The sequence below is a fragment of the Sphingobium sp. IP1 genome (assembly GCF_002708645.1).
Lineage (GTDB): Bacteria > Pseudomonadota > Alphaproteobacteria > Sphingomonadales > Sphingomonadaceae > Sphingobium > Sphingobium yanoikuyae.
This window is the reverse complement of record NZ_NOIW01000002.1, coordinates 55523-112212: the sequence shown is the minus strand read 5'-3', so window position 1 is coordinate 112212 and position 56690 is coordinate 55523. Positions and strand designations below refer to the sequence as shown.

Below are 56690 nucleotides of genomic sequence, written 5' to 3'. Positions count from 1 at the left end.
CGGCCGTCGGCAACAGCCAGGGCGTATTTTCGGATTGGGCGCGCTCGCGGCAGGGCTGCGGCGCTGACGGGCAGATCGACTCTGTGCTCGCCAATAACAGCGACGCCACCATGAATGAGCATATTCCGGGAGAGCCGCGCAATTACACCTGGGAGGCCCTGAAGCGGTCTCAGAAGTTCGGCGCTTTCGACGCCGAGTTTTCCGAATACCTGATGACCGTCGTCGGGACGATCATCGTCAACAAGGCTGAGGGCAGCAATCCGGCCTCGATCCAGTATATCGGGCCTGCCGAGGATGCTGTGGTGACAGCGCTTCTGGATGGTACGCAGACCGGGAATACGGCGAAGATCCTAACCTGCACCGATGATGACAAGTGCCTTCAGGTTTCTGAGCAGAACCTGTCGATTCCGACCAACGTGGCGCTGCGACCGCGCATCAAGGGCATGATCACCTCGATGCGCGACAAGATCCGCACCGATGCTGCACTTTCGTCGGCCGAGCAGCAGCTTTTGTCGCTGACTACCGTGCCGCTCTATAAGTTGCTTGCTGTCGAGGCCATGGCCCACGGCAGCTTCAGCGAAAGCGAGTCCGATGCCCTCGCGGAGATCGTGGCCGTCAATCTCCTGAGTTCAATGATCGAGAATATGCTCGACAGGGTCACGCAATCGCAGGTCCATTTTCAGCCAGCGGATCAGGCAACTGCCGAGACGTGGCGCAAGCAACTCGGCGAGGCGCGTTCCAAGTATGCCGAGCGTGATGTGAAGGTGAAGAACACGCTGAATATCTCGATCGCGCTCATCAATAAGTCGATCGCGCTGGAATCGACGCTGCAGAACGCAATGTCGCCGGGGATGGCGGCCGCGCTGAATTTCTCACGCGGCCTTAACGTCCAGGGTCTCAACTAAGCGGGTAGGAAACAGGCATGGTCGAGGTCTTCACGATTGGTGGCGGGGAGTACATCGTCAACACGTTCAATGCCGTGGCGGCTTGGACAGGTGGCGGCGGCTATGGATCGCTCATCAAGGTCGTCATGGTAATTGGCCTTATCTATGCCCTGCTCTCCGTGGCGTTCACGCTGAATTTCCGCGTTTGGATGAACTGGTTCCTTGGCTCGACGCTGATCTATTCCTGCCTGATGGTTCCGACCGTCGACGTCAAAGTGACGGACCGGATCAACCCTTCCCTCGCCCCCGCTACGGTCGCCAACGTGCCGCTTGGACTTGGCGTGATCGCCAGTTTCTCCAGCCAAGTGGGCGATTGGCTGACCCGGACGGCCGAGACCGTCTTCACGATGCCGAGCCAGCTCAATTATTCCAACAACGGCATGATCTACGGATCGCGCCTGTTTGACGCGACTCGCAACTTCCAGATCCGTGATGCCGAGTTCGCGACTAACCTGCAGAACCATTACAAGAATTGCGTGTTCGGCGATGTGCTCCTGAATTTCAAATCCCTTACGGATCTCGCAAGCAGCACCGACCTCTGGGCGTCCATCGGCCCCGGATCTCCGGCCAGGTCGCAGGTTTGGCTTGAGCGCGACGGTGGTGGCTCCGTAAGCAATACCATCATCACCTGTCAGGCCGCCTATCAGGCGCTGACAGGGCAGTGGAACACCATCATCGATGCGTCGACGCCGCTTTGGGGCCGTCAGACCTACACGAACCTCAGTGAGACGGCTGCGGCTGCGAAGCTGCGGCAAGACGTCCCGATCGTGAACCAGACCTTCACCGGGTCATCCAGCGACTATACCTCGTCGATGCGGCAGAATAGCGCCATCAATGCCTTCATGCAGGCCCGCGACGCTATGGGCGGGAGCACCGGCGGCGCCTCGATGGACGCCTTTGCGACAACCCGCGCCGACATTCAGGCGCGCAACACATACAACTCGATTGCCCAGCAGGCGATGTCGTGGGTGCCGATCCTCAATATCGTGCTGACTGTTGTCTTCTACGCCATGTTCCCGGTGATCTTTCCGCTGTTTCTGATGCCCCAGACCGGGGTACAGGCGCTCAAGGGTTATGTGACGGGGTTCTTCTACCTCGCTGCCTGGGGTCCGCTTTACGTCATCCTTCATATGATCTGCATGACGCGGGCGGAGAGCGCTTCAAACGCGGTCTCCGCGGGCGGGCTCACGCTATCCAGCTACGCCGGGATCGGCGCGGTGAATGCCGAGACTGCGACGATCGCGGGTTTCATGCTTATGAGCGTACCCTTCATTGCTGCGGGTCTGGCTCGCGGTGCCATGAGCATTTCTGGGCAGGCGACCTCGATCCTTGCGCCGGCGCAGAACGCGGCCGAAGCAGCGGCCGTCGAGCAGACTACCGGCAATTATTCCTACGGGAATACGAGCTTCGCGAACCTGACGTCGAACATGCGTCAGAGCAATCAGTGGTCTGACGCGCCTACGTTTTCGACGGGCGCGTCGTCGTTCACGAACCGCATGGCCAATGGTGCGACTGAGACCTACCAAGCTGACGGGTCGATCGTCACTGATACGTCGGGGGCGATGTCGAAGTTGGCGTTCGGTGCGACCATGAACAGTACCCGCGTTGCTGAAATGCGTGAGCAACTTAGTGCCGTTCGTCGCGCAGCTCAGAGCGAGGAAGAAAGCTACGGACACACAGTAACTGCGGCCCATTCAAACAGGTCCGGCACAAATACTTCTGCGGAAACCACGCGAGGTTCCGAAAGTGCAAGTGGCACTCAATCTGGTACGAACCATGAATTGTCCGATCGTACATCTCATGCTGTTCACGATGGAATTGAAACTCGATCGGGTGTCTCAGATACGCTGCGGGTTGATAACAGCTATGCTCGTGGCTCTCAGGAAATTGACGGCGTAAGTGGTGGCTTTAATGCGGGCCTTGGAGGTAACGGTGGTCGCAAGGGTCAGGGCGCAGCCCAAAGCGACAGTGCAGGCACGGGCGCAGCCGCAGGCCGCGGTAAGAAGGGTATTCTTGGTAAGGTTGCGGACTCTCTCCCTGGAGTCAGTGGATCGAAAACCTGGACTGCTAATCAAACCTGGGATTTGAAACATGCCTCGGGCAGAGCAGTAACAAGCGAAGACTCCTCTCAGTCTAGTGACGGCATTCGCAACGATCACGCAAACGGAGAAAACTATAGCGCGACCGATGGTTCCTATAATCGCGGCGGCTCGTTTGCACGCTCGTCCATGTCTAATAGCCGCTATGTAGCAAGCGAAGATTCACTAACTGACGCATATTCTCATGATAACAGAATGCGTCATCTCAATGAGTTGGCCGAGCAGCTTTCCAATGATATCAGCTATGCTGAGAGTCATAATATGCAATTCAGCGAGAACCTAAGTCAGGAACTTGCGCAATGGTATCGTCAGGAAGCTGGCCGCATGCCTCCAGGGATTGCTCCTGAGTTGCACCAAACGACTTTCACCGCACAGGAGCGGCAAGTCAGAGACGCAATGATCTCGCGCTTCCTGGACGAGCGCAGTCAGGCCATTTGGGAAACGGTCGGTCCGCAGATAGTTGCATCGCCGCTGAATGAGGTCGATCCTGCTTCAGAAATCCCGGATGCTAGTGACGTTCGTGCTCATTACCAACCGCACGGTCTTGGAAGCGTACCGACCCTATCGGGCCCCGCCGTGCCTGGGGATGTGGGCGCAAAGATCGAGGCTGGTAGGCAGGAAGTGGAGGCTATCGGGGAAGCGAAGCGCGTCTTGCGCCAAGGCTATGTCGGTAAAGGGGCCGCTGTCCAAACCTCTGTCAATCAAGATTTGGACAAGGGATTTTTCAACGACCCAAAACTGAGAGAATAGTTATCTAAATACAAATCCGAAAATAATAAATGCGACCATGAGTAGATATGCAATTGCATAACCGATTTGACCACCAAGGGTTTCATTCCCCTCTTCGTCCGCGTAGGGTTCAATCACACGATCATGGGCACTTAGATCATAAGTGATCAATGGCCCCTCTTCACGGCTTGAGGTCGCACTATATAGATTTAGATCGATCATACTCATGGCCTGTTCCTTCAAGCCATGAATCTCACAAAGGCGCAAAATTGGCAACCTTGAAGCCTGACACCACTTCCTCAGAAGTGATCAATGATCCAGTATGCTACTGCACGCTTGGATTCTCTTGGCTAATCGTGTCAGCGCTGGGCCTACTTCCGCTAGTGGAGGCGACGCTGCAACACTCCCCTTCCATCACGCCGCCGGTCACCGCTGCTTTCTTTATTGCAGTTGGCAGCGGAGCTATCTTACGGCGTCGATATTCCTGGATTGGGGTAGCGCTGCACATCTACAGCCAGATTGCCATCTGGCTGTCCCTGTTCTGTGCATCGCTTACGATGGTCCTGATCTGGCTCGCTCCGCAATGAGTTAAGCGTTCTCGCAGATCACTGGCGTCGCGCCGCCTTTAGCGAGCAACTGGCACTTGGTCGATGCGCGTCGTCCATGACGGGCTTTTGAAGGTGCGCTTGGTATCGTATGACTTGGCGCCCATACCTTCAGATGCGAGGCGCAGCGTATTGCGGCCGAATCTGTCATTGATACCGTCGAGCGCGGCCAGCAAGGCTGGTGAGCGTGGATCAGGTGAGGCAAAGAGATCCTGCTGTGCGCCGGACTCCGGCTCCAACCCTTCTAGCATGACGCCGCACTTACTGTAGACCGCGCCCTGCTCAAACATTGCTTCGGCCATGCGCGCCGCGGTGCCGGCGATCACGCGAGGATCGTTTGTCGAGGGTGACATTCGGGCGACTTTAGACGCCGATGGAGCATTAGGCTTGAACCGGCTGCCGTGCGCGAACGCAATCAACCTGCAAGCCTGAAGTTTCTGAGCGCGGATCTTTTCGGCTGCGCGTACTGCCCGTCTTACCATCGCTTCGCGCAGCACCTCACGATCGCGGACCGGATCTCCGAACGTCCGCGTGACCGCAGTGGACTTCAGTGCTTCAGGCTCTGGCTGGAAGTCGCTGCACTCCACGCCGTTCAACTCTCGCACCAGGCGCTCGAGCACGACAGTACCGACGTCGCGGGCAACATCGGGGGGCATCGCTGCAAGATCGGCTGTTGTGCGGATGCCTAATGGGTGCAGGCGCTTCGCCATGGCTTTGCCGATGCCCCATACTTCCTCGACCGGCCATTCGGCGAACATGCGCCGGCGAAGGCCCTCGTCGTGAAGGTCGATGACACCGTTCCATACCTTCTCTGACGCCTTCGCCAGAGCATTGGCGACTTTGCTCAGCGTCCGTGTCGGGCCAAGTCCGATCCGGGTTGGGAGGCCGACATGCTGTTTAATGGTTGCGCGGATGCGCTGAGCTTGCTCAACATCGCCAAGGCCAGAAGGTAGAAGTGGCAAGCGAAAGAACGACTCATCGATTGAATATATCTCGACGGTATCGCTAAACTCGGACAGAACCATATTGAAACGACGGTTCATGTCCGAGTAGAGTTCATAGGAACTCGATCGATATTGTACGCCATGACGCTTCACGATGTCGCGTATCTTGAACATGGGTGCCCCCATGGAAATGTGAAGAGCCTTGGCTTCAGCTGATCTTGCGATGGCGCAGCCATCCCCATTCGATAACACTATCAGCGGCACATTGCGCAGCGTTGGATCGAAGACCCGCTCGGCCGAGCAATAGAAATTCTCGATGTCGACGATCGCCCAGCTCATGACGGATCAGGCCTGAAGGTTGCGGACGCTGGCACGCACCACGCCCCACACCTCGACGCTCTCATCCGCGACGACCGGATCATAATGCATGCGGCTGTTCCGCGCCTCGAGCGTCGGGATGCCATTACGAACGCAAAGTTGGCGGACGACAAATCCGCCATCCACCACAGCGATGACTATGCGGCCGTTTACCGGCTTCGCGTCGCGATCGACCACAAGCACATCGGAATCGAACAAACCGGCATCGAGCATAGATTGTCCGCTGACACGGAACACAAAGCTGGCAGCACGATCGAGGCGGAGGAGGTCGACGAGGTTAATCGCTGATTCCTCCCAGTCCTGTGCGGGGCTGGGAAAGCCCGCGCCGGCAGCCCCGACAACCTTTAGTTGCACGGGACGCGGGAGATCTCGGAGCGGAATCGGGGTTGATGCAGGTATGGCAGGAGCGCAGGACATTGCCCCCCATACCGCAAATTAGAACGGGAAGGGAACATAGGAAAAACACAACACGTACATTGTGTGGCGGGGGCATCATAACTGACTCTGCGTTGCACGCGAGGCTGACTCTACGTTGCATAGTGACTGGGGTTTGCCTCGGGCAAGCAACGCTACGGGAAGGCAGGATCAGCGTGGAGCCTTCAACCTCGCGCAGCGCTGATCCTGCTCTGCACAACATTTGTTGGAATCGCTGATTGGACCCGTCGCTCTGCGATGGGCCCCCTCAATGAACGGCCCGCCTGCAACACGCAACTGGTGGGGGCATGGCCCTGCTAATGGCCAGGATTGGCCGATTTTTGACTGACGGCTTAGGGGGCGCACGAAGCAGATAGCTGCCTGTCGTCTTTCTGGGTGGGGACATGGCTATAACTGCCGGTCGGCCGCCGCCCCGTTTCTGTGCAACCGCTTTTGGAGGACAATTCTTCCATCATGGCCTAGTTCGGCGGCATACCGTCGAATGAGGTTTTCGCGCAATGAAACACATCTGGGCCGTATTCGCGGTCGCGTTAGTGGCCTGCACTATTCCGTCATTCCCTTGGAGTGCACTGGCGCAAGAGAAGTCAGCTGATTTTGGCGCAGGGGATCAGAAGACTGCCGTGGCGGAGAAACGGGCTCCCCCAATCGCCCAGTACAGCGAACCTGAAGGGTGGAGTGTTGAGAGGCGTAAGCGCGTAACCATTCTTCGCCCGGCCGAGCGGACTAACTTCATCGCCATTGTCGAAGTGGGCGCACAGGCGAACGCTGCTGCTGCAGCTGCAGCAGCCTGGAAGGTGCTCGGTCCCAGTCAACCTTGGCCGGTTCGCCTTGTTTCGGATCGCGCCGGGCGAGATGGTTGGGACGCAAGTGCCATTATCGACTATCAAGTTCCCCCATCGCTCCATACCGTCGTTGTGGCCGCACCCCACTTGAGCAAGGGCCGGTGGATCGTGCTGATCCAAAACGCCGCGGAGGATGTTGCGGAGCGGCGAGGTGCGGCCTTTGGCTTGGTCTGGGACACGCTGCAGCCCGCTGGCTATGTCAGGGAGAGCTTCACCGGGCGGCATGCCCACAAGCTGGACGCCGATCGCGTGCGGATCATCAAGGCGTTTGTGGCCGACTCCATGAAGCAGTTCGAGATCCCTGGTGTCGGTCTGGCTCTGATCCAAGATGAAAAAATCGTCTATGAAGGCGGTCTCGGCGTCCGCGAGGTTGGTCGATCGGAGCCGGTCGACACGCATACCCGGTTCCTCGCGGCTTCCAATACGAAGGGCATGACGACATTACTTCTCGCCAAGCTCGTCGATGAGGGGCGTCTGTCGTGGGATCAGCCGGTCACCAGTGCATATCCAGCCTTTAGGTTGGGAGATCGTGACCTCACTTCCAAGGTGCTCATCAGGCAGCTGGTTTGCGCATGCACCGGCCTTCCGAGGCGAGATTTCGAATGGACCTTCGGCCGCTCACGCGAAACACCAGCATCAATCGTGTTCAGCGAACTGGCGACAACCAACCCCACCAGTGGATTCGGCTCAACTTTTCAATACAGCAATACGCTGGCAGCGGCTGCAGGTTACGTCGCAGGGCATGTGCTCTATCCCGATGACGAGATCGGACTCGCCTACGATCGTGCGATGCGGGACAAAATCTTCAGGCCTCTGGGGATGGCAGATACGATATTCTCGACCGATATTGCCCTGTCTGGGAATCATGCTTCGCCGCACGGAGAGAACTTTGATGGATCAACAGTTCCGGCCGACCCCGCATTTGAATATTTGATTGAACCTTATCGACCAGCGGGCGGCGCCTGGTCGTCCGCGCACGACATGGCCCTCTATGTTAGGAACGAGCTTCTGTCTGGTGCCTCACCAGAGGGGAAACAGCTCTTTTCCAGAGCAAACATGCTTGAACGCCGAAAACCTGGCGTGCCGATCGGCAGGAATAGCCGGTACGGGCTGGGCCTGGTTGAAGATACCAGTTGGGGGGTGCCCGTCTTCCATCATGGCGGCGGCATGCCGGGCTACCAGACAGATGTGATCTTCGTTCCTGACGCTGGCGTCGGGGCAGTCCTTCTGACCAATTCAAACAGCGGCAGCCATCTGATGGCGCCGTTCTTGCGGAGGCTGCTTGAGGTCCTGTATGATGGCCTTCCGCAAGCGGAAAGCGATGTACGAAGCGCTGCCGCCATGCGGCTCGGTCAGTTGGAGCAACTCAGGGCAGAATTGACCACTCCGCCAGACGCCGCTCATCTGGAGAAAGAGTATAGAAGCCCGGAGCTGGGCCGGCTGATCGTGCGATCGGTTGGTGGCAGGCGAATCTTCCAATTCCCGGGGTGGGAAAGCGAGGTAGCATCCAGACGTAATTCGGATGGCACCACATCTTACGTGACGATCGCACCTGGAAGCGGCGGATACGAATTTGCGACTGACACCGGGTCGGGGAAACAGCCGCTTGTGATCCGGGATGGTCAGCATGAATATCGCTATACGGTCGTGAACCATTGACGGCGTTGAAGCGCTCGAAGATCTGGCCGGTCGAATTTCGGAATTCCAATGGCGCGCTCTATGACCGCTTACAGGAGTTGGAAAGACCTCGGTTGATGACTGGAGTGGGCGCGGACCAGACGTCTCCACAACCTGTCGTGCAATGATGAAGGGCGCATCGACGAGTCTCGAGTGCAATGGCGAGTCAGTTTCGTTCGCTCTGTGGAGTCAGTCTCGGTGCCGCCACTACATTGTGCCTATATCACGCTTGGAGCGATCTATCTGGGCTTAATGCCAACACGCCTAGAAGCCGCGCTCGATCGCCCTGCAAGAAGTTCAGCTTCCGCGTCACCCAACTAGGTGATGATCGTTGGTAGGATGACGATGCCGGCCTTCCGGTCCGACCGCGGCTGCCAAGTCGCTGCAAAAGGCCTCATTTGCTCCAGCGGGCCGTTTGTCCAATACCGCTCCGCACAATCCGCTAAAGCCCTTCAGGCCAGCTTCTTGCTTTAATTTCCTCTGCTCGCCACGGGCACGCTTGAATTAGGGTTTTCCTGAAGTCAGTTAGAATATTATCTCTCTCTGCCTTCTCATAGTCCAGGAACGCATCAATTGACCTCTGTCGCATAATTTGTTCGCTCGTAGTAAGTTTAGTTAGATGCAATGCTGGATAGTTTGCACCTGCGGATTGCCGCTTGCGATACCAAACGACGTATCGCTGTATCATTTCTGGCGAAAATTCGTTGTTATGTGTCTCTGCGTATTGGGCATCTGCTTCGACCCTATCAGCTAGTGCTCTTAATCTAGCCACCTGAGCCTTGGAAACGGCCGCGCATTGATTGCGGGCAGCTTGGTCCACTTCCGGCGATGTGGTGGCGAGCAGAATGAAGGCCATTGAAGCAATCATACCATGATGATGACCTAATAGCTTTGGCCCGTCCAGACTCGCTTCACCAGGCGCAAATTGTCGGCATTTTTTTGGGGGCGCAATAGGGTTGCTATATGGACCATATGCGCCACGGCTTTTGCGCTAGGCGCATATGGTATGATTTGCACCGCGCTGCTGATCATCTCTGGAACCGGGTCTTGATTGACTCTCGCAACAAGCGCCAATCTTTTTGAACCGCGTCACGTGTCCGTCGTCGAGACATTTGGCACAGATCGGGGCGTGGATTAGCGGAGAGCGAGCCTCGTCTGGGGGTTGATGTTAGGCGGCGAGCTTGCGGTGAAGCAAGCGGCGATATTCGATGGTTTTTTGCTTGATGGTTTCGCGACGCTTGATGATAGCGGGAGCCCTGCCGAAGTAGGCGTCAGCGGGCGTCACGTTGTTCAGGCTCTCGTGGTAGCGCTGGTGATTGTAGTGCTCCACGAACGCTTCGATCTGGGCTTCGAGGTCGCCGGGCAGGAAGTAATGTTCCAACAGGATGCGATTCTTCAAGGTCTGGTGCCAGCGCTCGATCTTGCCCTGCGTTTGCGGATGCAACGGGGCGCCACGGACGTGACTCATCTGCTGGGCCTCGATGTACTCGGCGAGTTCGCCCGCGATGTAACTGGGGCCGTTGTCGGATAGTAGCCGGGGCTTGTGCAGGACCGTGGCGCTGTCGCAGCCCGATGCCTTGAGGGCCAAGTCCAGCGTGTCAGTGACGTCCTCGGCGCGCATGTTGGTGCACAGTTTCCAGGCAATGATGTAGCGCGAGTAGTCGTCGAGCACGGTCGACAGGTACATCCAGCCCCACCCGATGATCTTGAAGTAGGTGAAGTCGGTTTGCCACATCTCATTCGGCCGGGTGGTCTTCGTGTGGAACTGGTCAGCGGCCTTGATCACGGTATAGGCTGGACTGGTGATCAGGTCATGGGCCTTCAACAGGCGGTAAACCGTGGCTTCCGACACGAAATAGCGCTTCTCGTCGGTGAAGCGCACCGCCAGTTCGCGAGGGGAAAGCTCGGTCGCCTCGAGCGCCATCTCGACGATCTGCGCGCGGATATCCTCGGTGATGCGGTTCCACACCCGGCTCGGCGCCGAGGGGCGATCCTCCAGGGCTTCAGGACCGCCCTCAAGGAAGCGGTCATACCAGCGGTAGAACGTCCGGCGAGGAATACCCAGCTTGTCCAGAGTGTGCTTGGCCGGCAGGTGCGACTGCTCGACGATCCTGATAATCTCCAGCTTTTCTGCGGCGGGGTACCTCATTCGTCGTCGCCCCCATCCGCGATCATGCTTTTTTTGAGCAGGCGGTTTTCCAACGTCAGGTCAGCAACGCATTCCTTCAGGGCACGGGCTTCACGGCGCAGATCCTGCACCTCGCCCGTGGTCGCAGAACGGGCGGTATCGCCCGCGAGCCGGCGTTTGCCGGCCTCCATGAACTCTTTCGACCAGGTGTAGTAGAGGCTCTGGGCGATGCCTTCACGCCGACACAGCTCGGCGATGCTGTCCTCGCCGCGCAATCCATCGAGCACGATGCGGATCTTGTCCTCGGCCGAGAAATGCCGCCGCGTCTGTCGGCGAATGTCTTTCACCACGGCTTCGGCAGAGGCCTTTGCTGGCGATTTTCGCAAGGAGGGTTTGGGCTTCATCTTCGTTCCTTCGTCACTACGACGAAGCCCAAACCCTCCTTAAATCTCAACCCCTAATCTGTGCCATGGGCGCTGACGCCGGACACATTCAGCCCCCAGATCCACTAACTGACGATGAATTCCGTAGCCACAGCCGCCTGCTTCATAACAAAAATGCAGCGCGACATCTGGGCTGCTCAGTCGGGCCACCAGACGCCGGATCGAATCCTGCGTGTTGGGTATGGTCCCGTAGAACCGGATTTCTCCAGCCCGACCGTCATCGGCGAGCGCAACTGCAATCGTCTCTTTATGGACATCGAGGCCGACAAACTTGCTGATCGACATTGTCATTCTCCTTCCTGACAAGCTGAGCTTACGCCCCACCTGCCTCGAAGCGCGAGGCGAATGACGGTCATTGGGTCTAACGCTTGTTCAGAGCGCTTTCAGGGTGTGGAGCAGTAAGTGTGAAGCCCGTTTGATCGCGCCATCGTAACGGCCGAACGCGAACGCCACCGCCTCTGTCTGCCTCTGGATCATGCTGGAATGCCGTTCGAACGCCCGATCGACTGCGGCGAGAACATCGTCGGCACCTGATGCGACCTCTCCCAGATGCCAACCGGCATAGCGTGGATCGTCCTGCCAGCTTACGTCATGGGCATTGATGAAAGCGACCGGTCGAGGCGTGGCGATAAATTCGTAAAGCTGGCTCGACATGTCGCCCAGATAGAGGTCGGCCGACCTCGAATAGGTCATGTCGAAGAGCCGGGGAGAATCCAGATCGACGGCGATGTGCCCCGGCACGGCAAGTTCAAGCCATTGCGCCCGTGCTGCCCGATCCAGGTTCTCGAACGCGCGGACGTGGGGAGCGAAGACTAGGTTATATCGCTCCTGTTCGCGGAAGCGGGCGATGACATCGCGAGCGATGCCGATCGAAGATAGCGCGGGATCGAAATGGGGATTGTACAAGACGGTCGGGCGATGATTATCGAACAATCGTGGCCCAGCTGGCAAGGCCTGCAGATAGTCCATCTTCACATAGCCAATGGCCGAGAGCCGCTTCCGGTCCAGGCCCTGCGCGACGGCTCGCTCGATGTCCTTCTGTCCGGGCACGAAAATGGCGTCGAAGGCTTTCAGCCTCGCTTCGGAAGATGGCGCGCGATCACCGGCGCCGTGGCGGAAATGCACCAGTGGACGCCGCCATCCCAGCCACCGCAAGGCAGCCGAGGTTCGCTCCGGGACGATGATGGCCTCAGAATTGCGGGCTAGCCATCGGATCCGCGCCAGCAAGGGGCCTTTCGCCGCCGAGCGGATGCCCGTCACGCGCGCTGCGATTCTGCCTGCCCAAGGCCAGGCGATCTGCGTCACGGTCATCGCGCTGGCTTTCATCGCCGCGCCCACCGCGCCCAGGGCGGCGGCAGTACGATCGTCGGCGCAAATGCAGCAGACTGTGATATCCGGATGACTCAGGCTGAGTTCGGCAGCGACTGGAGCGAGATGCAGGACCTGATGCTCCCCTCCAATAAAGATGAAGGCGAGATTGTTCAAAATCGTCATGACTTATCCAGTGATCGCGCCTTTCGAGCGAGAAGCTTCTGTCCGTCCGCCCGGATTTCCCCTTTCGGCGTGACATGTCGGTAGAGTGTCTGCCGGGTGATGCCCAACTCGGCGCATAATTCGGCGACTTTTGTCTCTGGCTTCCCCATCGCGGCTTGGGCGAGGCGCAGCTTGGCGGGCGTCATTTTAAAAGGGCGTCCCCCATGCCGCCCGCGCACGCGGGCTGAGACGAGGCCGGCACGGGTACGCTCGACGATCAGCTCACGCTCGAACTCGGCAAGGCCGGCGAAAATCGCGAAGATCAGCCGACCATTAGCAGTGGTGGTGTCGATCGACGCGCCTTCACCCGCCAGCACCTTGAGGCCGATGCCACGCCTGGTCAGGTCGCCGACTGTGTTGACGAGGTGACGCAGATCGCGGCCGAGCCGGTCTAGCTTCCAGATCACGAGCGTGTCGTCGCGGCGTAGCGCTTTCAGACAGGCGTCCAGCCCCGGTCTCTTGTCGAGCCGGCCAGAAGCAGCGTCCTCATAAATGTGGTCGGGATCGATGCCGGCCGCGATTAGCGCATCGCGCTGGAGATCATGGACCTGGCTGCCATCCGCTTTGGACACCCGTGCATAACCGATCTGCGTAGTCACATATACGTCCGATTGCGTGACATGGCGGTGTTGCCCGTCAACTTCCTCCTGTTATTTAACATAATCCGTCTTTCAGTCTATGCTCCGTGAACAGGCGCGCTTTCCTGTTTCGTGACACGTCAACAGGATGTCGATGTCGCCCAAGACCATATTGTCGCCCGCGCAGCGCATGGCGATCTTCGATCCCCCGACCGACCGCGAGACGATCGAGCGGATTTACACTCTCGGCCCCGATGACCTGACACAGGTGATGAAGCGCCGGGGCGGAGCGAACCGCATCGGCTACGCTGTCCAGATTTGCTATATGCGCCATCCGGGCCGTGGCCTGCTTCCCAGTGAAGTGCCGGCCATCGCCATGCTCGCTTTGCTGTGCGAACATTGCGGGTGCCACCCTGATGATTTTCCAGCCTATGCCGCCCGCGCCACGACACTTCGCGAACATCGCGCGGAAATCGAGGTATGGCTGGGCCTGCGCCCTTTCAGCAGGGCGGACGTGAGGACCATGCTCTCCTTGGGGCTGGAGATCGCCGCATCGACCGATCGCGGCGAAACGATCGTTGCAGGCATGGTGGACCGGCTTCGGCTTGACCGTATCGTCCTGCCTGCTGCATCGACACTCGAACGTCTCGCTCTCATCGCCCGAACGCAAGCGCGCAAAGCCGCCAATATCGGTCTGATCCGCGACTGTTCGGCCGAACAAGAAGCTGCATTGGAGCAGCTTGTCACCTCTGACGATCACGGCCGCACCCCGCTTGGCTGGATACGCGACTGGTCGGAATCTCCCTCGGCATCGAACCTGAAAGCCCTTGTCGCTAGGCTTGACACGGTGAGGGCCATCGGGATCACGGCGGACCGCGCCCGCCGCATCCATGCCGCACGCTATGCCGTGATCGCGCGAACCGCCGGCATCGTCACCGCCCAGCACCTTCGCCGTCTCGAACGGTCTCGACGCCTTGCGATGCTCACGGCATTCGCCATCGAAATGGAAGCAGCGTTGACCGACGCCGCACTTGTCATGGTCGAAAAGATGGTGGGATCGCTGTTCCGCCGCGCCGATCGCACCCGATCGGATCGATTACTGGGGCAGGCAAAGCTGCTAAAGGACACCGCGCGCGTTCACGTTCAGCTCGGCCGCCTACTGCTCAACGCCTATGCCGATGGGGGCGATGCCTTCGCGGCGATCGAGGATCGTATGGGGTGGGATGAACTCGTGCGCAGCGTCCGCTGCGCGGAGGATCTCACCCGGGCAGGCGACGACGGCCTTGAGGAAGTGGTGGAGCGCTACCCCGCTGCCCGCAAGTTCGCGCCGACCTTCCTCGCCGCGTTCACCTTTCGCGCGTCGCGTGCAGGCGACCCGCTGCTCTCGGCCGTCGAGACGCTGAAGAAAATGTATCGTGATGGCCGTTCGGTCCTCCCGAAGCAGGTTCCGACGAGCTTCATCAAGCCGCGCTGGCGCAAGGTCGTGCAGTCGGAGGGAGGAACGATCGACCGGCGGGCCTATGAGATAGCGGTGATCGTCCATCTGCGCGAGCGCATCGGCTCAGGCAGTATCTGGGTGGACGGCAGCCGGGCCTACCGGACGCTCGACGACTATCTCCTACCCGTGCCAGCGTTCGAGAACATGCGCGCGGACAACACTCTCAATCTGGCCGTGGTGCCCGACTTTACGGCATGGATCGACGAACGGCGGACACTGCAGACCAAGCGCATGAGCGAGGTCGAGCGGGCGGCGGAGGCAGATGAGTTGACCGATGTCACCATTGAGCGCGGGCAACTGCTGATTTCTCCCTTCCGCCGCATCGTATCCGACGATGCCGAGACATTGAAGGCCAGACTCTACGCGATGCTGCCGCGCGTGCGGATCACCGATCTGCTGGTCGAGGTGGCGGCTTGGTCCGGCTTCTCCGATCACTTCGTCCATGCCCGAAGCGGAGCGCCGGCCTCAGATCAATCCGCGCTGATGGCGGCGATCTTGGCCGATGCAACCAATCTTGGGCTGGGCCGCATGGCGGAAAGCTCACGCGGGCTGACCCTGGCGCGCCTGCGCTGGACGGCGGAATGGCATGTGCGCGACGAAACCTATCTCTCGGCGCTGGCGGCGATCGTCGATTGCCACACCGCGCATCCGTTGGCGAGCGTATGGGGGCCAGGCGATACATCGTCGTCTGATGGACAGTTCTTCCGGGCAGGCGGGCGCGGGGAAGCGCGGGCCGATCATAATGCCCGCTACGGTTCGGAACCCGGCGTGCTGTTCTACACCCATGTGACCGACCGATTCACGCCGTTCCACACCAAGGTCATCGCCGCCAATGCCGGAGAGGCCGCCCACGTTCTCGATGGCTTGCTGGATCATGAAAGCGAACTGGTGATCCGGGAGCACGCGACGGACACCGCCGGCGCCGTCGATCATGTGTTCGGGCTTTGCCATCTGCTCGGTTTCCGCTTCGCCCCGCGTATCCGCGATCTCAACGAGCGCCGCCTTTACGGCCTATCACCGCTCGACCCCTGGCCGACCCTTCGCGCACTTGTCGCCGGTCCGATCAATGTTCGCGCCATCGAAGAGAATTGGGACGAAACCTTGCGTCTCGCAGCTTCAATCCGCGCTGGCACTGTCAGCGCCTCGGCCATGCTGCGCAAGCTCTCCGGCTATCCGCGCCAGAACCCCGTCGCGCGCGCCTTGCGGGAGATCGGGCGGATCGAGCGCACCCTGTTCATGCTCGACTGGTTCGATGATCCCGAACAGCGCCGCCGCACCGGCAGCATTCTCAACAAGGGCGAGGCACGCAACGCGCTCGCCCGCGCGATTTTCTTCAACCGTCTCGGCGAGCTGCGCGACCGCACCTTCGAGAACCAGCGACATCGGGCATCCGGCCTGACCCTCGCTACCGCAGCCGTGACGTTATGGAACACCGTCTATCTCGATCGCGCCATTCGTCATCTGCGTAATAACGGCATCGAGGTGCCAGACGAGTTGGTTACCCATGTCGCCCCCTGGGCTGGGAGCATATTGGCCTCACCGGCGACTATCTCTGGAGCGAAATCGACAAACCCCGTGATCGGTTCAGACCCTTGCGCATCCAACCAACATGGCGCCAGCCTTAGACCCAATGACCGTCATTCGCCTCGCGCTTCGAGGCAGGTGGGGCGTAAGCTCAGCTTGTCAGGAAGGAGAATGACAATGTCGATCAGCAAGTTTGTCGGCCTCGATGTCCATAAAGAGACGATTGCAGTTGCGCTCGCCGATGACGGTCGGGCTGGAGAAATCCGGTTCTACGGGACCATACCCAACACGCAGGATTCGATCCGGCGTCTGGTGGCCCGACTGAGCAGCCCAGATGTCGCGCTGCATTTTTGTTATGAAGCAGGCGGCTGTGGCTACGGAATTCATCGTCAGTTAGTGGATCTGGGGGCTGAATGTAGCGTCATTGCGCCATCGGTCATGCCGCGCAAACCTGCGGACCGGATCAAGACCGACCGACGTGACGCGATGACGCTCGCCCGATTGCTACGGTCTGGTGAATTGACGGCGATCTGGGTCCCGGACGAGGCACACGAGGCTATCCGTGATCTGATTCGTGGGCGACGCCAGGCGAAACACGATTTGGTTGCTGGCCGGCAGATGCTGTTGAGTTTCCTTCTGCGCCATGGGCGCAAGTTCGCCGGTCGATCCAATTGGACCAAGGCGCACTGGCGATGGCTCGGTGAGCAGGCGTTTGATGCACCTCACCAGCAATTCGTATTCGGCGAAAGCATCCGCCGGATCGAGGAAGCACAACAGCGCTGCGATCGACTGGATGCAATGCTGGTGGAGGCATTACCCTATTGGTCTCTGGCGCCGTTGGTTCAGGCTCTGCAGGCCTTGCGTGGTGTCGGTTTGATTGTCGCCGCCACCTTAGTCGCAGAAATAGGCGACCTTGGTCGGTTCGATACCCCAAAACAGCTCATGGGTTGGCTGGGGCTGGTCCCGTCTGAGGCGTCGAGTGGTGCCCGGACGCGCAGAGGCACAATTACGAAGACCGGCAACCGCGAAGCGCGAGCAATGTTGGTGGAGGCGGCCTGGTCGTATCGACTACCAGCGCGGGAAGAACGCCGCTATCGAGCCCGGGTCGAGGGACTGCCGGATGAAGTCAAATCCATCGCCTGGAAAGCACAAGTCCGACTGTGCCAGCGCTACCGGATGTTGGCTGCGTCCGGGAAGCCCTTGCCGAAGGTCATCACGGCGATCGCTCGCGAATTGGTGGGATTTGTCTGGGACATCGGGCGACGTATGCAGCCCGCATGACGACGGCATCTCAAGTTATTGGACCTAATGGGCGTGCCGCGAAGACCAGGCAAGATGGGTAACCCTCGGCGTACGTTGGGGCAGGTTTCGACCGACGCCCGTGGTTAGAGAGAGGAAGGCCCACGACGGAAATGGGAAATGCGGTGGTCAATCCGCGGATGAGAGCATGATCAATCGTCGTCGATCGGCTCGCGGCACACCCATCAGGTTCATCATCAGTTTCAATTACACCGGACCTCAGTTTTGGTGTAGGTTCTCTGCGGCTCCGCTTCTAAAATGACGGTCATGAGAGCGTACGTTTTTGTCCATCCTCTCACCGGACCCCAAGACAAGGAGATACGGCGGCGCGGGGTCACGGAGGCGCTGGCCGAAGCCGAGCTGCAGGCGGAAACCATTGCGCGCGCATCCGGGGTCAAACTGGGCGGCGTCCTCAGCGTCTCAAATCTAAGCTTCAACGGCCCGGGCCCATATGACGACATCGTGGTTACGGCACAGCAGGTCAGCGCGCCGCCCCCGCCTCCGCCTCCCCCGCCTGTTGCGATCGGACTGAAACCTCGCGCGATCGAAACGCAGGTGCGCGTACAGGTTGTCTACGCGATTCAACCCTGAGCGTCAGACGCCGTTGTTGCGATCAACAGGAGCGATACGCGATTTCCCATTTGGTCGATTGATGACTGACCGCTCCGTCGAGCACGACAGACAGGCCATAGCCGACGCCTTGATGAATGCCGATCGTAGCAGATAACTCAATTGCGGGCTCGGGGCATCAACTGCCGCGTTGATTCAGATCGGGTTATGTGACGTTTATACCTTTGTCTGCGTGCATCCGCCGCACTCAGACCCGGCGGCCAATTCTTGTGACAAGTTCGAAGATCCGAGATTGAGGCTGGCCCGGCATGATATGACCCTCGAACATCTGCCTGTTAAGGCCCGGTCATCTCCATTACCCTCCTCCCAGCGCATCTTTTTGCGTGTCATTGGAGGCTCTCCCGTAATCTACGCCATCGATGCGATGGTCTTGCGAAACCGGCCCAATGCGATCGCGAAAAACAGTGCGCCTATGACCGTTACCGCCAGAAACTGGGGCCAGACCACGTCGAAGCCGGCGCCGCGGAACAGGATCGCCTGGCCCAGTTCGACAAAATGAGTCGTCGGTGCTGCCAGCATGACGTCCTGGACGATCTGCGGCATGCTTTCGCGCGGCGTCGTGCCCCCCGAAAGCATCTGGAGCGGCAGCAGCGCCAGCACAGCGAGCATGCCTAACTGGGGCATATTGCGTGCGAGCGTCGCCATGAAGATGCCGAGCGAGGTCGTCGCGAACAATGTCAGTGCCGCGCCAATGAAAAATAACGTCATCGATCCCGCAACCGGAACGCCGAGCGCGCCCCGCACGACCAGATTGAGGGACAGGAACGCGGCCAGAAGAACGACGATCCCCATGGACCAGACCTTGCTCATCATAATCTCGAAGGGGGTCACCGGCATGACCAGCAGATGTTCGATCGTGCCGCGCTCGCGCTCGCGGATCAGCGCAGCGCCCGTCAGGACGATCGACAGCAGGGTGATCTGGTTGATGATCTGGGAGAGGCCGCCGAACCAGCTCTTGTTCAGCGTCGGATTGAACCGGGCGCGCAATTCCAGATCGACCGGTAGACCAGCATTGCCACGATAGCGCTGTACGAATTCATTCGCTTCGCCAAGGACGATCTGCTGAATATAGCCGCTCCCGGTGAAGGCCTGTGACATGCGCGTCGCGTCGGTGTTGAGCTGGACCTCGGCGGGACGGCCGGCCAGCACGTCGCGCTGGAACCCCGACGGGATGTGCAGAACAAAGGTGTAGGTGCCTTCGTCCATGCCAGGATCGATCTGCGCGGGCGCGATCATAACCGGCGGGGTAAATTGGGGCGGATAGAAGGCCGACACGATTCGCTGCGAAAGTGGTGATCTGTCTTCATCGACAACCGCGAGCGAGGCCTTGTGCAGTGTCTCGGGCATGGAGGACGCGGCCGTGTAGACCGAGAAGGTGAAAGTGAACACGATCAGCACAAGCATCATCGGATCGCGCCACAGGCTCCACAGTTCCTTCACGCCTAGGCGATAGATGTTCGAAAGCTTCTGGCGCATGTCAGCTTTCCTGCTTCTTGAGGAGCTTGATCGCCAGGCCGACGATCACCGGCACCGTGATCACAAGCGGCCAGAAGGAATTGACGAGATCGCTAAATCCCAATGCCTTGTTGAACACGCCGCGCGTGATGGTGAACATGTGGCTTGCGGGATAGGTCTCGCCGATCAACCGTCCCATTCCCTCAAGCGAGGACACGGGATCGATCATCCCGCCATAAGTGATCGCCGGGATCAGCGTGCCGACCATGGCCAGGAACATCGCCGCTACCTGGGTTCGCGTTACAGCAGAGGCGAGCAATCCCATTCCGGTCGCGATCAGCGAGAAGAGCAGCCCGGCGACCAGCATCGCGGCGATGCTTCCGTTGGGCGATACGTCGAAGAGCAGGGCCGACACGAGCACCATGACGATAAAATTGATCATGGCGAGCGCGACATAGGGCAACTGCTTGCCCAGAAGAAATTCCGCGCGCGTCACCGGCGTCACATAAAGGTTGATGATCGCGCCGGTCTCCTTCTCGCGCACGACCGCCAGCGCCGCGAGCATCGCCGGCAGCATCAGCAGAAGCAGGGGAATGACCGCCGGTACCATCGCGGGCAGGCTTTTGACGTCGGGATTGTAGCGAAAGCGGTTTTCCACCGCGATCGAGCCGCCCGTGGCGCCGATCCCGGCCATGCGCATCTGATCGGCGAGCCAGTGCTGGTGGAGGCCCTGGACATAGCCCTGCACGGTCTCGCCCCGCATCGGCATCGCGCCGTCGAACCAGGCGGCGACCGCGACGCGCTCGCCGCGCAGCAGGTCGCGCCCGAAGCCGGGCGGGATCTCGATGGCGAGCGCGAGATCGCCGCTTTTCATCCGCCGGTCGAGATCGTCATAATCGGTGATGGGCGGCTGCTCGAGGAAATAGGGGGAGCCGGAAATATCGAGCTGATAGCGCTGGCTGATGCTGCTCTGGTCGCGGTCCAGCACTGCATAACGAAGATTGTCCACGTCCAGGCTGATGCCAAAGCCCATCACCAGCAGCAGGATCACCGAGCCCGCAATCGCGAGGGTTCCGCGCAAGGGATCGCGTCGCAATTCGAGCGTCTCCCGCCAGACATAGCTCAGCATGCGTTGCACGCTGAAGCGGCGACGCCTCCCATCGGCTTCGTGGATTTGTTCAGCCTCCACGACAGGAAGCTCACTGACCTCTGCCTCGCCATCGCCGCCCGCCTCCACCAGATAGCCGATGAATGCTTCCTCCAGTGACGCTGCCCCCCGCTTTTCGACCAGTGCCGCAGGGGCATCGCTGTCAAGGACCCGCCCGGCATGCATCATGGACATCCGGTCGCACCGCTCTGCTTCGTTCATGAAGTGGGTCGAGATGAAGATCGTCACCTTGTCCCGGCGTGACAGTTCGGCCAGCAAATTCCAGAAGGCGTCGCGTGCGACCGGATCGACGCCCGAGGTCGGCTCATCGAGAATCAGAAGCTCGGGCTTGTGGACCATGGCGACAGCGAGGCTCAGACGCTGGCGGATGCCGAGTGGCAGCTGCTCGGGCAGTTCGTCCATCACCGCTTCAAGACTGAAGCGGTCGGCCATTTCGGTGACCCGGCCAGGAATATCCTCGATCGGCACGTGGAACAGTCGCGCGTGCAGCTCAAGATTCTGTCGGACGGTCAGTTCGCCATAAAGCGAGAAAGCCTGGCTCATATATCCAACGCGCCTGCGGGTCTCGATATCGGCCGCATCGACCTTCTTACCGAACAACCAGGCTTGGCCTTCGCTCGCGGACAGCAGGCCGGTCAGCATCTTCATGGTGGTCGATTTGCCGCAGCCGTTGGAACCCAGAAAGCCGAAAATCTCGCCCCGGCGGATTCGAAAACTCACATGGTCGACGGCGACGAAATCGCCGAAACGCATCGTGAGATCCTTCGCCTCGATGGCGATGTCGTCTTCATCCACATCGAGCGGAGGTATTACCACCGCCTTATGGCCGCGCTTCCTTTCTTCAGGCAGCAGTTCGGCGAAGGCGGCCTCGAGATGATGCGCGCCTGTGCGCTCGAGAATCTCAGCCGGCGTGCCGGTCGCAAGCAGTGCGCCGTCATCCATCGCAACCAGCCAGTCGAAGCGCTCGGCCTCGTCCATATAGGCGGTCGCGACGATGACGCTCATGCCGGGACGCTCGCTGCGGATCCGCGCAATCAGATCCCAGAATTGCGCGCGCGCCAGCGGATCGACGCCTGTGGTCGGCTCGTCCAGGATCAGCAGATCGGGATCGTGGATGAGCGCGCAGCACAGGCCGAGCTTCTGCTTCATGCCCCCGGACAACTTCCCCGCCGGCCGCGAAAGGAAGGAATACAGGCCCGTGCTGCGCGTCAAAGCATCGATCCGGCGACGCCGTTCAGCCGCGCCATGGCCGAAAAGCCGCGCGAAAAACTGGAGATTCTCTTCCACCGACAGCGTCGGATAGAGGTTCCGGCCGAGCCCCTGGGGCATGTAGGCGATACGCGGGCAAACAGCCTCGCGATGGCGCCGGTCGGTCATGGCGCCACCCAGCACGTGGACCTCGCCCTCCTGAACAGCGCGCGCACCCGCTATGAGGGAAAGGAGGCTCGATTTTCCGACGCCATCGGGACCGATAAGACCGACCATGCGGCCCGCGACGATGTCGAGGTCGATGCCCCGAAGCGCTTCCGCCTTGCCGGAGTGCAGGCGCACTCCGGCAAGGCGGACGACCGGTGGCCCCTCGGGGGGCTGGGGGCGGGCCACCGGTCTACTCCTTCACCACATTGGCCAGGTTCTCGGGCCAGGGGGTGTCGGAATCGATGCGCACATAGGCCATGCCGGGAAGGCCCGTTTTCACCATGGCGATATGGCGCTCTAGCAGTTTCGGGTCGATCCTGGCCCGTACCCGGAACATCAGCTTCTGGCGCTCGCTCTGCGTCTCGACCGTCTTGGGCGTGAACTGGGCAACATCGGCCACGAAGCTGATTGTCGCCGGGATCACATATTGCGGCGCGGCGTCGAGCACGAGGCGCACTTCGCTGCCGATACGGACGCGTCCCGCGACGGTTTCGGGCAGGAAGAAGGTCATGTAGACGTCCGCCAGGTCGACGAGGTTCATCACCCGGCCACCGCCGGCGACCACCTCGCCGGGCTGAGCGACCCGGTACTGGATGCGGCCGCTGCGGGGAGCGCGCAGGTCGCTGTCGCGAATATCGGCCTCGATACGCTGGATGGTCGCGCGCGCGGCATCGACATTGGACCGGGCGCCGATGACCTGGCTTCGCGCCGTGCCGATGGCGGAATCGACAGCGGCAAGTTGCGCTTTGGCAGCCTCCACCGCTGCGGTGGCGCCTTCTACCTGGGCCTGATCGTCATCGCGCTCCTGAACCGCGGTCGCCCCTTCGCGCGCGAGTGTCTCGGAACGCCCGAGCCGCTTGCGCGCCGCATTGAGTTCCGCCTCGCGCTGCCGCACGCCGGAAAATGCCGCCGCACGCTCGCTTTGCCGCTGCGCAACCTGGCTTTCGGCGATCAGTATGGCATTTTGCGCCTGGGCGAGCTGCGCCTCGGCCTCCGCTTTCTGGGCGCTCAGGACATCGATATCCATATGGGCGACCACCTGGCCCGCCTTCACGAACGCGCCCTCATCGGCGACGATGTCGCGTATCCTGCCGGGCGACTTGGCAGAAACATCGATTTCCACCGCCTCGATCCGGCCATTGCCGCTGACGATACCCTCGGGAAGCGCACCGGGCGCCAGCAAGCGCCAGGCAAGGTACAAGATCGCGACCAGCGTCACAGCGATGCCGCCCCGGATCAGCCATGTCTTCTGGGACGTCTTCATCGTTGTTGTTCTCCTGACATGGGATTGCCGGAGATGCCTGGGTCAAAACCCGGATCACCGACAAAGCCGCCGCCCAGGGCGGCATAAAGGGCGATGGCGCTGGCGAGATGAGCACGGCGCAGCTGCACCAGCGCCTGCTCGGTATCGAAAAGATCCCGCTGCGCATCGAGGACCTCGAGATAGGCTGAGCGGCCATGGTCGAACCGAAGTTGCGCCAGCCGCGCCCGCTCGCGCAGCGCTTCGAGCACGGTGCGGGTCGTCTCGATCTGCAGTGCCAGCTGGCGCCGCCGTACCAGCGCATCGGACACATCCCTGAACGCGCCCTGGACGGTCTTTTCATACTCCGCGACTGCCCCGACCTGCCTGGCCTTCATGACGTCGAGATTGGCCGCCAGCCGACCGCCGTTGAAGAGCGGTTGCGTGATCGTCGGCGTGAAGCTCCACGCCCGGCTGCCGTCGCCGAAGAGTCCGTCAAGGTCGGGGCTCGCCGTTCCGAAAGCCCCCGTCAGCGTAATGTTGGGGAAGAACGCCGCACGCGCCGCGCCGATATTGGCATTGGCGGCGCGCAGGCGGTACTCGGCCGCGATAATATCGGGGCGATTGGCGATCAGATCGGAAGGCAGGCCCGTCGGCAGATCGATCTGTGGCGCGGCCTGCGCGAGCCCGAGCGGACCCGGCGGGATCTCGACCGGCTGGCCGACAAGCAGGGCCAGCGCATTGCGATTGATCGCACGATCCTGTTCGAGGCTCTGCAGCACCGTCTGCGCCTGGGCGAGCAGAGTCTGGGCCTGGGTCATTTCGAGCTTCGAGCCTGAGCCCACCTCGTAGCGCCGGCGCAGGATCCGTAGCGATTCCGCACGGGTCGCAATCGTCTGCTCGGCGATCGCGACCCGCTCCTCATACTCGCGCTCGAGCAGATAGCCGTTGGCCACCTGGGCGATGAGATCGGTGGCGAGCGCGCGGCGCGCCTCTTCCGTCGCAAGATACTGGTTTCGTGCCGCGTCCCGCAGATTGCGCAGACGCCCCCAGAAATCGATCTCCCAGCCGGCGCTGAGCTGCGCGCTGACCTGTTTGACATCCAGGCTCTGGCTGCCGAGACCCGGCAGATTGATGATCGAGCGCCCGCGCGTGCCCGTCCCCACGGCATTGAGCTCGGGGTAGAGCGCGGATCCCTCGATCCGCCAGGCGGCGCGCGCTTCTGCGATGCGGGCAGCGGCAATCTGGATGTCGCGATTATTGTCGAGCGCCGTCGCGATCAGCGCGCGCAGATGGTCCTCGCGGAAGAAATCGCGCCACCCGATGCGAGCGATCGATGCGCCGCCCGATGTCGCACCGGGATAGTCCTGCGGAACCGGTTGCGCGGGCTGGACATGCGCGGGTGCGAAGGAACAACCGGCCAGAAGGAGCGGCATGGCCAGGACGATCGCGGCTTGCGTCAATCCAGGCCGGTGGTCCTTCAATTTCGCTGGAGCACTCATACCCTGTCGCGTCGTCCCCGTTTCGATAACAAATATGATCGGCCCCCGCGCCACGGACGCGGGAGCCGATGGCCCTGAGTGGCGACCCTCAGGCTGTGTCTTTGGGTTTTGCCGTCGTCCGCGGCGTGGAAGCGGGTTCCTCGGCGGCCTTGTCCGGCGCCGCCGGCGTCTTGACTACGGGCTGGAACCAGACAGTCAGTTTCTCCGTGAAAGCCTGCTGGCCTTGGGACGCCTGCGAGAATGCGTCCTTTACCGCACCCTGCCAGTCTTCGAACGCGGACCTGATCCGTGCCGATGCTTCCTCATGGCGCTTCTCGATTTCGCCAAGAAGGCCCGTCAACTCCCCGCTCTTGAACGCAGGGACGCTGGTTCCCGGCTTGAACTCCTTGAACTGATCGAAGATCGTGGACGCCGCCTTGCCGCTGACTTTCACATAGGTCTCACCGCTTTCGCGCGCGACCTGCGCGAGCGTCGCGGCGAATTGTCCATTGGCTTTGCCGAGCGAACTGATCTGATCGAAGGGATAAGTCATGAGGCTATTCCTTTTGTAACGGAACCTGTTGGAGCAGTTTCGGTCGCTTATGCTGCGGTGCGATATACGTGATGCCACTTAGACGGAGCGGCGCCCTCCCGATCGCCTATCCGTTGGCGATATATTGCCCTCCGTTGAGGGTGAGCACGGAGCCGGTGCAAAAGCCTGCCCTGGGCGACGCCAGGTAGGAAACTGCATCGGCGACTTCCTGTGGCGCGCCGAGCCGCCCGACCGGGATACCCGCGATGATCGCGGCGCGGACCTCTTCCCGGACCGCCGCCACCATCTCGGTGTCGACATAGCCGGGGCAGACGGCGTTGACCGTAATGCCGCAGGCGGCGTTTTCCTGGGCGAGCGCCTTCGTAAAACCAATGACGCCGGCCTTGGCCGCCGAATAATTGACTTGTCCGATTTGGCCCTTCTGGCCATTAATCGAGGAGATATTGATGATGCGCCCGAACCCGCGCTCACGCATGCCCTCGATCACGGCGCGCGTCATGGCGAACATCGAGTCGAGATTGGTCGCCAGCACCTCGCGCCATTGGGCCCAGCTCATGCGGTGGAACATGCCGTCCCGCGTGATGCCGGCATTGTTGACGAGCACCGAGATCGGGCCAAGTTTGGCGTCTACCGCCGCCACGCCCTCCCGGCAGGCGCCTTCATCCGCGACGTCCCAGCGGAACACCGATATCCCCGTCTTCTGACTGAACTGCTCGGCCGCCTTTTCATTGCCATGATAGATACTGGCGACCTCCCATCCGTCTGCCTTGAGTCCGACAGCGATGGCGGCGCCGATGCCGCGTGTGCCGCCAGTTACGAGAGCGATTTCTGTCATTCATCCGGTTCCCTTGGTTCAGGCTTGAGCCGCGACAATTCGGCCGCGCTCCCTCTCCGGACAATGCGTATGTATACTTATCAGTTTTGATATTGCGCCTGTTTGCACCAAGATCAAGCGCGATCTTTGAGCTGCGCGTGAAATCGGTCTATTGACGTCGATGTGACCGCCCCGAAATCCAGTTCCCGCAAGTCCTCCCCCCTCCCCGCCCGCGACCCGCGCGGGGGCAGGCCCACGCAGGGCGTTGCCGCCCGCCTTGGCGATCATATTCTCGAAATCGCGCTGGCGCGGTTCATCGCCCATGGTCCCGAAGGGTCGAGCATGGATGACATTGCTGCGGCGGCGAACGTATCGAAGCGCACGCTGTATGCACGCTATGGTTCGAAGAAGGGATTGCTGGTCGCGGTGATGCGGCACGGGATCGACGACCGGCTGAAACCCATCGCGGCGACCATGCGCACCGGATGCCTGCGCGAGCGCTTGCTTCGGACCGCGCAAAAGATGCTGGATATTTCGCTCCAGCCCGAGACCATAGGGTTTGAAAAACTGGCCTATTGGGTTCGCGATCAGAATGTCGACGACATCGACCTCCAGACCCTCCTTTGTATCAATCCGGGAATTCCGCTAATCCAGACACTGCTTGAAGAAGCGGCGGGCCCGGAAAGAGCGGCCGCATTGGATATGCGTTTTCTCGCCGTATTCATTTTCGATGCCCTGGTGACATCCCGGCGGCAACGCATCCTCGTTCGCAAGGATTTGCCGAACACACCCCACGCGAAAACCGCCTATCTCGAGCAGGCGACCGATTTTATCTTCAAGGCTATCCTGACCCTTTCGCAGCAACCCGAGTGCGAACCATGATGCCGCAGTGACGATATGCTGCGCAACGCCGCCACTTGTTCCAGGGGTCGGCGACACATTTCAATCGAGCTTGATCTGAAGGTCCGGATCGGCTTTCTCCATAGCGCGCCTGAAGGCCGGCCTGGCAGCGATGCGGTGCAGATAAGCACGGATCGCCGGATAAGGCGAAAGACCGACAGGCACGAACTCCCGCATGGTCGTAAGCGGGAACACCATCATGATGTCGGCGATGGTGAATCGATCCCCCGCAAGCCATGAACGCCCATCCGCCAGATGCGCTTCGAGCGCCTCCAGCCCGCGATCGGCGCGCTGGCGCATGACGGAAGCCATGTCCCCTTCCGCCATCAACATCATCATGCTCGGCATCAGCGACCCGTTGCCGAAATGATACCAGTATAGATAGACAGGAAAACAAGGGTCATCCGACGCCACGGACAGCCGCCCGTCACCGTGTCGCGCAACGATATAGTCGATGATCGCCCCGGATTCGGCGAGGCAAAGGCCATCATCGGTGATCACCGGAGCCGTGCCGGACGGATGGAGCGCCTTATATTCCGCGGGCGCCAGACGCGTGACCGGATCGCGCTCATAGCGCACCATCTCGTAAGGGATGCCCAGTTCTTCGCAAAGCCAGACGATCCGGTCCGACTGCGATATGCCAAGGTGATGAACGGTCAGCATCTTTGTCTCCGTGATTCTTATGTGATCAACGTCGTTCGGAAAGCGTCGCCTGCAAGACGGCGACCAGTTCTCGGACCAGATCGCGCAGCTCGGTGACATCCGCGTCCGCAATCGCGAGCTGCGCTGAAAGCGCTGCCGGCAGCACCCGCGCCGGTTCGCGTAAATCGCGCCCTTTGGGCGTCAACGCGATCAGGACGCGCCGCTCGTCGGTCACATCGCGCGTGCGGCTGACCAACCCCGCAAGCTCCATCCGTTTGAGGAGAGGCGTCAGCGTCCCACTGTCGAGATGGAGCAGGCCACCAAGCGATCCGACCGACTGGGGCGTCTCCCGCCAGAGAACGAGCAAGACCAGATATTGCGGGTAGGTGAGGCCGAGCTCGGCGAGCAGGGGCCGGTAAAGCCGGCCAAGCAGGTTCGATGCGGCATAGAGTGGAAAGCAGACCTGACGGTCCAGATCGAGCAGATCTTCGCTGACCGGCAATTCCATATGACGCTCTCCGACCATACCGCCATGACAGCCAGACGCAGCTACATCAGGCGCTTTGGCGCGCCAGATTCTGCCTCGATCACCTTACTGCCGGGAATTATTTATGACACAATATGATTGTGTCAAATGATTCTCCAGATCAGACCGCGGACGCACTGGGTTGTCCGCCTTCTCCCAGGCACGGATCGATCGGCAGGAGCGAGTCCACAAGCGGTTTGACGAGGGGAATACGAAACTTATAAGTATAGTTACTGATGGCGCGCCGCCGGGTTCACCGCGAAAGAAGCGCCACGCCGTTTCGACAATGAGAAAGCGGGGAATCAGGAGAGGTTGCGCGAAATGCGCGCGGTGAGACTCCCGGCCAGGAGTGTGTCCGTGCCCTCTGTGCGGGTCCCTTTTTTTTCTGGCCGGTGGCTCGCAAAAGCCGGAGACATGTATGCCCGATTTTGAGGACAAGGTCGCAATCGTCACAGGCGCGGCGATGGGATTGGGCGAGGCGATCGCCCGCGAACTTGCAGCATCCGGCGCGCGCCTCGTGCTTGCCGATATCGACGCGGACAAGGCCCACGCCCTTGCGGGCGAGATCGGTCCGGACCGGGCGAAGGCGCTGCGGGTCAACGTCGCCCAGCCGGCCGAAGTCGAAGCGCTGGTGGCCTTTACCCTCAAGAGCTTCGGACGGCTCGACGCCGCGGTGAACAATGCCGGCGTGGGCTCCGTCACCAAACCGACCGGGGAATATGATCTGGATGAATGGCGCCGGGTCATCGGCGTCGATCTCGACGGCGTTTTCTACGGCATGCGCTACCAGATCCCCGCGATGCTGGCGGGCGGCGGCGGTACGATCGTCAATATGAGTTCGATCTACGGATCGGTCGGCGCGCCCGGATCAGTCAGCTATGCGGCAGCCAAACATGCCGTGATCGGCATGACCCGCACCGCCGCGCTCGAATATGCCCAGCAGAATATTCGTATCAATGCGGTGGGGCCTGCCTTCATCCACACGCCGATGGTCGATGCCACGACCGACGGCCACCCGCCCTACGAGATGATCGCGCACCATCCGGTAGGACGCCTGGGGCAACCCGAAGAGGTTGCCGGGCTCGTCGCCTTCCTGCTGTCGGATCGCGCCTCGTTCATGACCGGCAGCTACTATCCCGTCGATGGCGGCTATCTCGCGCAATGACCCGCCTCACTTTCCAGCTTCAAGGACAATGATCATGGCCAGAATCGCGCTCGTCACCGGCGGCGTCAGCGGCATCGGCGCCGCGACCGCCAGGCTCCTCAAGGAGAAAGGCTATCTCGTCGCCGTCAACTATTATGGCAATGACGAGGAAGCCGATCAGTTCGTGAAAGACACATCCATCCCCGCCTATAGCTGGAATGTGGCGGACTTCACGGCAAGCCAGGAGGGCGTAGCAAAAGTCGTCGCGGATATCGGTCCGATCGACATTCTCGTCAATAATGCCGGCATCACCCGAGACGGCACGCTCCACAAGATGACCGAGGAGCAGTGGCGCAGCGTCATCGACGTGGACCTTGGCGGATGCTTCAACATGTGCCGCGCCGTGATCGAGAGCATGCGCGAGCGGCGTTTCGGCCGCATCGTCAATATCAGTTCGGTGAACGGCCTCTCGGGCCAGTTCGGCCAGACCAACTATGCCGCGGCCAAGGCCGGCGTGATCGGCTTCACCAAGGCGCTCGCGCTCGAGGGCGCGTCGCGCAACATCACCGCCAATGCGATCGCGCCGGGCTATACCGATACGGTCATGGTCGCCGCCGTGCCCGAAGAGGCGCTCAAGGCCGTGCTGGCCGGCGTGCCGGTCGGACGCCTCGGCACCCCGCAAGAGATCGCGCGCGCCGTCCTCTTCCTGGTCGAGGATGAGGCGGGCTTCGTGACCGGTGAGACCCTTTCGGTCAACGGCGGCAAATATCTGGCCTGAAGGCCCAAGGAAAGGAATTCCCATGAGCAGCAATGTCGTTCTGTGCGCGCCTGTCCGGACCCCGATCGGCGCCTATGGCGGGACCCTCAAGGACATGGCCGCGCCGGCCCTTGGCAGCATCGCGATCGCCGAGACCGTAAAACGCGCCGGCGTCGGCATCGATACCATCGATGCCGTCGTTCTGGGCCAGGTGGTCCAGGCCGGCGCGAAGATGAACCCGGCGCGCCAGGCCGCCATCGGCGCCAAGCTTCCTGACAGCGTGCCGGCCCTCACGGTCAACCGTGTCTGTGGATCGGGCGCGCAGGCGATCGCCTCGGCCGCCCAGGAGATCATGCTCGGCTTCAGCCATGCTGTCGTTGCAGGCGGCATGGAGAATATGGATCAGGCGCCCTACCTCATCGAGAAAGGCCGCTGGGGCTACCGCATGGGGGACGGCAAGCTCGTCGACGCCATGCTCCATGACGGTCTCAATGACGCCTTCTGCAACCAGCATTCCGGCTGGGTCACCGAGGATCTGGTCAGCCAGTTCCAGATCACGCGCGATGCGCAGGATGCCTGGGCGGTCCGCTCGCAGCAGAATTTCAGCGCGGCCCAGGCCGCCGGCCGTTTCGAAGAGGAGATCGTCGCGGTCGAAATCCCTTCGCGCAAGGGCCCCATCATTTTCGGCAAGGATGAGCAGAACCGGCCGGATACGAGCCTTGAAAGCCTGGCGCGCCTGAAGCCCGCCTTTCGGCCCGAGGGCACGATTACGGCGGGCAACGCGCCCGGCCTCAACAGTGGTGCTGCGGCGATGATCGTCGCCAGCGAGGACTGGGCCGACCGCAACGGCGTCACGCCCCTGGGCCGTCTCGTCGCCTTCGGTGTCGGCGCGGTGGCGCCCGGCCTCTTCGGCCTGGGCCCGGTTCCCGCCGTCCGGCAGGCGCTGGACCGCGCGGGCTGGTCGGTCTCCGATCTCGAGCGCGTCGAGATCAACGAGGCGTTCGCCGCGATCGCCATCGCCGTCACGCACGAGCTCGGGCTCGCCGAGGACATCGTCAATGTCGAAGGCGGCGCCATCGCCCATGGCCATCCGATCGGCGCGACCGGTGCCGTGCTGACCACCCGCCTGCTGCATGCCCTGAAGCGCGAGGGATTGAAGCGCGGCCTCGTCACCCTGTGCATCGGCGGCGGCCAGGGCGTCGCGCTTGCGCTGGAAGTCATCTGATGCCGGGCGGCGGTCTGACGAGGCTCCCCGCGGTGACGCCACCCCCGTCGGAGATCTGAGGATGTTCGACGAGGCTCCGTCGCTCGACAGTGGGTCGGGATCAGGCCAGACGCCTGATCCCGATGCCGCACGTCCGGGCGGCGGCGCCGGGCCCGGGCCTGCGGTCACCTTTGCGCTCTCGGTAAGGCGGCTCGAGAAATCATTCGGATCGCGCAAGGTCCTCGACGGCGTCTCGCTCGATGTCGCGCCGGGCGAGGTGGTGGGCCTGCTCGGGCCCAACGGCGCCGGCAAGACCGTCTGCTTCTACGGCATCATGGGCATCAACCGCCTCGACGGAGGACAGATCCTGCTCGGCGGCGAGGATGTGACAGCCCTGCCCATGGATGGGCGTGGCAAGCGCGGCCTTGGTTATCTTCCGCAGGAAGCCTCGATCTTTCGGGGTATGAGTGTCGAGGAGAATATCCGCGCTGTGCTCGAACTGCGCCTGCGCGACAAGGACGCCATCGACCGCAGGCTGGACGAACTGCTCGGCGATTTCGGCATCACAAGGCTGCGTGCCTTGCCCGCCCCCGCGCTTTCGGGCGGCGAGCGCCGGCGCTGCGAGATTGCCCGCGCCATGGCGGCCGACCCGAAGGTCATCCTGCTCGACGAACCCTTCGCCGGGATCGATCCCATGTCGATCGCCGACATCAAGGCGATGGTGCGCCAGCTCAAGGAGCGCGGTGTGGGCATTCTCATCACCGATCACAATGTCCACGAAATGCTCGAACTGGTGGATCGGGCCTATGTCATCCATGCCGGCAGGCTGCTCTTCGCCGGGGCGCCGCAAGCTGTCCTTCACGATCCTGACGTGCGGCGGCTCTATCTGGGTGAGGATTTCGAGGAGTGACGCCGGCCATCGACAGGACATGCCGCCCGGTGAGCCTCTGCACTTCCACCGAAGGCCGAGAGGGGGCCGTAAGGTCGGGCCCAGCGGTCATTCGACAATCACCAGGCTATCACAAGCGTAGCCCGAACCTGTTCCGAACGAGAAGGACCCATCATGAGCGCTGACACCCCGACATCGCCGCCCGACCCGCTCGACGGGATTGCGCAGACGCTGGACAACGCCGCGGGCGGCGCGATCGCACAGGTGACCCTCGGCCTCTCGCCCGCGACCCTGTACGAGGCCTTCTCGAACTGGGCCCTCCACCTCGCGCTGTCGCCGGGCAAGCAGTTGCAGCTGGCCGCGAAGATGGGCCGCAAACATATGCGCCTCTTCGACTATGCAGCGCGAAGCGCAGCCGACAGCGATGCGGCGCTCGCCATCGAGCCGCTGCCGCAGGACCGCCGTTTTTCCGATCCCGCCTGGCGAAATCCGCCTTTCAACATCCTCTCGCAGGCTTTCCTGCTCCATCAGCAATGGTGGCATGCCGCGACGACGGGCGTGGGCGGCGTCAACGGCCATTATGAGGATATGGTCCGGTTCACCGCGCGGCAGATGCTCGACATGGTCGCGCCGACCAATTTTCTGGCGACCAATCCCCTGCTTCAGCAGCGGATCATCGAAACCGGCGGCAAGTGCCTCGTCGATGGCTTTCAGCACCTCATGGAGGACATCGAGCATCTGGTGCGCGGCCTGCCTCCCGTCGGCGTCGAGGATTTCCGGGTCGGCGACACCGTAGCGACGGCCAGGGGCAAGGTCGTCTACCGCAACCGGCTCATCGAGCTGATCCAATATGAACCGACGACCGATCAGGTGCGCCCGGAACCGATCCTGATCGTCCCGGCCTGGATCATGAAATATTATATTCTCGACCTCTCGCCCGAAAACTCGATGGTCAACTGGCTGACCAGCCAGGGCTATACCGTGTTCATGATCTCCTGGCACAATCCGGGGACGCAGGACCGCGATCTCGACATGGAGAATTACCGGCTGATGGGGCCGATGGCGGCGCTCGACGCGGTGACGGCCATCACCGGCGCCAAGTCTGTCCATGCTGTCGGTTACTGCATCGGCGGCACCCTGCTCTCGATCGCGCTCGCCGCGATGGCGCGCGACGGCGACGAGCGCATCGCCAGCGCCACGCTGCTGGCAACCCAGACCGAGTTCAGCGAGCCGGGCGAGCTTGGCCTCTTCATCGACGAGGGACAGCTCAACCTGCTCGAGAAGATGATGTGGAGCCGCGGCTATCTCGATGGCAGTCAGATGGGCGGCGCATTCCAGATATTGAGGTCGAACGACCTCGTCTGGTCGCGCGTGCTCGGCACCTATCTCATGGGTGAGCGCGAATCGCTGAACGACCTCATGGCGTGGAACGCCGACGGCACACGCATGCCCTACGCCATGCACAGCCAGTATCTGCGGCGCCTCTATCTCGACGACGATCTTGCCGAAGGCAAGTACAGGGCCGACGGCAAGACTGTCGCCCTCTCCGCGATCCGCAAGCCCCTGTTCGTGGTCGGCACCGAGCGCGACCATGTCGCGCCCTGGCACTCGGTTCACAAGATCCACCTATTGACCGATGCGGAGATCACGTTCGTGCTGACCAGCGGCGGCCACAATGCCGGCATCGTCTCCGAGCCCGGCCATAAAGGCCGCCGCTTCAAGGTGTTGACTAGGCAGGCGGAAGGTCTCTCCTTTGATCCGGAAGAGTGGGAAGATCGCGCCGAACCAAAGAAGGGTAGCTGGTGGATCGAATGGGGTGAATGGCTGGCCCGCCATTCGGGAGCCCCGGTTGCGCCCCCGCCGCTGGGCGCCCCCGACAAGGGCTATGCCCCGATCGCGGATGCGCCCGGTCACTATGTTCTGGAGCGCTGAACGATGAGCGACCAGAACATGATCGAGAATCGAACCTTCGACGAAATCGAGGTCGGCGAGACGGCGAGCATCGTGCGCACCCTGGGTGAGCGCGACATCCAGCTCTTCGCGCTCGTGTCGGGCGACGTCAATCCGGCCCATCTCGACGCCGACTATGCGGCGACGGACCTGTTCCGGCGGGTCATCGCGCATGGCATGTGGGGCGGCGGGCTGATCTCCGCCGTGCTGGGCACCGAACTGCCGGGACCGGGCGCGATCTATCTCAGCCAGTCGCTGCGTTTCACGCGTCCGGTGGGTTTGGGCGACACTATCACGGCCTCGGTGACGGTCGCGGAGAAGCGGCCGGAGCATCGCATCGTGCTGTTCGACTGCCGCTGCACCAATCAGGACGGGGACGTCGTGATCTCAGGCCAGGCCGAGGTGAAGGCGCCGACCGAGAAGGTGCGTCGCCCTCGCGCGGCTCTCCCCGAGGTACAGCTTCGCGATCATGACGGCTATCGGCGCCTGATCGAGCTGACATCGAGCGGCACGCCCGAGAGCACCGCTGTTGCCCATCCCTGCAGCCCGGCTGCCATTTCGGCGGTGGTCGAGGCGGCCGACGCAAAGCTGATCACGCCCATCCTTGTCGGGCCTGAAGCCAGGATCCGAAAGGCGGCGCAGGAAGCAGGCAAGGATATCGCGGGCTTCCGCCTGATCGATGCCGATCACAGCCATGACGCGGCGGCAAAAGCCGTCGCGCTGATCCGTTCGGGCGAAGCAAGGCTGCTCATGAAAGGCTCGCTGCATACCGACGAACTGATGGGCGCGGTGGTTCCGTCCGCAACGGGCCTCAGGACCGAGCGCAGGATAAGCCACGCCTATGTGATGGACGTGCCCGACCATCCGACGCCGCTCATCATCACCGACGCCGCGATCAACATCGCGCCGACCCTCGTCGAAAAGGCCGACATCATCCGCAACGCGATCGACCTTGCCCATGTGATCGGCATCGAAGAACCCAAAGTCGCGATTCTGGCAGCGGTCGAGACCGTCAATCCCGACATGCCCTCCACGCTCGAGGCGGCCGCCCTGTGCAAGATGGCCGATCGCGGTCAGATCACCGGCGGCCTGCTCGACGGGCCCCTCGCCTTCGACAACGCGATCAGCGCGGCAGCGGCGAGCGAGAAGGGGATCGTCTCCCCGGTCGCCGGCAAAGCCGAAATTCTTGTCGTCCCCAATCTCGAAGCGGGCAACATGCTCGCCAAGCAGCTCACCTTCCTTGGCGGCGCGGACGCGGCGGGCATCGTACTGGGCGCGCGCGTGCCGATCATCCTGACGAGCCGCGCCGACAGCCTGCGCACGCGCCTCGCCTCCTGCGCCGTGGCGGTGCTGATGGCGCGGGCGGCGACCAAGGCAGCGCCAGGTCTTCCTGAAAGCGCGCGGGCATGAAGGCGGTTGTCAGCCTCAATTCGGGGTCCTCCAGCATCAAATTCTCGCTGTTCGTCCTCGATACGCAAGGAGCGTTGCAGTTCTCGGCGGGCGGCAAGATCGAGAGGATCGGCATCGCGCCGAGCCTGAAGGCCAGGTCGGTCGATGGCACGGTCCTGCTCGAACGCGGCTGGTCGGACGGCGCATCGCTCAGCCACGCCGATCTGCTGGCCGACCTTTTCGCCTGGGCCGCCGAGCATCCGCTGGAGGACCGGGAAATCATCGCGATCGGGCATCGGGTCGTGCATGGCGGCACCGAATTCGCCGCGCCCAGGCTGATCGAACCGGATCTGCTCGACGCGCTGGAGGCCCTCTGCCCGCTTGCGCCGCTCCATCAACCTCATAACCTCGCCGCGATCCGCGCCATCGCGGCGCTCTCCCCCGGTCTGCCGCAGGTGGCCTGCTTCGACACCGCCTTCCACCACGACAAACCCGCCCTCGCCACGCGCCTCGCGATCCCGCGCGCGCTGCACGATCAGGGCGTGCGCCGTTATGGCTTTCACGGCCTGTCCTATGAATATATTGCCGGGCGGTTGGCCGAGATCGACCCCGCGCTTGCATCGGGGCGGGTCATCGCCGCGCATCTGGGCAATGGCGCCAGCCTGTGCGCCATGGACGCCGGGCGAAGCATCGACACCACCATGGGGTTTACGGCGCTCGACGGGCTGATGATGGGCACGCGCTGCGGCAGCCTCGATCCAGGCGCCGTGCTGCATCTGCAGAGCCGGATGGGCATGAGCACCGCCCAGGTCGAGGAGCTGCTCTACAAGAGATCCGGGCTGCTCGGCGTATCGGGCCTGTCGAGTGACATGCGGACGCTCGCCGAAGCCGGCACAGCAGAAGCGGAAGAGGCGATGGCGCTGTTCGCCTGGAGGGCCGGCAGGGAGGCCGGCGCACTTGCGTCCTCGCTCGGCGGGCTGGACGGGATCGTCTTCACCGCCGGGATCGGCGAGAATGATGCCGCCATGCGCAGCCGCATTTGCCGCCGGCTCGAATGGCTGGGGGTGGAGATCGACGAGATCGCCAATGCCGGCAACGGGCCATTGATCAGCCTGCCTGACAGCAAGGTCAAAGCCTATGTCATTGCGACCGACGAGGAGCGCATGATCGCGCTGCATACCCTCAAGATCGTGGAGAAAGCAGAATGAAGCCGCTCGTGGATCTGGAAGGCAAGCGCGGCCTGGTGGTCGGCATCGCGAACGAACAGAGCATTGCCGCGGGTTGTGCCGCGGCCTTCGCGCAATGCGGCGCGCGGCTTGCGGCGACCTATCTCAACGAGAAGGCGAAAGGCTGGGTCGAGCCTGTCGCACAGCGCCTCGGCGCGGAATGGCTCGCGCCGTGCGACGTCCGCGAGCCGGGGCAGCTCGAGGCACTGTTCGACGAGGTGAAGCGCAAATGGGGCGGCCTTGATTTCCTGCTCCATTCCATCGCCTTTGCGCCGAAGGAAGATCTGCACGGCAGGGTCGTCGATTCTTCGGCCGAGGGCTTTGCCGTGGCGATGGATGTCTCCTGCCACAGCTTCCTGCGCATGGCGAAGTTCGCAGAACCGCTGATGGTCGACGGCGGCTGCCTTCTCTGCGTCACCTTTTACGGTTCCGAGCGCGTGGTCGAACATTATAATCTGATGGGGCCGGTCAAGGCCGCACTCGAAAGTGCCACACGCTATGTCGCGGCCGAACTCGGTCCCAGAGGCATACGCGCCCATGCCATATCCCCAGGGCCGATCGCGACGCGCGCGGCCAGCGGCATCGAACGTTTCGACGCGTTGCTCGAGCGCGCAGCCTCGGAGGTTCCCGGCGGCCGGCCAGTCGATGTGGAAGATGTCGGCGCACTCGCGGCCTTCCTCGTCAGCGATGCAGCGAAGCGGATCACGGGTACGATCATTCCGGTCGACGGCGGGCAGCATCTGATCGCATGACGCTCTCCGCCCCCCAATGGACGATGGCAGCCGCAATCTTGGCTGTTGCCGCGCCGGCGCATGCCGCCCCATCAATCGACGTCCTCATTCGCGACGCAGGCGAAAGGGATGACGATGGCGCCGTCTGGGTCGATCTGCGACTGTTGAACGATGGTGACGAACCGCAGGCATTCGCCCTGCCCGACCGCATCGAAGCCGTCGTCGAACGGGAAGGTCGAACGGATCGCGTGTGGCTCGATCGCGCGACCGATCTCCCGGACAGCCTGACCGTTCCCGCTGGCGGTTTTATGCGGGCGCGCTATCGGACCGCCGCCGCATTCGACGAAACCCTCGACGCCGCGGATATCTCGATCCCTGCATGGACGCCGCGGAAGATCGCCATTGCCTTGCGGCCGCTGTCCGCCCTTCCGGTATCGGCGGCGGCAGATCCGACGCCGCGCGAGGACCGGGTCGACGCGCCGAGGGCAGCGCCGCCGCCATCCGACCGCTCCGCCGGCAACGCGTTCGTCGCCAACCTGTCGGCCTATGAGCCCATCTATGCCGTCTACGGACCCGACACCAATAGCGAAGCCCGCATCCAGTTCAGCTTCAAATATCAGTTGTTCGGAAGCAGGCGCGCCGAAGGGTTGCCACGTTCCTGGCGCGACGGGCTGCATTTCGGCTACACGCAGCGCATGTTCTGGGATCTGGGCGCGCATTCCTCGCCTTTCCGGAACATCGACTTTCAGCCCGAGCTTTTCTACCTGACGCCCTCGGCGACGCTGGCGAACGGCATATCGCTCAGCGCCCAGGGCGGCATCCGGCACGAATCGAATGGCAGGGATGGCGATGCCTCACGGAGCATCAACAGTATCTATGTGGCGCCGATGGCAGCAATTCCGCTAGGCGGCGATTATCGGCTGTCGATCGCGCCGCGCTTGTCCCTGTTCGTCGGCGACAAGTCGGACAATCCCGACATTCGTCGTTATCGCGGCAACACAGGTCTGTTTATGGAGGTCGGGGAGGATAAAGGACTGCGCCTCTCCACCTCCACCCGGTTCGACTTTCGCAGCGGCAAGGGCGCGGTCAGCGCCGACATCTCCTATCCGCTGCGGCGGATCCTTGGTGGTGGCCCCGACTTCTATCTCTTCGGCCAGAGCTTCGTCGGCTATGGCGAGAATCTGCTCGACTATAATCGCCGCATGAGCCGCCTGCGCATCGGGGTGGCCCTCGTGCGATGAGCGCGGCAGACTTTCGCATCGAAGACGCGGGCGAGGGTCCCGCACTCCACGCTATCGGCGACTGGACCGCGCTGGCCATGGGCGACCTGGCCGAGCGGCTCCAGGCGGCGCTGGGGGAAACGCGCTCCGAACGGATCGACGTCACCCGGCTCGGTCATATCGACACCGCCGGGACGCTCGTCCTGCTCCGCAGCATGAACGCGGGTCATGATTTCTCTGCGTCAGGACGTGACGATTTGAAGCGTCTGACCGAAATGGTCGGGTCTGCGCTGGAAGACGAACCCCCTGCGCCCACCGGCAAAAAGGGCCTGTTCGCATTCTTCGAGCGTTTCGGGCGGCAGATCGTTTCGCTCGGCGCAGACGCCTATGCGATGCAGGTCTTTTCCGGCCAACTGATTGTCGCGGCGGCAAGGACGCTCTTTCATCCCCGCCGTCTGCGCCTGACCCCGACCGTCGCCATGATGCAGGACGCGGGCGTCAATGCGCTGCCGATCGTGTTCATCATGACCTTCTTCATCGGCGCCATCATTGCGCTGGTCGGCACCAATCTGCTCACCAGCCTTGGCGTCGAGGTCTTCACGGTGCAACTGGTCGGCGTTGCGATCCTGCGCGAATTTGGCGTGGTCATCGCCGCCATCCTGCTTGCCGGACGCTCCGCCTCCGCCTTTGCCGCACAGCTGGGCTCCATGCGCATGAACCAGGAAACCGATGCGATGCAGGTCATGAGCATCGACCGGTTCGACGCGCTCGTCGTTCCGCGGGTGCTTGCCGCGATCCTGATGATGCCGCTTCTGACCTTTTTCGCCGATATCGGCGGAATCCTCGGTGGCCTGCTGGTCAGCTGGGTGACGATCGACATCGCGCCTCTGTTCTTCCTCCAGCGCACGCTCGAGACGGTCAGCATCAACCATTTCTGGACCGGCATGAGCAAGGCGCCGTTCCTGGGGATCGTCATCGCCGCCGCAGGGTGCCGCCACGGCCTGATGGTCGGAGGCGATGTCCAGAGCCTTGGCCGACAGGTCACGTCCGCCGTCGTCCAGTCGATCTTCATGATCATCATGTTCGACGCGATCTTCGCGGTCATCTTCATGGTTCTCGATCTGTGAGCGGCCCCGGCACCGACGCCCCGCCAATCCGCGTCAGGGGTCTGCGCACGGCGTTCGGACCCAAGGTCATCCACGAGGATCTCGATCTCGAGGTCCGCAGCGGCGAGATACTGGGCGTGGTCGGCGGCTCGGGCTCGGGCAAATCCGTGTTGCTCAACACCATCCTCGGGCTCAAGCAGCCCGATGGCGGCACGGTAGAAATTCTCGGACGGAACATCGAGGACGAAGATGCCCAGGCCTGGGTTGGCCGCCACGTCGGCGTCATGTTCCAGCAGGGCGCGCTGTTCTCGTTCCTGACCGTCCAGGAAAATGTGGAGGCGCCGCTCCTCGAGCATAGCGGCCTGTCCCTGCCCATCGCCGCGGACATCGCCCGTCTCAAGATCAGGCTGGCGGGACTGCCGCCCGGCGCCGGGGCGCTCAGACCGTCCGAGCTTTCCGGCGGGATGCGCAAGCGCGCCGGCGTCGCGCGTGCCCTCGCGCTCGACCCGGCGATCCTGTTCCTCGATGAGCCGACGGCAGGGCTCGATCCGATCGGCGCCAACGAGTTCGACGAACTCATTCGCACGCTGCGCGATGCGCTGGGCCTCACCGTATTCATCATCACGCACGATCTCGACACGCTCTATGCGATTTGCGACCGCGTCGCCGTCCTTGCCGATCGGAAAGTGGTTGCAGTTGCGCCGGTCGCTGATCTCGAACGATCCGATCACCCCTGGATCCGCCGCTATTTTCTGGGGCCGCGCGGCCGCGCGGCGCATGACGCCAAGAAAGATCGTTGATGGAACGGCATGCAAGCTATGCCCTTGTGGGCATCATCTCGACCGCGCTGCTGGTAGCCGCGATCGTTTTTGTCGTCTGGCTCGGTGGCAGCCGCTTCGGCGGATCCGACGATCCCTACCGGATTATCTTCCACGGTCCGGTGCGCGGGCTGAGCGTCGGCGCGGAGGTGCAGTTCAACGGCATCAAGGTCGGCCAGATCGAACGTATCCGCCTGGATGAAGAGGATCCGAACAGGGTGGTGACCGACATCATTCTGACGCGCGGCACGCCGGTCAGGACCGATTCCCTCGCATCGACCGAGACACAGGGCATATCGGGTGTCTCGATCGTCCAGATCAGCGCGGGAACGCCAACAAAGCCCCTGCTGCGCAAGGCAAGCCAGAAGCGGCGCCCGGTCATTCAGAGCAAGCCGAACGCGCTATCGTCCCTTCTCCAGGGCGGAGGGCAGGTCGTCCAGAATGCAGGGGAAGCGCTGCAGCGGGTGAACAGACTTCTCTCCGACCGGAACATCGATGCGATCGGTGCGATGGTCCATGATCTCAAGCTCACCACGCACGAACTTTCCGCCAACCGAGGCATGTTCGGCCATGCAGCGTCTACCTTGGCCAAGCTCGATCGTGCTGCCGACGACATCGAACGCACAGCCGCTTCCGCGCGGGGGATTGTCGATGGTGATGGCCGCAATGCGGTGGCCGAGGTTTCCGGTGCGGCCAGAGAGCTTAAGGCCGCCATTGCCGAGGCAAGGCTCACCATCGCCGATATCGGCCGCCAGACCGACACCATCGGCACGCGAACGCTGCCGACCGTCAACGCCACCATGCAAAGCCTGCAGGAAACGGCCGAATCGCTCGACGCGCTGGTCCGGCAGATCCGCCAGAACCCGCGACAGGCGATCGGCAAGGATAGCGGCAAAGAACTGGAGTTGCCCCAATGAAAAAGAACCGACATGGGCGCGGATATTGCGCTTTGGCGCTACTCATGCCCCTGGCCGCATGCGGCGCCATGCTGGGCAGCGGCAAGCCTGACAACCTGTTTCGTTTCGGTGTGCCCGAGCGGGAGGACGCGCAGGCCGGGACTGCCAACGCCGCCCCTGTCACCCTCTCGCTGGCACGCATCAGATTTGCCCCCGAGATCGAGGGTGACCGGATCCTGACCGCGCGCGGCGACAGCGTTCTGTACATCAAGGATGCCCGCTGGGCCGCCCCTGCCCCGGATCTCTTCAGCCAAGCCCTGGCACGCCAGTTCGCGACGCAGTCCCCCCATGTTCGTCTCCGCACGCTGCGAGAAGGATCGGCCGACGCGCTTGTCCTGCGCCTCGACGTCGATCGTTTCGAAGCGCGATATGGACGTGACGTCCAGACAGACACACCGCCCGTCATTCTGGTGTCGGCAATCGCGGAACTGCTCGATCCGATGACCCGGCAGATCCTCGAAAGACGTCGGATTTCTGCCGAGGAAGCGGCCACGCTCAACACAAAAGCAGCAATTGTGGCAGCCTTCGACAAAGCCGTCGGCCGGGTCTCGATGGAGATCGTCGGCTGGTCGGTCGGCACCGCTCAGACGCGACCGCCCGTTGCAGCCGGCAGGAGCCAGTGAATGTCGGGTGACACGCGTCTGGCAGCGCTTACACCGGATGACCCGGCGCACCGCGGTGCGATCAACGACTGGACCCGATCGTTCGCCTCGGGGCTGCTACTCGTCATCGTCGGCGCATTCGCCCTGGCCCAACCGGGCGTGGCGGAATTCCTCGGCAGTAGCTTCACTGGCATGATTCTGATCGCCGGCGGTGCCGGGGCGGCTGCCACGGCCTTTCCCGCCACGGGATCGCAAAGCAATTGGCTGGACGTCATCTTCGGCTCACTCTGTGCGCTTCTTGGGTCGCTCGTGCTTGTCGAGCCATTCCGGGAGTCCGTCCCACTCGTCTGGATGGTCGCAATCTTGCTGCTCTTCTTTGGCATGCTGGAGATTATCACCGCCACCCGTTCGGTACATCAACGCGGATGGGTCGCGATCATGGGCCTCTTCAACACCATAGCTGGCCTTGGCCTGCTTTTGGCGGGCCCCTCCAGCGCATTGATGGCAATTGGCTTCAGCTTCTTCGCCCGGGGTTTGTTTCTCGTGCTGCTTGCGCTCCATCTGCGAAGCGCGGGACATCGCCCCGTCCTCCAACGATAACCCATTGTGACGACCAGACACTTCGCAGGGTCACGGGAGAGGCAGTATCATTACTTATACGATTCCAGGTTCGGTCCGCGTTATCGCCCTGGCTTCAATGCTCGAACGCAAGCAAGGGAGATTGATCGTGGCCTGGCTGGCAAGACTGCTTCTGGCCATTCCGGCCATCGTGGCGGGTTGGTTCGTTTCACGCGAAGATCCCAGATTCTGGGTCATCGCGATGGTAGTGGCGCTGGTTTTTCTCGCGCTCTCCTGCATTGTCGGGCTCTACGCGCCGCACCTGACGATCTTCGGCGGATCGCGCAAGCAGCGCCGGAAGAAGCGCGCTCGTCGCCCATTTTGAGCCGATATATGCCCTCCACTATCAACCTGTTTCTCGCCGCGGCGAGCCTCTGGCCGAGCCTTTGAGCGGCACGCCATCCCACGCCGAAGGAGGGAATTGATGAACCAACGAACAGCCGCATCCACGCCGAGCCGCCTTGCACGAGCCACCAGCATCCTTGCCGCAACGGCATTGCTCCAGCTCTGTCCAGCACCGGCAGCCGCAGCGCAAGCCGCTTCCGAACGATCCGACCTGACGCAACGCCAGACCCTGTGCGCGCGCTCGGTCGCCCTGTCGGGCCTCGAGCAGGAAATGGATCAGAATATTCAAAGCGCGCTCGAAGCATCCTTCAAGGATCTGACCGCCACCTTTCCAGATGATCCCAAGGCGGTCGAAGCCTACAGGGACTCCTTCGCCGAGGCGATGAGAGCAGCGAAGGCGCCCGTCCTGGCGCGGATGAAGGAGAGTTGCGCGGCGGCCTTCACCGTCGACGAATTGAACGGCATCAACGCCTTCTACGAAAGCAGCGCCGGTCGTGCATGGCTCGAGAAGGGCCGCATCCTCATGCGCCCTGCCCTTGCCCAGGCGATTGCCGATGTCGTGCCGGGCGTCTTCGCCGACACGCAGAAGCGTTTCTGCGCGCGTATGGGAGGATGTGAGACGGCGCCGGCGGCGCCCGCCCCGGCCGCTCATATATCCTGAGCGCGCGGAACACGGCGCATCAGGCCTTGGGCCTTGCCGGAGCACATTCGACGATGTCATTCTAAACCGCCATCCTCGACGCCGATACGGCAGGCCCAGTGGTTTGCCACCAACGGTGCCGGCCGGCGAATATGATCCCGGTCGGCAGTGCGATCGGATCGGACGCCGCTCTATCTGCGGCCGGTCAGCAGCAAATCATGGCCAAGATGCACTGGCAGCGCCCTCGACCGGCATTCGGCCCGAAAGCCTCGCACCTGATCGGGTTCGCCATCGATGCTGACATTGACGTCTTCATCAGCTTCGAACTCGATCCAGGAGCTTCGCGCGCGAACCGTCATGGCCTCGCGACCGGCGGTGAGATCGATCTTTGGCACGATAAGCAGGTCGAGCAGGCCATCATCGATCAGCGCGTCCGGGCAAAGCGGAATGCCGCCGCCGGCCTGGCGGCCATTCCCAATGGCCAGTGCCAGAAACATCCCCTCCCAAGCAAAGCCCTCAGCCCGAAAACGACCCCGGCATGGCTGGAACTCGCGGGCGCGGCTGACGCCGGTCAGGAGATAGGCCAGGCTCCCTAGCGCCTTTTTCAATGCCGGGTCTGTCTCAGCCGTTACGCGGGCACCGAACCCTCCCGTGATGATGTTGACGAAAGGGCGCCCGTTCAACAGTCCAAGGTCGATGCGACTGGCGGGCTCATCGATGATCATACGAAGACACGCGGTCAGATCGTCGACCCGAAGTCCGACGGACCGGGCGAAATCATTGGCCGTGCCAAGCGGCAATATGCCGAAGGAACAGTTCCCGAAATGCCGGTACTGGTGCGCGGTGACAAAAACCTCATCGACAGTCCCGTCACCGCCGCCCGCGACGATGCAATCGATCTCGCCCCGCGCCGCCTCCGCCACAGCCTCCCGCGTGAAACGCGCGGCATCTCCGGCCTCCCAGGTTACGCGCACACTTATCTGATGGCCATCTTCCCGAACGGACCGAACAGTCGCGCGCACTCGCTCGTCCTGCGCAGCTTTTCCATGAAGTATCAGCCGTAAACGTTTCAACCGGTTCGTTTCCCATTGCGGCAATCGTTGTCGGCCAAAGCTAGGCTGGAATGCCACCGCCCAACAGAGCCATCCGCGACAAAAAGCACCGCGCAAGGAAATCTGTTGCCCCGAGCGGCTAAGCAAGGAAACTGTTTTCGGTGCGACACGTGCGAATATGATCGGGTTAGCAAGGCATCGCCGCTCGAGGCGTCTCGCTTTTGCGTGATAATCAACGCCATGACACGAGGGTAAATGCTACGAACATGGTCTGTGTAGTTTCACGCGGACGCCTGGCCAGAGGTGAGCCGGAAGGCCGATTGGGCGATTTGAATCTCCGGATGAGATCACATGGCACGACTTCCTTAACACAACCGAGGAAGCCGCTTTCATCACCGGCTCCGCGCTTTCTGTTCATGCCGGCACAGGCGTCGCCCGACCGTCGCAAAAATCATGGTACAGGAATGAGGCCGCCCGTTCGATCCACGGAACTGTCAGCATCTCCATGTTTCTTGCCACGAGCGGGCGCTTTAGTGACCGAAGAGGATTGGCACATAGGTTCCTTCGAGAAGGTCATGCGTGACACCACCGAGGAAAAGTTCTCGCAGGCGGGAATGCGCCGCAGCACCGAGGACCAGTAGATCGGCCCGCTGGCTACGGGCCACTTCGGTCAATATCTCGGCCTGCGAGCGGCCTTCGGACGCCAGCGCATGCACAGTCACCGCATAGCCATGGCGGCTGAGGTTGCGCGCGATATCGGCGCCAGGATCGGACCCATGCCCCTTCGTCGAAGCATCGGCATCCACGGTCACGACCTCGATCCTTGCCCCCGGAACGGCAACCAGGCGCGCCTCGGCCAGGGCCCGCGTCGCCTCCGCCGTCGCGTTCCATCCGAGAACGAGATGTTCGAAGACCTTCGGCTGCCAGCCATCCGGCAACACGATCACCGGCCGACCGGAGGACAGGGCTACATTTTCCAGCAAGCGTCGGCGCAGACGCTGGCTCGTATAGGCTGCCGCCGGACCGAACAGGATGAGGTCCGCATAGCGCGCCTGAACCGGCGCCTTGTCGAGCAACACGGCCGGATCATCGCTCAGGATCCGCACTTCCACGCCGTCACGCGCGACCAGTTTGGCCACCCTCTCCTGCTTTTCCTCTGACGCCTTGAGGAAATCGGTCAGGGCGATGTAAGGCGGGGCATATGCCAAAGCGTAATCGGGCGTTGGAATGGCCGACATGATCGCGATGCTAAGGTGCGCGTCATGGAAGCGGGCGAAGGCGAGCGCATCCTTCAAAAACTGCTCGTCAGCCTCGCCAGTGTCCACGAACGCCAATATGTCCTTCAGCATCTGTTTCGCCTTTCCTGCTTCCGAAAGGCGATCCTTCCCGAAATTCACGGCGCTATCATTTGGTGATAATACTTAAGCCGGGTGCGTGCGGCCTTGCTTTCACACGCGCCCCGTCGCGCGATCGACCGAAGCGATAAGGCGCCTCTCGGGCAAGGGCTTCTCCAGGACTTCCACAAAGATCTCGTCGCCCTGTGCCGCGGCGACATAGGCGGCGCGGTGCGCGGTGACCAAAATGGCCGGGCTCGTCCAGCCATTGGCCCGCAAGCGACGTACCAACGTGACCCCATCCATGCCGACCATGCGAAACTCCGTGATCAGGCAGAGCGCTTCGTGGATTGCGGGATCCACCAGTGCCTGAACCGGACTGGAATGCGCACGAACATCATAGCCGCAACCCTGCAGGGTCAGCTGGCACGATCGGCGGACCATGACGTCGTCGTCGACCAGGACGATCCTGGGACGGGCTGGTGGCGCCGGAGCGGTCATTTCTTGCATCCTCGCACGTGCCGAATTGTCCTTCATCGTTTCCAATATGTGTCCGTATGATGACGCGCGTCCCTACGTAACGTTCCTATGTCGGCAGCGCGCCCAAGCCTTTCTCCCGAGACGGTCATCCCCGCTGCAGCCCGGAGGGATGACCGCGTAGCATTGCTTATTCGGGTCGGCGCCGCCCTCCCCTATTGTCACCTTCGAAAAACGACCGGAGCATCGAGAATGACAGGTTCGCAGGTGTTATCGAACTGGGACGCTCAAACCCTATGAACCGCAGGCAGCGCGCGCCGACTCAATGGCTGCAGCTATTGCGCCCTGGATGGCTGATTACGTGACGGCTCAGCCCATCAACGCCATGTTGCAACTCGAGTATCTCGGCCTCGCGCTCGCGCTCGGGCTGCTGATCGGTGTCGAGCGCGGATGGGCCCATCGCGAAGCGGAGGCAGGCTCCCGCATTGCAGGGATTCGCACTTTTGGGCTGATCGCTCTCGCGGGCGGCCTGGCAGGGCTGATCGGCTCCACAGTTCATATCGCTCTCGCAAGCATATTGGTCGCCGCAGTGGCGGCGTTGGTAGTGATCGGATATCGGCAGTCCCTCGCAAATGCGCCGGATGTCAGCGCAACGATGGCCATCGTCATGCTGCTCACCCTCTGCATAGGGTTGCTCACGACGATCGGCCAACCGGTCGTAGCCAGCGTCACAGCTGCGGTTGTGACGCTGGTCTTGTCGCTGCGGCATCAGTTGCATGGATGGCTCGGCCGCCTCAGCGAGATCGAAGTCCAGGCCATAGCGCGTTTTGCCCTGATCGCGCTCGCCATCCTGCCCCTTCTCCCCGACCGCGCGATGGGTCCCTATGATGCGTGGAGCCCGCACCAGCTCTGGACGATGGTCGTTCTTGTCTCCGGTCTCTCCTTCATGGGCTATGTTGCGTCGAAGAGGCTGGGACCATCACGAGGCACGATCGCTACGGCCGCCGCCGGGGCCATGGTGTCATCGACGGCGGTCACGGCTTCGCTTGCGACCCGTCTTCGCGCAAACGATGAAGCGCCCGGCATATTGATTGCGGGGATCGCGGCCTCCTCTGCGGTGATGTTCGTGCGCGTTCTGCTGATGGTCGCAGCCATCGCGCCTATTGCGCTGAGGTCACTCACCTTGATCATCGGACCCGCGGCACTGATCAGCCTGATTGCCGCCTGGTGGTCGTTGCGTAAGGTGGCCGGGCAGCAGCAGACCCATGAGGAGCAGATCGCGCTTCGAAACCCGTTCGATCTTGGACCAGCGCTGATCCTCGTGGCTCTGGTCATGATCCTCTCCGTCTTCGCTCGCTGGGTCCTTACGCACTTCGGCGATGTCGGCCTGGCGACAGTGCTCGCCATTTCCGGGATGGTGGACGTCGATTCCGCCATCATCACCATGGGTGGTCTGCCGCCAGGCAGTCTTGCGCCACTCACGGCAGGCTTGATCCTGGCGGCACCGGTTCTCCTCAATACGGCCTTGAAGGCAGGTATCGCCATCGGGATCGCAGGGTGGCGTCGCGGCTTTCCCGCGGCACGCCCGCTCCTGCTCAGCATGGCGGCAGCGTTGCTCATGCTTCCGCTTTTGCTGATCGATGTGCCACTGCCCTTCTGAAAGACATCACGGCTATGGCTAGCCGGCAGGGCAAAGCTGGTCTCCTGACAAGGGCTCTGAGGGACAGCCCTTGTCAGGAGTGATGGTCATTGCTCGCCATGGAGTAAGGGCCGTAGGGCGCGCCATAATGGGTTGCGTTGGGCGCGTCACCCTCCGCCCCGCCAGATGGAGGCCTGTGTGAGGCGTGTCGAGGCGTGTCGAGGCGTGCGAGAAGACACAGAACTGCGAAGCCATTGCCAGCAGCGTTGGAAGCTCCACAGAAAACTACGGGGATTCCCCAAGTGTGTCGCGTCTGCCTGTCTTTTAGGGTCCCTCGCACAGGCAAGGAGGTGATCGATGCTCAAGGATCTCGTCGCAATCGTGGACAATGGCGACAAGAGCGCAGCATTCGTGCAGCACGCGATCGGCTTCGCCAAGGCACAGGACGCCCATTTCGCGATCACCTTGCTGACCGACATTTTCTGGGACCCCGCGATCCTGCCACCCTATGAAGCCTATGCGGGCGTCTTCGAAGAAATTGAGGCCGAGCAGTCGCGCAGGATCGCCACGGTCAAGGCACTGGTCGAGCATGCCCCCATCGCGGTCGAAGTGCGCGCGGTAACCGACGCGCCAGCCTATCTGAACGGCGCGGCGAGCGTCGAAGGTCGCTATGCCGACATGCTGCTGGTTGGAGGGCCATCTGCCTTCGAAAACCCAAAATTGCGACGCCGCAGCGTCGAGGCCGCACTGATGTCGTCCACGGGCCCGATCCTCATCCTCCCCGATGACAGCCAGCTCGAACGGGTTCGCCATGCGGTTCTGGGCTGGGATGCGTCGCCGGAAGCCCGCCGCGCCGCAAGGGATCTGCTGCCGGTACTCGACCCCGGCGCACATATCGATATCGTCGCGGTCGACGCCCAACCCAGCGAGACAGGGCATGGCGCCTCACCCGGCACCGATATCGCACGTCATCTCGCGCGCCATGGCTTCGACGTGGAGGTGCATCAACAAAGCTCCGTCGGCCGGACCGTGTCGGACGCGCTCGAGGAATTTACGAGTTCGTCCGGCGCTGACCTACTCGCGATCGGCGCATTCGCACATTCGCGCGTACGGGATATCTTCCTGGGCGGCGTGACGAGGCAACTGCTGCAGGACGTGCGCATCCCGCTGCTTCTCTCGAGATAGGTCGGCGCTTGCTGGCGTCTGCCATAGCGGTGACGATGGCCGCATGGCATATCTAGAGAATCATTGGGGCTTCTTTTACCTCTCGACGGAATGGATCATCCGCCTCGCGATGGTCATTGCGGTCCCGTTCCGAAGATCGCCGGAGGCGGCGCGCAGCTGGCTTTTGCTGCTCTTTTTCCTGCCGATCCCGGGACTTGTCCTGTACGTGCTGGTAGGTCGGCCGCGCTTTCCCAAGTGGCGGCAACAGCGGTTCGCAGGAATGCCGCGATCAGGCCAGGCAGACGCCGTTATCGCAGCCGCGACGAGGATGTTCGCGCCATGCATCGAGCATGGACGGACGCCGATCGAGAAGCTTGTCAGGAACCTCGGCCAGTTGCCTGCAGTCGGCGGCAATGCCCTGAACCTGCTCGACGATTACCAGGGCGTGATAGATCGTCTGTGTCGCGACATCGATGCAGCGCACGACCATGTCCACCTCCTTTCCTACATATTCGCCGACGATGCCGTGGGAATGCACGTGATCGAATGCCTTGGCCGTGCGACCCGGCGCGGCGTGCGGTGCCGGGTCATGATTGACGCGCTGGGCTCCCGGCCTTGGGCCTCGTCCGTCCTGCGCGCCTTACTTGCGCAGGGTGTCGAGGCCCGCGAGGTCCTGCCGGTAAGACCATTTCGTTGGCGGCCAGCACGCGCCGACCTGCGCAACCATCGCAAGCTCTGCATCGTCGACGGGGCAATCGGCTATATCGGGTCGCAAAACATCGTCGCGGCCGACTTCCGTCCGGGCATTCGCAACGAAGAACTGATGGCGCGCGTCGAAGGCCCGATCGTCGCCCAACTGCAATCGGTGTTCCTGGCGGACTGGTATCTCGAGACCGAACGGCAATTGGATGGCCCGACGCTTATCCCACAGCCGGTCAACGCTGGCGACATATCGTTGCAGCTCCTTCCCAGCGGACCCGATTACCCGGTGTCGGGAAGCGAACGACTGACCGTCGCACTCCTCTATGCCGCGCGAGAAAAGGTGGTGGTGACGACGCCCTACTTCATCCCTGACGAAGGCCTCATCGAGGCGATCCAGTCGGCCGTGCTACGCGGCGTGGATGTTCGCCTCGTCCTGTCGCTCGTACAGGATCAACGGCTCGTCGGCCTCGCCCAGCGATCCTTCTACGCGGAGATGCTGCGCAGCGGCGTCAGGATATTCCTCTACGAAGATCGATTGCTTCACGCCAAGCACGTCAGCGTCGATGGCGATCTGGCGACGATCGGGTCCAGCAACGTCGATATCCGGTCCTTCACGCTGAACGCGGAAGCCAATCTCATCCTCTACGCTCCGGACCAGGTCCGCCGACTCAACGCCTTGCAGGAGCGTTATTTTGCAGGAAGCCGCGAGCTACTGGCGAAAGACTGGGCCAGGCGCCCCTTTCATCGCAAGATAGCCGAGAATCTGGCGCGCCTGATCAGCCCGCTCCTCTGAATGGAACGATCGCCGGCGCGCCGCAGAGGTTGCGGTGGGTTCACCGCAATCCTGGGGGCCTCGGCTCAGCATCAGCGGACACGTGCGTGCACTTCGAATGCGCGCCCCATAGGCCCAAAAGAGGGCGCTAACCTGAGCATGTGAGCCAGCATCTGCGGGCCCGCGTTCCCAATCGGGATTTGCGCTAGCGCCGATCCCCGGTCAGCTGGAGCAGGAAGGTGAACAGGTTGATGAAATCGAGATAAAGCGTCAGCGCACCCATGACTGCGGATTTGCCGAGGACGTCCGAACCCTGGATCGTGAAATACATTGCTTTGATCTTCTGGGTATCGTGGGCGGTGAGGCCCGCAAACAGCAGCACGCCGATCGCGCTGATGGCGAATGCCATGGCGTTCGATTGCAGGAAAAGGTTGATGACCATCGCAACCAGAAGGCCAACGACGCCCATGATGAGGAACGTGCCCATCGCCGAGAGATTCCTCTTCGTCGTGTAGCCGAAGAGACTGAGACCGGCGAACGCGGCTGCCGTCGCAAAGAAGGTCTGCGCGATCGACGTGCCCGTATAGACGAGGAAAATCGTCGACAGCGACAGGCCCATGAGCACCGCGAAGACCCAGTAAAGTCCCTTCGTGGCACCGAGCGAAAGCGTGTCGGCTCGGAAACTGAGGACCATGACGATGCCCAGCGGCGCAAGCATCACGACCCACTTGAGGGGCCCGCCCTGAGTGAAGAGCTGCGCAGCAAGCGAGGTTTCACCACCGGAGGCAAACAACAAGGCGACGATCCCGGTGAGCAGGACACCCGACGCCATGATGTTGTAGACAGACAGCATATAGGATCGCAGCCCGCGATCCAATGCGGCCGCGCCAACCGCTGTGGTTGCTGCGCGTGGAACGGCATTTGCCTTCGGGTCAGACCATCGTGCCATCGAACTCGATCCTTTTCAGCTAAGCGGCGCTTGAATGGCACCGGAACAATCTCTGGAGCTTTGATCTGAACATTCGCCGTTCGGCCCGCGGGGCTGGAGCCCCTTATTTGCCGCCCTTGTTTGCATCCGCCTTTTCGGCCTGTGCATTGCCTTGCAACAACGTGAACCAGGGCTTGAAAAGAGTATCGTATGGTGTCGCGCTCTTGGCATCGAGACTTGAGCTTACCGTCGATGAGAGGCTGTTCTGCCAGTCGGCGACCGCTTCTTCCACCTTCTTCGCCGTTGCTACCCTTAGCGATTCCAGCTCGCCGAGATAGTCTTGCAGATGGCCGGTGTTTGGCAAGGAAACCGCGCCGCCTTCGGCTTTCTTCGAAATCGCAGCGCGGGTCTCTTCGGCCACCTCGGATGCTCCTCGCCCGCCGATCTCGATGATCGTCTGGCCGCTTTCCCGCCAGGTTTCGGCAAGCTTCAGCGCCAGACGCATATTCGCCTGCGTCAGCGCAAGCATAGTGTCGAGGGGTTGCGCCATGCCGGCATCTCCAGTTTCTTGTGGGTTTGAGGCGCCGTAGGGGGCGCTCATGGTAAAATCGCAAGCCTCGGCGCGGCTTGCCATCGGGACATGTACGTAACTCAGCAGACCGCCTAACTGCGGCCCGACGCGCCTCGGACCGCAGGCATCGCGCCAAAGTCCTCCGTAAAGACACGCATATCGGCCGTGCGGAAAACGACGATAGCTATCGGCCATGCGAAGTGAGCCTGGTGCCGTGTCACCCTCCCCCATTTTGTCCAAAGGGCATATCGTCGCCGTCCGGGGTCCCGTGGTTGATGTACAATTTGGCGTGGGTAAGTTGCCGCCGGTCAACGATGCGCTCCATATCGACGCAGGATCGGCAGGAACGCTGGTTGCCGAGGTGCAAAGCCATATCGATGAGCATATGGTGCGCGCCGTTGCCTTGCAGACAACGAGCGGCCTCAACCGCGGTGCCGACGTTGAGGCTACCGGCGCCGCGATCATGGTTCCCGTTGGGGATGAAGTTCTCGGACGCCTCCTGACCACGACCGGCAATGTCGGCGATGGCGGCGCGGCTCTTCCTGCCGATGTGCTCCGCCGGCCGATACACCGGCCCCCGCCCGCGCTTGAACAGCAAAGCGCCGCCACGGCCATGTTCGAGACGGGCATCAAGGTTCTCGACCTGCTCAGTCCGCTGGCGCAGGGCGGTAAGGCAGCGATGTTCGGCGGCGCGGGCGTCGGCAAGACCGTGCTCGTCATGGAACTGATCAACGCCATGGTCGCGCGCTACGAAGGCGTGGCGGTGTTCGCCGGTATCGGCGAGCGTTCGCGCGAAGGTCATGAGCTGCTCACCGACATGCGCCAATCGGGCGTCATCGCGAAGACCGCGCTCGTCTTCGGTCAGATGAATGAGCCGCCGGGCGCGCGCTGGCGCGTTGGATTGACTGCGCTCACCATCGCCGAATATTTCCGGGACGAGCAGAAGCGCAATGTTCTGCTGCTGATGGATAATGTCTTTCGCTTCGTGCAGGCTGGCAGCGAGGTGTCCGGGCTCTTGGGGCGGATGCCGTCGCGCGTGGGCTACCAGCCCACCCTGGCGAGCGAAGTGGCCGCGCTTCAGGAGCGTATCGCATCGGTCGAAGGCGCGTCGGTTACCGCAATCGAAGCCGTCTATGTCCCGGCCGACGATTTCACCGATCCTGCCGTGACTGCGATCTCCGCGCATCTGGACAGCAATGTGCTTCTGTCGCGCGCGATGGCGGCCGAAGGGATGTACCCTGCGGTCGATCCTCTCGGATCGTCGTCCATCCTGCTCGATCCGGTCGTGGTGGGCGAGGACCATTATGCACTGGCCCAGACAACCCGGGAGACGATCGCCCATTATCGCGAGCTTCAGGACATCATCTCGCTGCTCGGTATTGAGGAACTGGGGCAGGACGACAGGCTGGCCGTGGGCCGCGCACGCCGGCTCCAGCGCTTCCTGACCCAGCCTTTCGTCGTGACCCAGGCGTTCACCGGCCAGCCGGGGCGCTCCGTTCCGCTGGCACAGACGCTCGCCGGCGTGCGCGCGATCCTGGCGGGTGAAACCGACGATTGGCCCGAAAGCGCCTTCTACATGGTCGGCGATCTCGAAGAAGCCCGAGACAAGGCGGGCAAGAAGCCATGAGGCTGCGCATCACCGATCCCACCGCGATCGTCATCGACCGCGATGTCGCGTCCGTTCGCGCCGAGGATGCGAGCGGCAGCTTTGGTATCCTGGCGGGCCATGCCGATCTGGTCACGGCTTTGGAAATCTCCGTCGTTTCCTGGCGGGAGCCCGATGGCCGGCCCGGCTTTTGTGCCGTTCGCAACGGCATCCTGACCGTCAGCGATGGCACCCGCGTCGACATTGCGACCCGTGAGACGCATCTCGGGGACGATCTCGAGGAACTCGAAGCCATCGTGCGCGCCGGATACCGGACGCGCATCGAGGCCGAACGCAGCAGCCGCACGGCGTCCGCGCGATTGCGGATGCAGGCCATCCGCCGCATGGTCGAGGCCCTGCAGGGCGGACCGACGGACATGGGCTTGTGACCGAACCCTTGCCACCCCCGCATGAGCGCATGGTCGAAGCCGTCCGGGAGCGCGCCGAACGTCGCCGGAAGGCGCGGAGCCTGCCTTCCTTCGCTCGTAGTTTCGGCCAGATCGGCGTGCTCGGATGGCAGATCGTGGTGCCGGCGCTGGTCGCGCTCGCGATCGGCCGCTGGCTCGATCATCGTCTCGCCAGCGGCATCTTCTGGACAGCCCCATTGCTGATCCTCGGGGTCGGGCTTGGCTGCTGGTCGGCCTGGAAATGGATCAATCGGCAATGACTATCTTTTTTGCCATCCTCTTCCTCATGCTCGGCGCGATGGTCGGGACCGTGCATTTCGCGTTGATCGCGAAGGACGCCGATCTTCTCGTCCATGGCGGATCGGCCCTGATGGCAATCGCACTGCGTATCGCGCGGATGCTGCTCACTGCCGGCGTCCTGATTTCTGCGGCGCTGCAAGGCTTGCCCACGCTTCTCGCCGCGACGATCGGCTTCTTGATGGCCCGGCAGTTAGTCCTTCGCCGTGTGCAGGTGAAAGCATGAAGTTCGCGTCTCCCCTCGAAACGCATGTCCTGTTCGCGATCGGATCGGTGCCAATCAGCCAGCCCGTTGTCACGACCTGGGGCATCATGGCGGTGCTGACAGTCGGCAGCTGGCTTCTGACGCGGCGGCTTGCGCTTCGTCCTTCCCGCACCCAGGCGGCGCTCGAACTGCTCGTCACCACCATCGCGCTCCAGATCCGCGAAACGATGGAAACCGAGCCCCGGCGCTATCTGCCCTTGATCGGCACGCTCTTCATCTTCCTGCTGGCCGCCAACTGGGCATCGCTCGTCCCTGGTGTCGAACCGCCAACCGCAACGCTCGAAACCGATGCCGCCCTGGCTCTGATCGTCTTCGGCGCAACCATCTGGTTCGGCGTGCGTGCGCTTGGCCCGCGCGGCTATCTGCGCACCTTTGCGCAACCCTCGATCGTCATGGTGCCGCTCAATCTGGTCGAGCTGTTCACTCGCAGCTTTTCGCTGATGGTGCGCCTGTTCGGCAATGTGATGAGCGGCGTCTTCATGATCGGGGTGATCCTCAGTCTTGCCGGCCTGCTCGTGCCGATCCCGCTGATGGCGCTCGAGATGCTCACTGGCGCCGTTCAGGCTTACATTTTCAGCGCGCTCGCCATGGTTTTCATCGGCAGCGCGCTCAGCGAAGCAACCGATACGCGCGCGGCGCCCAAACCGGAGACATCGTCATGAACTGGATACATCTCGTCAGCATCCTGGGGGCCGCATTCGCGATCGCGATCGGCGCCATCGCCCCTGCCCTCGCGCAAGGGCGGGCCGTTGCGGCGGCGATGGATGCCATTGCGCGCCAGCCCGAAGCTTCGAACACGGTTTCGCGTACCCTGTTCGTCGGTCTCGCGATGATCGAAACGATGGCGATCTATTGCCTCGTGATCGCCCTGCTCCTGCTCTTCGCCAACCCGTTCGCCTGATATGCACATCGACTGGTGGACGCTGGCGCTACAAGCGATCAACATCCTCATCCTCGTCTGGCTGCTGTCGCGCTTCCTCTACCGGCCGGTGATGAAGGTCATCGCCGAGCGACAGCTGGCAGCCGACACGTTGCTATCCGACGCGCAGGTCGCGAAGGATGCCGCGCTTGCCGAAACTGCGGCGCTCAAGGCGCAGAACGACGACCTAACCGCGCATGCTGCCCGGCGCCGGGCCGAGATGCAGGCGGAGATCGAGAATGACCGCGTCCGCCTGCTCGCGCAGGCCCAGATCGCCGCCGATGCGGTGAAGAAGCAGGCGGCAGCGGTCGCGGAAGCGGAGCGAGCGCGTTTGATGGCCGAATGGCAAGACAAGGCATGCCTTCTGGCGGGGAAAATGGCGGAAACACTGCTGAGGCGCCTGCCAGCTTCCCGCACCACCGCGGCGATGTTTGACGCACTC

The 56690-nt window shown here is 62.2% G+C and carries 54 protein-coding genes and 1 pseudogene (2 of these 55 running past the window's edge); 34 read left to right on the top strand and 21 right to left on the bottom strand.

The window, feature by feature from the left end; translation table 11 throughout:
• A protein-coding gene (locus tag CG471_RS01360) for a conjugal transfer protein TraH (protein ID WP_373562037.1) crosses the window boundary here: on the top strand, positions 1–905 show its 3' portion. 586 nt of this gene lie to the left of the window's left edge; 905 of the gene's 1491 nt are visible here — the last part of the coding sequence; the start codon falls outside the window, past its left edge; its stop codon occupies positions 903–905.
• Positions 906–922: 17 nt separating this feature from the next.
• Positions 923–3793, top strand: a complete 2871-nt coding sequence (locus CG471_RS01355; RefSeq protein ID WP_062069324.1) for a conjugal transfer protein TraG N-terminal domain-containing protein — start codon at positions 923–925, stop codon at positions 3791–3793.
• On the opposite strand, the gene CG471_RS01350 is transcribed toward CG471_RS01355, so the two are convergent.
• Complete coding sequence (locus CG471_RS01350) at positions 3794–4000, bottom strand: hypothetical protein (protein WP_062069321.1); 207 nt, start codon at positions 3998–4000, stop codon at positions 3794–3796. It abuts the gene before it with no gap.
• A 41-nt stretch (positions 4001–4041) separates the two neighbouring features.
• On the opposite strand from CG471_RS01350, the gene CG471_RS01345 reads away from it, so the two are divergent.
• Complete coding sequence (locus tag CG471_RS01345; RefSeq protein WP_257211385.1) at positions 4042–4359, top strand: hypothetical protein; 318 nt, start codon at positions 4042–4044, stop codon at positions 4357–4359.
• A 38-nt stretch (positions 4360–4397) separates the two neighbouring features.
• Here CG471_RS01345 and CG471_RS01340 read toward each other — a convergent pair whose 3' ends face one another.
• On the bottom strand, positions 4398–5660 hold the full coding sequence (locus CG471_RS01340; RefSeq protein WP_062069318.1) for a Y-family DNA polymerase: 1263 nt from the start codon (positions 5658–5660) through the stop codon (positions 4398–4400).
• A 6-nt stretch (positions 5661–5666) separates the two neighbouring features.
• Positions 5667–6116: a LexA family transcriptional regulator gene (locus CG471_RS01335; RefSeq protein ID WP_082635356.1), complete on the bottom strand. Its 450-nt coding sequence runs from the start codon at positions 6114–6116 to the stop codon at positions 5667–5669.
• Between the two features lie 515 nt (positions 6117–6631).
• On the opposite strand from CG471_RS01335, the gene CG471_RS01330 reads away from it, so the two are divergent.
• A complete protein-coding gene (locus tag CG471_RS01330) occupies positions 6632–8635 on the top strand; it encodes a serine hydrolase (RefSeq protein WP_099230047.1) in 2004 nt (667 codons plus the stop codon).
• A 460-nt stretch (positions 8636–9095) separates the two neighbouring features.
• Here the strand turns inward: CG471_RS01330 and CG471_RS29985 are convergent, their stop codons facing one another.
• The 5 genes from CG471_RS29985 to CG471_RS01310 all read right to left on the bottom strand — a co-directional run bounded on the left by CG471_RS29985 (position 9096) and on the right by CG471_RS01310 (position 13356).
• A complete protein-coding gene (locus CG471_RS29985) occupies positions 9096–9509 on the bottom strand; it encodes a hypothetical protein (protein ID WP_143560118.1) in 414 nt (137 codons plus the stop codon).
• A gap of 312 nt (positions 9510–9821) precedes the next feature.
• Positions 9822–11185, bottom strand: a protein-coding gene (locus CG471_RS01325; protein WP_159832335.1) for an IS3 family transposase whose coding sequence is annotated in 2 segments (ribosomal slippage) — positions 9822–10835 and positions 10838–11185 — 1362 coding nt in all. Because the reading frame shifts where the segments join, the coding sequence is not laid out codon by codon here.
• 39 nt (positions 11186–11224) lie between these two features.
• Positions 11225–11509 (bottom strand): IS110 family transposase, encoded by a 285-nt coding sequence (locus tag CG471_RS30470; RefSeq protein WP_062069312.1) that lies wholly within the window; start codon positions 11507–11509, stop codon positions 11225–11227.
• Positions 11510–11596: 87 nt separating this feature from the next.
• Complete coding sequence (locus CG471_RS01315) at positions 11597–12718, bottom strand: hypothetical protein (protein ID WP_062069309.1); 1122 nt, start codon at positions 12716–12718, stop codon at positions 11597–11599.
• Entirely contained in the window at positions 12715–13356 is a 642-nt protein-coding gene (locus CG471_RS01310; RefSeq protein ID WP_021317591.1) for a recombinase family protein, read from the bottom strand. The genes CG471_RS01315 and CG471_RS01310 overlap by 4 nt, the downstream gene beginning before the upstream one ends.
• Before the next feature lie 133 nt (positions 13357–13489).
• Here CG471_RS01310 and CG471_RS01305 point away from each other — a divergent pair.
• From CG471_RS01305 to CG471_RS31725, 3 genes and pseudogenes are all read left to right on the top strand, one after another.
• Positions 13490–16458: pseudogene (locus CG471_RS01305) on the top strand (Tn3 family transposase).
• A gap of 76 nt (positions 16459–16534) precedes the next feature.
• Positions 16535–17638 (top strand): IS110 family transposase, encoded by a 1104-nt coding sequence (locus CG471_RS01300; protein WP_373562036.1) that lies wholly within the window; start codon positions 16535–16537, stop codon positions 17636–17638.
• 276 nt (positions 17639–17914) lie between these two features.
• Positions 17915–18247 carry an SIMPL domain-containing protein gene (locus tag CG471_RS31725; RefSeq protein WP_099230041.1) on the top strand — a complete coding sequence of 111 codons (333 nt, stop codon included), beginning with the start codon at positions 17915–17917 and terminating at the stop codon, positions 18245–18247.
• 387 nt (positions 18248–18634) lie between these two features.
• On the opposite strand, the gene CG471_RS01290 is transcribed toward CG471_RS31725, so the two are convergent.
• From CG471_RS01290 to phbB (CG471_RS01265), 6 genes are all read right to left on the bottom strand, one after another.
• Positions 18635–19762 carry an ABC transporter permease gene (locus CG471_RS01290; protein ID WP_099230039.1) on the bottom strand — a complete coding sequence of 376 codons (1128 nt, stop codon included), beginning with the start codon at positions 19760–19762 and terminating at the stop codon, positions 18635–18637.
• A 1-nt stretch (position 19763) separates the two neighbouring features.
• The gene (rbbA, locus tag CG471_RS01285) at positions 19764–22511 is read right to left on the bottom strand and encodes a ribosome-associated ATPase/putative transporter RbbA (protein ID WP_062069301.1); all 2748 of its coding nucleotides are present in this window, start codon (positions 22509–22511) and stop codon (positions 19764–19766) included.
• Positions 22512–22515: 4 nt separating this feature from the next.
• Positions 22516–23589, bottom strand: coding sequence for an HlyD family secretion protein (locus tag CG471_RS01280; protein WP_062069299.1), 1074 nt, complete (start codon positions 23587–23589; stop codon positions 22516–22518).
• On the bottom strand, positions 23586–25028 hold the full coding sequence (locus CG471_RS01275) for an efflux transporter outer membrane subunit (protein ID WP_231746499.1): 1443 nt from the start codon (positions 25026–25028) through the stop codon (positions 23586–23588). The genes CG471_RS01280 and CG471_RS01275 overlap by 4 nt, the downstream gene beginning before the upstream one ends.
• A 127-nt stretch (positions 25029–25155) precedes the next feature.
• Positions 25156–25599 carry a hypothetical protein gene (locus CG471_RS01270; RefSeq protein ID WP_099230037.1) on the bottom strand — a complete coding sequence of 148 codons (444 nt, stop codon included), beginning with the start codon at positions 25597–25599 and terminating at the stop codon, positions 25156–25158.
• A 106-nt stretch (positions 25600–25705) separates the two neighbouring features.
• Positions 25706–26434, bottom strand: coding sequence for an acetoacetyl-CoA reductase (gene phbB, locus CG471_RS01265; protein WP_099230035.1), 729 nt, complete (start codon positions 26432–26434; stop codon positions 25706–25708).
• Between the two features lie 162 nt (positions 26435–26596).
• Between phbB (CG471_RS01265) and CG471_RS01260 the strand changes: the two genes are divergently transcribed.
• Entirely contained in the window at positions 26597–27295 is a 699-nt protein-coding gene (locus tag CG471_RS01260) for a TetR/AcrR family transcriptional regulator (protein WP_099230033.1), read from the top strand.
• A gap of 60 nt (positions 27296–27355) precedes the next feature.
• Here the strand turns inward: CG471_RS01260 and CG471_RS01255 are convergent, their stop codons facing one another.
• Positions 27356–27976: a glutathione S-transferase family protein gene (locus CG471_RS01255; protein ID WP_099230031.1), complete on the bottom strand. Its 621-nt coding sequence runs from the start codon at positions 27974–27976 to the stop codon at positions 27356–27358.
• A gap of 25 nt (positions 27977–28001) precedes the next feature.
• On the bottom strand, positions 28002–28463 hold the full coding sequence (locus CG471_RS01250; RefSeq protein ID WP_257211384.1) for a MarR family winged helix-turn-helix transcriptional regulator: 462 nt from the start codon (positions 28461–28463) through the stop codon (positions 28002–28004).
• Positions 28464–28899: 436 nt separating this feature from the next.
• On the opposite strand from CG471_RS01250, the gene CG471_RS01245 reads away from it, so the two are divergent.
• The 16 genes from CG471_RS01245 (at position 28900) to CG471_RS01170 (ending at position 44097) form a co-directional block, all read left to right on the top strand.
• The gene (locus tag CG471_RS01245; protein ID WP_099230027.1) at positions 28900–29646 is read left to right on the top strand and encodes an SDR family NAD(P)-dependent oxidoreductase; all 747 of its coding nucleotides are present in this window, start codon (positions 28900–28902) and stop codon (positions 29644–29646) included.
• 34 nt (positions 29647–29680) lie between these two features.
• Positions 29681–30403 carry an acetoacetyl-CoA reductase gene (gene phbB / locus CG471_RS01240; protein WP_099230061.1) on the top strand — a complete coding sequence of 241 codons (723 nt, stop codon included), beginning with the start codon at positions 29681–29683 and terminating at the stop codon, positions 30401–30403.
• Between the two features lie 22 nt (positions 30404–30425).
• A complete protein-coding gene (locus tag CG471_RS01235) occupies positions 30426–31607 on the top strand; it encodes an acetyl-CoA C-acetyltransferase (protein WP_099230025.1) in 1182 nt (393 codons plus the stop codon).
• Between the two features lie 61 nt (positions 31608–31668).
• Positions 31669–32496 (top strand): LPS export ABC transporter ATP-binding protein, encoded by an 828-nt coding sequence (gene lptB, locus CG471_RS01230; protein WP_099230023.1) that lies wholly within the window; start codon positions 31669–31671, stop codon positions 32494–32496.
• Positions 32497–32649: 153 nt separating this feature from the next.
• Positions 32650–34407, top strand: coding sequence for an alpha/beta hydrolase (locus tag CG471_RS01225; RefSeq protein ID WP_099230021.1), 1758 nt, complete (start codon positions 32650–32652; stop codon positions 34405–34407).
• 3 nt (positions 34408–34410) lie between these two features.
• Positions 34411–35835 carry a bifunctional enoyl-CoA hydratase/phosphate acetyltransferase gene (locus CG471_RS01220; RefSeq protein WP_099230019.1) on the top strand — a complete coding sequence of 475 codons (1425 nt, stop codon included), beginning with the start codon at positions 34411–34413 and terminating at the stop codon, positions 35833–35835.
• Complete coding sequence (locus tag CG471_RS01215) at positions 35832–37022, top strand: acetate/propionate family kinase (protein WP_099230017.1); 1191 nt, start codon at positions 35832–35834, stop codon at positions 37020–37022. The genes CG471_RS01220 and CG471_RS01215 overlap by 4 nt, the downstream gene beginning before the upstream one ends.
• Positions 37019–37792: an enoyl-ACP reductase FabI gene (gene fabI, locus CG471_RS01210; RefSeq protein ID WP_099230015.1), complete on the top strand. Its 774-nt coding sequence runs from the start codon at positions 37019–37021 to the stop codon at positions 37790–37792. The genes CG471_RS01215 and fabI overlap by 4 nt, the downstream gene beginning before the upstream one ends.
• Entirely contained in the window at positions 37789–39012 is a 1224-nt protein-coding gene (locus CG471_RS01205) for a phospholipase A (protein WP_099230013.1), read from the top strand. Before fabI ends, CG471_RS01205 begins: the two co-directional genes overlap by 4 nt.
• The gene (locus CG471_RS01200) at positions 39009–40118 is read left to right on the top strand and encodes an ABC transporter permease (protein WP_099230011.1); all 1110 of its coding nucleotides are present in this window, start codon (positions 39009–39011) and stop codon (positions 40116–40118) included. Before CG471_RS01205 ends, CG471_RS01200 begins: the two co-directional genes overlap by 4 nt.
• Positions 40115–40897, top strand: a complete 783-nt coding sequence (locus CG471_RS01195) for an ABC transporter ATP-binding protein (protein WP_099230009.1) — start codon at positions 40115–40117, stop codon at positions 40895–40897. Before CG471_RS01200 ends, CG471_RS01195 begins: the two co-directional genes overlap by 4 nt.
• Positions 40897–41832: an MlaD family protein gene (locus tag CG471_RS01190; RefSeq protein ID WP_099230007.1), complete on the top strand. Its 936-nt coding sequence runs from the start codon at positions 40897–40899 to the stop codon at positions 41830–41832. The genes CG471_RS01195 and CG471_RS01190 overlap by 1 nt, the downstream gene beginning before the upstream one ends.
• A 44-nt stretch (positions 41833–41876) precedes the next feature.
• Positions 41877–42494 (top strand): ABC-type transport auxiliary lipoprotein family protein, encoded by a 618-nt coding sequence (locus tag CG471_RS01185; protein WP_180275587.1) that lies wholly within the window; start codon positions 41877–41879, stop codon positions 42492–42494.
• Complete coding sequence (locus tag CG471_RS01180; RefSeq protein WP_099230003.1) at positions 42495–43073, top strand: DUF308 domain-containing protein; 579 nt, start codon at positions 42495–42497, stop codon at positions 43071–43073.
• Between the two features lie 97 nt (positions 43074–43170).
• On the top strand, positions 43171–43416 hold the full coding sequence (locus tag CG471_RS01175; RefSeq protein ID WP_234893170.1) for a hypothetical protein: 246 nt from the start codon (positions 43171–43173) through the stop codon (positions 43414–43416).
• 99 nt (positions 43417–43515) lie between these two features.
• Positions 43516–44097, top strand: coding sequence for a DUF2059 domain-containing protein (locus CG471_RS01170; protein ID WP_099230001.1), 582 nt, complete (start codon positions 43516–43518; stop codon positions 44095–44097).
• Between the two features lie 170 nt (positions 44098–44267).
• Here CG471_RS01170 and yegS read toward each other — a convergent pair whose 3' ends face one another.
• From yegS to CG471_RS01155, 3 genes are all read right to left on the bottom strand, one after another.
• A complete protein-coding gene (gene yegS, locus CG471_RS01165) occupies positions 44268–45149 on the bottom strand; it encodes a lipid kinase YegS (protein ID WP_099229999.1) in 882 nt (293 codons plus the stop codon).
• A gap of 509 nt (positions 45150–45658) precedes the next feature.
• Positions 45659–46525: a universal stress protein gene (locus tag CG471_RS01160; RefSeq protein ID WP_257211381.1), complete on the bottom strand. Its 867-nt coding sequence runs from the start codon at positions 46523–46525 to the stop codon at positions 45659–45661.
• A 51-nt stretch (positions 46526–46576) separates the two neighbouring features.
• Positions 46577–46963, bottom strand: coding sequence for a response regulator (locus tag CG471_RS01155; protein ID WP_257211380.1), 387 nt, complete (start codon positions 46961–46963; stop codon positions 46577–46579).
• Positions 46964–47288: 325 nt separating this feature from the next.
• Here CG471_RS01155 and CG471_RS01150 point away from each other — a divergent pair, with 325 nt between their 5' ends.
• The 3 genes from CG471_RS01150 (at position 47289) to cls (ending at position 51237) form a co-directional block, all read left to right on the top strand.
• Complete coding sequence (locus CG471_RS01150; RefSeq protein ID WP_099229995.1) at positions 47289–48599, top strand: MgtC/SapB family protein; 1311 nt, start codon at positions 47289–47291, stop codon at positions 48597–48599.
• A 336-nt stretch (positions 48600–48935) separates the two neighbouring features.
• Positions 48936–49763, top strand: a complete 828-nt coding sequence (locus tag CG471_RS01145) for a universal stress protein (protein WP_099229993.1) — start codon at positions 48936–48938, stop codon at positions 49761–49763.
• Positions 49764–49806: 43 nt separating this feature from the next.
• Positions 49807–51237, top strand: coding sequence for a cardiolipin synthase (gene cls / locus CG471_RS01140; RefSeq protein WP_099229991.1), 1431 nt, complete (start codon positions 49807–49809; stop codon positions 51235–51237).
• A gap of 184 nt (positions 51238–51421) precedes the next feature.
• On the opposite strand, the gene CG471_RS01135 is transcribed toward cls, so the two are convergent.
• Positions 51422–52165, bottom strand: a complete 744-nt coding sequence (locus CG471_RS01135) for a Bax inhibitor-1/YccA family protein (protein WP_099229989.1) — start codon at positions 52163–52165, stop codon at positions 51422–51424.
• Between the two features lie 103 nt (positions 52166–52268).
• Complete coding sequence (locus CG471_RS01130) at positions 52269–52910, bottom strand: hypothetical protein (protein ID WP_180275586.1); 642 nt, start codon at positions 52908–52910, stop codon at positions 52269–52271.
• Here CG471_RS01130 and atpD point away from each other — a divergent pair.
• The 7 genes in view from atpD to CG471_RS01095 are tightly spaced (at most 29 nt apart) and all read left to right on the top strand, a layout consistent with a single transcriptional unit that may run on beyond the window.
• Positions 52909–54342: a F0F1 ATP synthase subunit beta gene (gene atpD / locus CG471_RS01125; protein ID WP_099229985.1), complete on the top strand. Its 1434-nt coding sequence runs from the start codon at positions 52909–52911 to the stop codon at positions 54340–54342. The genes CG471_RS01130 and atpD overlap by 2 nt on opposite strands.
• Positions 54339–54749 (top strand): F0F1 ATP synthase subunit epsilon, encoded by a 411-nt coding sequence (locus CG471_RS01120; RefSeq protein ID WP_099229983.1) that lies wholly within the window; start codon positions 54339–54341, stop codon positions 54747–54749. The genes atpD and CG471_RS01120 overlap by 4 nt, the downstream gene beginning before the upstream one ends.
• A 29-nt stretch (positions 54750–54778) precedes the next feature.
• On the top strand, positions 54779–55027 hold the full coding sequence (locus CG471_RS01115) for an AtpZ/AtpI family protein (RefSeq protein WP_180275585.1): 249 nt from the start codon (positions 54779–54781) through the stop codon (positions 55025–55027).
• A complete protein-coding gene (locus CG471_RS01110) occupies positions 55009–55290 on the top strand; it encodes an ATP synthase subunit I (RefSeq protein WP_257211376.1) in 282 nt (93 codons plus the stop codon). The genes CG471_RS01115 and CG471_RS01110 overlap by 19 nt, the downstream gene beginning before the upstream one ends.
• Positions 55287–55991 (top strand): F0F1 ATP synthase subunit A, encoded by a 705-nt coding sequence (locus CG471_RS01105; protein WP_099229977.1) that lies wholly within the window; start codon positions 55287–55289, stop codon positions 55989–55991. Before CG471_RS01110 ends, CG471_RS01105 begins: the two co-directional genes overlap by 4 nt.
• On the top strand, positions 55988–56230 hold the full coding sequence (locus CG471_RS01100; protein ID WP_099229975.1) for a F0F1 ATP synthase subunit C: 243 nt from the start codon (positions 55988–55990) through the stop codon (positions 56228–56230). Before CG471_RS01105 ends, CG471_RS01100 begins: the two co-directional genes overlap by 4 nt.
• Before the next feature lies 1 nt (position 56231).
• Positions 56232–56690, top strand: the 5' portion of a protein-coding gene (locus CG471_RS01095; RefSeq protein WP_099229973.1) for a F0F1 ATP synthase subunit B. 291 nt of this gene lie beyond the right edge of the window; the window shows 459 of its 750 coding nt (coding positions 1–459); it begins with the start codon at positions 56232–56234; the stop codon falls past the right edge of the window.

What these genes read in the sequence shown, in the direction of transcription:
- CG471_RS29985 (WP_143560118.1), bottom strand. Translation starts at nt 9,509, where the DNA reads ATGGCCTTCATTCTGCTCGCCACCACATCGCCGGAAGTGGACCAAGCT.
- CG471_RS01180 (WP_099230003.1), top strand. Translation starts at nt 42,495, where the DNA reads ATGTCGGGTGACACGCGTCTGGCAGCGCTTACACCGGATGACCCGGCG.
- CG471_RS01145 (WP_099229993.1), top strand. Translation starts at nt 48,936, where the DNA reads ATGCTCAAGGATCTCGTCGCAATCGTGGACAATGGCGACAAGAGCGCA.
- CG471_RS01350 (WP_062069321.1), bottom strand. Translation starts at nt 4,000, where the DNA reads ATGAGTATGATCGATCTAAATCTATATAGTGCGACCTCAAGCCGTGAA.
- CG471_RS01110 (WP_257211376.1), top strand. Translation starts at nt 55,009, where the DNA reads ATGGATCAATCGGCAATGACTATCTTTTTTGCCATCCTCTTCCTCATG.
- CG471_RS01235 (WP_099230025.1), top strand. Translation starts at nt 30,426, where the DNA reads ATGAGCAGCAATGTCGTTCTGTGCGCGCCTGTCCGGACCCCGATCGGC.
- CG471_RS01245 (WP_099230027.1), top strand. Translation starts at nt 28,900, where the DNA reads ATGCCCGATTTTGAGGACAAGGTCGCAATCGTCACAGGCGCGGCGATG.
- CG471_RS01130 (WP_180275586.1), bottom strand. Translation starts at nt 52,910, where the DNA reads ATGGCCGATAGCTATCGTCGTTTTCCGCACGGCCGATATGCGTGTCTT.
- CG471_RS30470 (WP_062069312.1), bottom strand. Translation starts at nt 11,509, where the DNA reads ATGTCGATCAGCAAGTTTGTCGGCCTCGATGTCCATAAAGAGACGATT.
- CG471_RS01190 (WP_099230007.1), top strand. Translation starts at nt 40,897, where the DNA reads ATGGAACGGCATGCAAGCTATGCCCTTGTGGGCATCATCTCGACCGCG.
- CG471_RS01105 (WP_099229977.1), top strand. Translation starts at nt 55,287, where the DNA reads ATGAAGTTCGCGTCTCCCCTCGAAACGCATGTCCTGTTCGCGATCGGA.
- CG471_RS01205 (WP_099230013.1), top strand. Translation starts at nt 37,789, where the DNA reads ATGACGCTCTCCGCCCCCCAATGGACGATGGCAGCCGCAATCTTGGCT.
- CG471_RS01185 (WP_180275587.1), top strand. Translation starts at nt 41,877, where the DNA reads ATGCCCCTGGCCGCATGCGGCGCCATGCTGGGCAGCGGCAAGCCTGAC.
- CG471_RS01135 (WP_099229989.1), bottom strand. Translation starts at nt 52,165, where the DNA reads ATGGCACGATGGTCTGACCCGAAGGCAAATGCCGTTCCACGCGCAGCA.
- CG471_RS01250 (WP_257211384.1), bottom strand. Translation starts at nt 28,463, where the DNA reads ATGGAATTGCCGGTCAGCGAAGATCTGCTCGATCTGGACCGTCAGGTC.
- CG471_RS01200 (WP_099230011.1), top strand. Translation starts at nt 39,009, where the DNA reads ATGAGCGCGGCAGACTTTCGCATCGAAGACGCGGGCGAGGGTCCCGCA.
- CG471_RS31725 (WP_099230041.1), top strand. Translation starts at nt 17,915, where the DNA reads ATGACGGTCATGAGAGCGTACGTTTTTGTCCATCCTCTCACCGGACCC.
- fabI (WP_099230015.1), top strand. Translation starts at nt 37,019, where the DNA reads ATGAAGCCGCTCGTGGATCTGGAAGGCAAGCGCGGCCTGGTGGTCGGC.
- CG471_RS01115 (WP_180275585.1), top strand. Translation starts at nt 54,779, where the DNA reads ATGGTCGAAGCCGTCCGGGAGCGCGCCGAACGTCGCCGGAAGGCGCGG.
- CG471_RS01100 (WP_099229975.1), top strand. Translation starts at nt 55,988, where the DNA reads ATGAACTGGATACATCTCGTCAGCATCCTGGGGGCCGCATTCGCGATC.
- atpD (WP_099229985.1), top strand. Translation starts at nt 52,909, where the DNA reads ATGCGAAGTGAGCCTGGTGCCGTGTCACCCTCCCCCATTTTGTCCAAA.
- phbB (WP_099230035.1), bottom strand. Translation starts at nt 26,434, where the DNA reads ATGACAGAAATCGCTCTCGTAACTGGCGGCACACGCGGCATCGGCGCC.
- cls (WP_099229991.1), top strand. Translation starts at nt 49,807, where the DNA reads ATGGCATATCTAGAGAATCATTGGGGCTTCTTTTACCTCTCGACGGAA.
- CG471_RS01225 (WP_099230021.1), top strand. Translation starts at nt 32,650, where the DNA reads ATGAGCGCTGACACCCCGACATCGCCGCCCGACCCGCTCGACGGGATT.
- CG471_RS01175 (WP_234893170.1), top strand. Translation starts at nt 43,171, where the DNA reads ATGCTCGAACGCAAGCAAGGGAGATTGATCGTGGCCTGGCTGGCAAGA.
- CG471_RS01300 (WP_373562036.1), top strand. Translation starts at nt 16,535, where the DNA reads ATGTCGATCAGCAAGTTTGTCGGCCTCGATGTCCATAAAGAGACGATT.
- CG471_RS01270 (WP_099230037.1), bottom strand. Translation starts at nt 25,599, where the DNA reads ATGACTTATCCCTTCGATCAGATCAGTTCGCTCGGCAAAGCCAATGGA.
- CG471_RS01340 (WP_062069318.1), bottom strand. Translation starts at nt 5,660, where the DNA reads ATGAGCTGGGCGATCGTCGACATCGAGAATTTCTATTGCTCGGCCGAG.
- phbB (WP_099230061.1), top strand. Translation starts at nt 29,681, where the DNA reads ATGGCCAGAATCGCGCTCGTCACCGGCGGCGTCAGCGGCATCGGCGCC.
- CG471_RS01335 (WP_082635356.1), bottom strand. Translation starts at nt 6,116, where the DNA reads ATGTCCTGCGCTCCTGCCATACCTGCATCAACCCCGATTCCGCTCCGA.
- CG471_RS01315 (WP_062069309.1), bottom strand. Translation starts at nt 12,718, where the DNA reads ATGACGATTTTGAACAATCTCGCCTTCATCTTTATTGGAGGGGAGCAT.
- CG471_RS01220 (WP_099230019.1), top strand. Translation starts at nt 34,411, where the DNA reads ATGAGCGACCAGAACATGATCGAGAATCGAACCTTCGACGAAATCGAG.
- CG471_RS01290 (WP_099230039.1), bottom strand. Translation starts at nt 19,762, where the DNA reads ATGCGCCAGAAGCTTTCGAACATCTATCGCCTAGGCGTGAAGGAACTG.
- CG471_RS01330 (WP_099230047.1), top strand. Translation starts at nt 6,632, where the DNA reads ATGAAACACATCTGGGCCGTATTCGCGGTCGCGTTAGTGGCCTGCACT.
- CG471_RS01120 (WP_099229983.1), top strand. Translation starts at nt 54,339, where the DNA reads ATGAGGCTGCGCATCACCGATCCCACCGCGATCGTCATCGACCGCGAT.
- CG471_RS01170 (WP_099230001.1), top strand. Translation starts at nt 43,516, where the DNA reads ATGAACCAACGAACAGCCGCATCCACGCCGAGCCGCCTTGCACGAGCC.
- CG471_RS01150 (WP_099229995.1), top strand. Translation starts at nt 47,289, where the DNA reads ATGGCTGATTACGTGACGGCTCAGCCCATCAACGCCATGTTGCAACTC.
- CG471_RS01155 (WP_257211380.1), bottom strand. Translation starts at nt 46,963, where the DNA reads ATGACCGCTCCGGCGCCACCAGCCCGTCCCAGGATCGTCCTGGTCGAC.
- CG471_RS01255 (WP_099230031.1), bottom strand. Translation starts at nt 27,976, where the DNA reads ATGCTGACCGTTCATCACCTTGGCATATCGCAGTCGGACCGGATCGTC.
- CG471_RS01215 (WP_099230017.1), top strand. Translation starts at nt 35,832, where the DNA reads ATGAAGGCGGTTGTCAGCCTCAATTCGGGGTCCTCCAGCATCAAATTC.
- lptB (WP_099230023.1), top strand. Translation starts at nt 31,669, where the DNA reads ATGTTCGACGAGGCTCCGTCGCTCGACAGTGGGTCGGGATCAGGCCAG.
- CG471_RS01355 (WP_062069324.1), top strand. Translation starts at nt 923, where the DNA reads ATGGTCGAGGTCTTCACGATTGGTGGCGGGGAGTACATCGTCAACACG.
- CG471_RS01280 (WP_062069299.1), bottom strand. Translation starts at nt 23,589, where the DNA reads ATGAAGACGTCCCAGAAGACATGGCTGATCCGGGGCGGCATCGCTGTG.